A 56,793-nucleotide genomic window follows, 5' to 3' on the forward strand; every position below is an offset into this window, starting at 1 on the left:
CTGAATGACGCCCATTTAAGGCGCCTTTTCTATACGACGCGACTCATCGACCACCGGTCCCTTCCGATCGGGCGCTAACGCATGCGCCGCGGGCGCGCCGACCGTCCAGTCGTGCAGCACGGTGTACGCGACCGCCAGCAAAGTCGGTCCGATGAAAACACCGAGGAAACCGAAAGCCAATGCCCCGCCCAGAATCCCCAGCATCACGAGGATCAGCGGCATGTCGCTATTCTTGCCTATCAAGATCGGCTTGATGACATTGTCAGACATGCCGACAGCCAGCACGCCCCACACGACCAGAAAGATTGCCCACCCGGTCTCACCGCCGTGATACAGCCAGATTGCTGCGGGCAACCACACGATCACCGGACCGCCGGGCACCACCGACAGAAAGAACGTCGCCAGCCCAAGCAGTGCCGGCGCTGGCACCCCCGCAATCCAGCAGCCGAAGCCAGCCAGAACCCCCTGCACGAGCGCCGTGCCGAGAATCCCATAGACCACGCCCTTCACTGTGCTGCCCGCAAGCGCCAGCAGATAATCGGCACGTTCGCCGGCGATGCGTCGCATGCCCGCATTCAGCCAGGCAGCCGCACCTTCCCCGCCGGTATAAAAGAAGAACGCGAGCACGATACTCAACGCCAACAGCCCCAGACCGTGCGTGACAGCAAGCGCCGCCGCCAGAATCCACTTCCCAGCCGGCGCCGCAAGCGTGCGCAACTGCGCGATCAATTCCGAATCGCTGCTAGTCAAATGCGCCCAAAAGGCAAGAATGTTCGAACCCACCAGCGGAATCCGGCCAACCCACGCGGGCAAATCAGGCAGGCCGTCCTCGAAGAGCCTTTGCACCAGCGCAACGATCTCGTGAACGTGCGCACCGAACGCAAAACCCGCGTAAACGAACGGCCCGAGCACGACAATCAGAATGATCACCACGATCATGGTGGCGGCCGATTTGCGCCGCCCGCCGAGCGCCGCGGCCAGCCTCCGGTAAAGCCCCCACGAACTGTAACTGAGGATAGCCCCCCACAATAGGGCGGTCGTAAAAGGCGCCAGCACCAGCAGGGACCCGCCCACCAGGACAAGCAGCGCGAATACAGCGGCGAGACGTTCGATCAGCTGGTCCGATTTCACGATGAATCTCCTATTGAGCCAGACCTCGGCGACAGATTGCCATACGCTTGTCAGGCGCCCACTGAACGCCGTCAGTATAGAAGCGAGTTGCGCCTCCGGGGGCGTCTTATACCATCCGGCCAGGTGGATATAGGCAGCCCCAGCCAGACTGATTTTTCGTGTGGAAACGTCCCAATCCATCCAGCATTGCCGGCCAAATAATGTGGCGGCATAGAAAAGACTAGAATATAAGGTTCCGTGCCCCCCAATTTCCGGATTTATGCGCTCGCGAATCGCCAAACGTCTCCCCCCCGATGCCGACAAACTTGTCGGTCTCTCGCTCGCGCTTTTTGCGTCGGGCAGCCGCACCGAAGACCGCTTCTGGGAAGCGAAGCTCGATGCGCTGCTGGCCAAGATCGTCCGCAACGCCAACCAGACTACGTTGGACGCCGCGCTGGATCATTTGCAGCAAAACCATCCCGATGCTTACGGCGCGCTCGCCGACATGGCGGAAACGCACAGCGAGTCGTTCGTCATCGACCACGATGGCGTGCCGTACGAAGCGCTGCTGATTGCCGCGCCCGTGCTCGCGTGGACCCGCTACGTGATTCCTTCCGGCCCGCTCAAAGCCGACGCGGCCGACGCGTTACGCGCGCACCTGCAAGCGCATGTGCTGGCGGCCAACACACGCGTCGCGATGGCGCCGTTCCTGTACAGCATCGACCAGTTGCCGCGCCATCACGTCGAAACGTGGCGTATCGCTCAACAACTCGCTCAGGCGGCGATGGCCGGCGGCAATGCGAAGCTCAATTTCGGCGAATTGCCGGAAACCTCGCCGATTCTGGCCGACCCGCGCTTCCTGCTGGCCGTGGTCGCGGGGCCGGTCGGCGAACCGGTATTCCGCTGGCAGGAAGAGGAACACGGCAGCCGCATCGAACGAGGCCAATGTCTTGAACAATGGGCCACGCAAGGAGGCGCGAATCTTTCGCTGGCGCTGCCGGGCTGCGAATTCGAGTGCCTGTTGCCGGACGCGTACTACTCGGCCTGCCGGGACGCCGACGAAAGCGTGCGCCCTCATACAGTCCGTACCGCCGTGCGTTATCTGTTCGACACAATTGGCGCAGCGCCGCAGGAGTTGCGCGCGGTGGTCGCCGGCTTCGGCGAACGCCGCATCGACGAGTATCGTGTGGGCTTCACGCGCCGCGGTAGCAACGACGTGATTTACGGCGTCGTCTGGCCTCTGTACGGCCGCGAGAACGGCGAACCGGGCATTGACGAAGAACCGCAGGAGAGCGCTGCGTCGGACGATCCGCTGGAAGAAATCGTCGCGCTGCTCAAGGAGACCGGCGTGACCGACGTGCGCCGCCACGCGGGCCGCTTCGAGCCGGAATATTGCGATGATTGCGGCGTGCCGCTCTATGCCGATCCGCTCGGCGAGATTGTCCACGCGGAAATGCCGGAGGACGCGGAGCCCGCGCAACCGCATTTCCATTGAGCATAAACACGCGCGTCATCACGCGCTGTCGCCCAAACAAAAAGCCCCGCTGAGCGGGGCTTTTGCTTGTTGGCTCATCCTTCCTATGCCTTTTGGACAGGCCGTCAAATCGAGGGGAATTTGTCATCATAGGACAGCGACGAATCGCAAGGCATCCTGCTCATATGCCGAATAGATGCGTCGCGCCACTTCGCCCGAATCATCTGGAGACATGCATGCGATTCTCGATACTCAACTCAAACGCGGAACGACGTGACGGACTCAAGGCACTGCTGAGACAAATCGACCGGCTGGCGCGCTTCACCGAAGCACAGGATTGGCGACAAATCGAACGCACGTTCAAGCGTCACCGGCCCGACCTGCTTGCTGTCGACTGGCAGGACTGGATGACTGTCGCGGATGCGCGCGAACTACTTAGCTACTACCCCGATCTGCGTGTCGCGATACTGACCGACAACATGTCGCCGGCCACCATGCGAGCGCTGATGGACGAAGGTGTGCTCGGCGTCATACCGCGCGAAACCGATCCGAGCCTGATCATACGTGCGTTGGAAATGGTACTGCTGGGTGGTCACTATGTGCCGCCCGGGGCACTGGCGCTCGATCCCCCGCTGCCGCCGGATACCGCCATCCGCTTATTCGACGCGAAGAGCCCACCGCCCCGCCGCACCAGGCTTTCCAGCGGATTGTCGCCCCGTCAGGAGCAGATCATGCGCTGCGTTCACATGGGCAGCACCAACAAGATGATCGCGCGCACGCTCGGCATTAGCGAGGGCACGGTCAAGATCCACCTGACGAGCATATTTCAGCAGCTAGGCGCGCCCAATCGCGCCGCCGCGGTCGCGCTCTACAACGGCTGGCTGACCAATCATTTGCAGGTGCTGCGCAACAACGGCGAGAGCTCAACGCGTCCCGTGATGGGGCAAGCCGGTGTCGTGCCGCTGCGACGCCACAAGCTGCGGCACTTCCAGTATCCGTTGCCCGCCGACGACACGAGCGCCCCGATGCCGATGGCAGCCGAGCCCAGCACGCCCTATGGCGACGTGCCGCCCGCCACGCCGACGAAGCCGGGTACACAGAGCTAAACCAATGCCCATCGCCGCGCGAGCGAACGCCTCAACACGCACTCTCAGGCGGCGTTTGCGTCGGCTGGCATGGAATCCGCTCACACCTTTTCTCGTCCAACGAGTAATATGAGACACATGGGTTTCCTCTACACACCGCTTCCGTTCTGGATCGCTGTCGGTGGCTGGATCGTCACCGCGATAGTGGTCGCGCTCGCGCTGTGGAAAAACCCTTTCAAACGACTTCAGGATGGCACCCTGCAGCATGTCTGGCTTGCCATCATCGTCGCGGTGTCGGTGCTGTGGGCGAGCAACGCGTGGCTTGACGACGGCACCGTGATGCATCTGCTCGGCGCCACGCTCATCGTTACGCTATTCGACTGGGCGCTGGCACTGGTCGCAATGGCCGTGGTCACAGGACTTGCCGCGGTCGTCTTCGACGCCCCGTGGCAGGGCATCGCGCTGACTTTTCTCGTGTACGGCGCGTTGCCTGTCGGCATCTCGACGCTGCTTCAGCGCATCAGCATCGCGTGGCTGCCGCGCAACCTTTTCATGTTTATCTTTGGCCAGGGTTTTGTCTCGCCCGCCATCGCGGTGTCGCTCACCGCCGCCGCAGCGCTCGGCATCCATGTCGCGCTTGCCGATGGCTCAATGACCGTGGTGCCCGTCGGCTACGCATTCAGCGTGCTTCTCCTCGCCACCGGCGAAGCCTGGTTCACAGGCATGTCGACGGCCTTGATCGCGGTCTACCGTCCGGCATGGGTCACCACGTATGATGTGCGCAGATATCGTCTGGGTGGCCCCCGCATCTGACACCTGCGGACTTCCAACGCATCTGCTCAGCGGCGAGCCGCATACTCCTGCAAGGCCTTTCACGCCCGCGCCCCAGGACAGGAAAAATATTTATGCCAGGATTGAACTCCCCCCTCTCGCCGGGCATCTTACTTGCCTCATGTCTTATCAGCGTCTAAAGAACTAGATGGATCGCACCAACGTACCGCGCCGATTGCTGCGGTTAGTCGGCCGGTTGGCAACAGTTGCAGCGGGACTCTCGCTCATCTGCGCTGCTCCCGCATTCGCCGATCAACTTGAACAGCACAACGATCTCGTCAACAAATTCGTCAATGACCTGCATGCAGATCCGCTAGTCGCGGACTGCGCGGCTCATGGCGACTTTGTCGCAAGCACTTCGACCGCCTTCGATCACGTCGAATTTCCACCCAGCTCTTTCGATAGCACGCACGCGTCGGTCACGCCCTGGAACGATTCGTTCGACGAGGGCAAACAGCGCGTCAAGGTCGATAACATCGTCACGGTCGAAGGGCTTGGCATCCGTCAGAGCGGCGAAGGCGATCCTGCTGCGCTGAAATTCCGCTGCGGCTATGTGGGCGCTCAGATGCTGGCGTTCAGTTGGAACGATCCCGTGCCCCCGGCCCGCGCGCGTAGTGGTGGATCCGCGGGATCGGGAGCCGCGTCGGGAAAGCACAAGAGCACGAAAGGCAAGCATTCCACGAGCGACAAAAACACAAAGAAAGCGATCTCGAAACCGTCCAAGTCGAGCTCGGGTAAATCGTCGAAGACGACATCGACCAAAACGGCCACGAAGAAAACTTCGGCGAAGAAGAAAACTTCGGCGAAGAAGAAAACTTCGGCGAAGAAGAAAACGCATTGACGGGCGGAGCCCAGGCGGCATCGCTGCCATAGAGGCCAGCGATGCCGCCGCCACAATGAAAACGAGGCGCACACGTCACCGTGTGCGCCTCGTTTTTTGTCCCACGTCCGCGGCCCGCTTCAGGCAAAGGTCTCCACGTGGTGCAAGATCGCCTGCAGCATCGCGGCGCCGAGCGACGCGCTGCGCTCGCCGTTCCAGCCCACCCGCTCATCGGGCAGATTGGCGTTGTCCTTGAACGGCATCTCCAGCGTCAGCGACAGGCATCCGAATTCGTTGCCGATATACTTCGACGCGAGCTTCAACGCATCTTCGCGATACTTGCTTGCGGCATAGCCGTACTTGTCCTGGAAATCAGGACTCGCGTGTTTGAATGCGTCGATGAAGGCCTTCTGCTCCTGCGCCTGCCGCTCGGTGAAACCCGGCAGCATTTCCGAGCCGGCCACGAACACATAGGGCAGCGCCTCGTCGCCGTGGATATCGAAGAACAGGTCGCAACCCATCGCGTGAATCGCATCGCGCACCACCAGCACTTCCGGACTGCGCGCGGCGTCCGGCTCCATCCATTCACGATTCAGGTTCGCGCCGGCCGCATTGGTCCGGAGATTGCCGTGCACGCTGCCGTCCGGATTCATGTTCGGCACGATGTAAAACACCGCATGATCGTAGAGCTTGCGCGCGACTGGGTCGCCCGCCCAATCGCCCCAACCCGCGAGGCGCTTCACCAGCCCCTCGATAAACCATTCGGCCATCGTCTCGCCCGGATGCTGGCGCGCGATCAGCCAGATCTTCTTTTTGGGCGTGTCTCCGGTTTGCGGCGTGCCAAGCGTGAGCAGCGACATGGGCCGGCCTTCGACGCTCGTGCCCAGTTCGGTGAGCGTGGCCTGCGGCATCTGCTGCACGGCGCCGAGAAACTCCGAATGACGTTCCTCGCTATACGGCTCGAAATACGCGTAGTAAATGCGGTCGAAATCCGGCGTGTGATCGATGGTCAGCACGCGGCCATCATACGAAGTCGGCACGCGAAACCAGTTCACCCGGTCATAGCTCGCCGCCGCCTGATAGTCGCGCCAGCCTTCGGCGAACGCGCACGCGGCGGCATTTTCGAAAGTCATCACACAGCGCGTGCCCGCCGCGCCCGACACGCGGAAATAAAACCACTGCGCGAACTCGGCGTGGCTGTCCGGCCGCACGCGCAGACGGATATTGCCGGCGTCCTCGCAGGACAGCACTTCAATCGCACCCGCGTCGAAATTGCTCGTAATCGATAACGTCATGATGTCCTTCCCTGCCTCGGTGCGCGGCGAAACGCTTATTCAGCGACTCGGCGGCGGAATACGTAATTGGAATCGTTCGACGCCTCGGCGACGAACGCATAGCCTTCGGCGTCGAAGTCCTTCAACTGCTCGGGGCGCTCGGTGCGGTTTTCCACTGCGTAGCGCGCCATCAGACCGCGCGCGCGCTTTGCATGAAAGCTGATGATTTTGTAGCGGCCGCCCTTCCAGTCCTCGAACACGGGTGTCACGACGGGCGCGTCGAGCAGCTTCGGCTTGACCGACTTGAAGTACTCCCCCGACGCGCAATTCACCAGCACGCGCGATGCCGCGGCGTTCTTCTTCAGCTGCGCGTTCAGCGCCTGCGTGATGCGCTCGCCCCAGAACGCGTACAGATCCTTGCCACGCGGATTGGCGAAACGCGTGCCCATTTCGAGGCGGTACGGTTGCAGCAGATCGAGCGGGCGCAGCAGGCCGTACAGGCCGGACAGCACGCGCACGTGATTCTGCGCATAGTCGAGATCGGCCGGCGACAAGGTCTTCGCGTTGAGGCCCTCATACACGTCGCCATTGAATGCGAGCACCGCCTGCTTGGCGTTGTGCGTGCCGAATTGCGGCGACCATTCGGCGTAACGCTGAAAATTGAGGTGCGCGAGCTGATCGGAAATGTCCATCAGCGAGGCAATCTGCTGCGGCGACAAACGGCGCAATCCGCCGATCAGTTCGGCAGCGTCGTCGACGAAATCGGGGATTGTGTGCTTTTCGACGTGCGGCGGGGTTTCGTAGTCGAGCGATTTCGCCGGCGACAGAACGATTATCATAGAGGCTTGCAGGCACGCCGTGCCTGGCGGTCAAAGACGAAAGCCAGATTGTAACGAATGCCCGGTTCCCATGCCTCACACGGCGCTTTGCGCGTCGTCCTCGATTCCAATGTCTGGATCGATATTCTCGTGTTCGACGATCCGCACACGCGACCAATCGCAGCCGCGCTCGAAAGCGGCGCACTGGCCGCGCTGATCGACGCGCGCTGCCTCGCCGAACTCGCCTATGTGCTCGACTATCCGCAATTCGTGCATCGAAATGTGGACAAGGCCGCCGCGCTCGCGGTCGTCGCGCGGCTCGCGCAAGTGGTCGACCCTGCCGCCCCCGCGGAAGACGCGCCGCCGTTGCCCAAATGCAAAGACCGTGACGACCAGAAGTTTCTCGAACTCGCCCATGCCGCGCAGGCCGACTGGCTGGTTTCGAAAGATCGCGCGGTGTTGAAGCTCGCCAAGCGTATTGCGCGCGACTTCGGCTTCCAGATCGCCCAGCCGGCGCCGTTCGTCGCCGCCATCAGCGCTTCGTTGAGCGCCGTTGGCGAAGCCGCGCCAGCGTGAGCGCGGCGGCATGAACCCTGGCCGAACGGCCAACGCGGGCCTCGCGACGCGCACGCAGCGCCGCGATTCCCTACAATCAGGCTTCGTCCCTGGCTCACGACGCCATTCGCCTATTTCGCCAACTCACTCGCCCACGCTCCGGAAAGCGCCATGAATGCACCGCACGACACGCCCACGAGTCCCTCGTTTCCGTCTCGCCTGCCGAATGTCGGCACGACGATTTTCACCGTGATGAGCGCACTTGCCGCCGAAAAAGGCGCGGTGAATCTGGGTCAGGGCTTTCCCGACTTCGGCTGTGATCCGCGCATTGTCGACGCGGTCGCGAACGCGATGCGCGACGGCCACAACCAGTACCCGCCGATGGCCGGCGTCGCGCCGCTGCGCGAGGCGATCTCGGAGAAGATCGCGAACCTGTACGGCCGCCGCTACGACGCGACCACCGAGATCACCGTGACGGCGGGCGCCACGCAGGCCTTACTGACCGCGATTCTCTGCACCGTTCATCCGGGTGATGAAGTAGTCGTGGTCGAACCGACCTACGACAGCTATCTGCCGTCGATCGAACTGGCCGGCGGCAAGCCGGTCTTCGTCACGCTCGACGCGCCCGACTACGCGATCCCGTTCGACAAACTTGCCGCCGCGATCACATCGAAAACGCGGCTTCTGCTGATCAACACGCCGCACAATCCGACCGGCACGGTCTGGCGCGCCGAGGACATGCGCAAGCTCGAAGAGATCGTGCGCGGCACCAACGTGCTGATCCTCTCCGACGAGGTGTACGAACACATGGTCTACGACGGCGCGCCGCACGAGAGCGTCGCCCGTTACCCGGAACTGGCGCAACGCAGCTTCGTGGTGTCGAGCTTCGGCAAGACCTATCACGTGACCGGGTGGAAGGTCGGCTATGTGGCGGCCCCCGCCGCGCTCACGGCCGAGTTCCGCAAGGTGCACCAGTTCAACGTGTTCACGGTCAATACGCCGATGCAGATCGGTCTCGCCGAATACATGAAGGATCCGGCGCCGTATCTCGACCTGTCGGCGTTCTATCAGAAGAAACGTGACTTCTTCCGCGCGGGCCTCGCGAAGTCGCGCTTCAAATTGCTGCCGTGCACGGGCACGTATTTTCAGTGCGTCGACTATTCGGCGATCAGCAATTTGCCCGAAGCCGAGTTTGCCCAATGGCTAACCGGCGAAATCGGCGTCGCGGCCATTCCGGTCTCCGCGTTCTATCGCGAGGCGCATGAATCGGGCGTGGTGCGCTTCTGCTTTGCCAAGCAGGAGAACACCCTCGCCACCGCGCTCGAACGGCTGGCACGACTCTAGGATGCCCTGCGCGATGCTGCGAACGAACCCATGTTCCTCGCTAGCGTGCGCAGCGGCCAATGTGCGCGTGGCACACATTGGCCTGTCTCAGCGGCGGCGCCCGCCATCAGGCCGGGCGCGTCGCCGCGATGTACGCCTTGCGGTCCTCGGTCACACGCTGCGCGGCCGGTCGTGCGTTGATCGCCTTGACGTAGCTCTTCCAGTCGAGGCCCGCGTCGAGCAGAAAATCGCGGCCGTAGATGGTCTGCGTCGCCATGCCCACCAGCGGCAGGCTCACATACCCAGCGGTATCCGCCACGCTGAAACGCTCGCCGCGCAGATACGGCCCGAACTTCGCGATCCGCCTGAAGCCGGCAATGTGATGCGCGAGCAGTTTCTCGATACGCCCCTTGGTCGCATCGCTCACCGTCCCGCCGAAAAACGCTTCCTTGTAGAGATTGCGCGCGGTCAGTTCGAGATGCACGTCGACGAACATGATCAACTCGCGCTCTTTGGCCGCCTCCCATGGGTCAGCGGAGAAAATCTGCTTGTCGGGAAAGCGCGCGGCAAGATACTCGACAATGCATTGCGATTCGCACAGATCGCCCTCCTCGGTCTGCAGGTAAGGCACCTTGCCGAGCGGCGAGTGCTCGAGCATGGCCTCGTCCTGGCTGGGCAGCACGGACACCTCTTCGAACGGAATGCCGTGTTCGAGAAGCACGAACTTCACTTTGTTGTAGTAGTTAGAGAGCGCGAAACCGCACAGCTTGATCATCCGGTGTCTCCTTCCTTCGAGTGGTATGAGACCGCGCAACACAGTCACAACAGCGGCCTTCGAACAATCATCCAGTAAATTGCACGATCGTGCTATTCTAAAATAACCATGGAGTCGAGCACCACAATGAACTCTCGCAATTTCAATATCGAGACTATCGGCATTGTCGGAACCGGCGCAATGGGTCGCGGCATTGCGCAGATCGCCTCGCTGGCGGGCCTGAAGGTGCGTCTGTACGACGCCAACCCCGCCGCCGCCGGCGCCGCGCGCGACTACCTCGCCGAGACTTTCGCCAAACTGACATCCAAAGGCAAGCTCGACGAGGCCCGCTCGCTTGCGGCGCTCGCCAACGTCAGCGGCGCGCAAGCGCTCGGCGAGCTGGCCGGCTGCGACCTGGTCGTCGAGGCGATCGTCGAAAAGCTCGACGTGAAGCAGGCGCTCTTTCGCGAACTCGAGACCGTCGTGAGTGGCCGTTGCGTGCTGGCGTCCAACACGTCGTCATTGTCGATCACCGCGATCGCCGCCGGCTGCACCGATCCGTCACGCGTGGTCGGCTATCACTTTTTCAATCCCGTACCGTTGATGAAAGTCGTCGAGGTGATCGACGGACTGCGCAGCGACCCGGCCGCGGGCGACGCGCTGATGGACCTCGCGCGCCGCATGGGCCATACGCCAGTACGCGCGAAGGATATGCCCGGCTTCATCGTGAATCACGCGGGGCGCGGCATGAACACCGAGGGCCTGCGCGTGGCGGGCGAAGGCGTGGCGAGCTTCGCGGACATCGATCGCATCATGCGCGAGCAGGCGGGCTTTCGCCTCGGGCCGTTCGAACTGTTGGATCTGACGGCGCTGGACGTCTCGCATCCGGTGATGGAGTCGATCTACCACCAGTTTTACGAAGAGCCGCGCTTCACGCCGTCGCCGATCACCGGCACGCGGCTCGCGGGCGGACTGATCGGCCGCAAAACGGGAGAAGGCTTTTACCGCTACGTCGACGGCAAGCAGCAAGTGACGGCCGAAGCGCCCGCGCCCAGCGAACTGCCGAAAAGCGTCTGGATCAGCGCGCGTTATCCGCAAGCCCGCGAAGCCGTCGTGCAACTGGTCGGCAAGGCCGGCGTAAAGCTCGACGACGGCGCCGCGCCCGCAGCGGACTCCCTGATCGTCGTGACGCCGTTCGGCCATGACGCGACCACGGCGGCGGTCGACGAAGCGCTCGACGCGAGCCGCGTCGTCGCCATCGACGCGCTCTTCCCGCTCGTCGGCGCGCAACGCCGCACGTTGATGACCACGCCGGCCACCACGCGCGCCGCACGTGACGCCGCGCATGCGCTGTTCGCCGCCGACGGCGTGCCCGTCGCCGTGATCCGCGACTCGACCGGCTTCGTCGCGCAACGCGTGGTGGCGACGATCGTCAACATCGGCTGCGACATCGCGCAAAAGCAGATCGCCACGCCGGACGACATCGATCTTGCCGTGACGCTCGGCCTCGGCTACCCACGCGGCCCGCTCGCCCTCGGCGACGCGCTCGGCGCGCGAACCATCCTGACGATTCTGCGCAACATGTTCAGCGTGCTCGGCGATCCGCGCTACCGTCCGTCGCCCTGGCTCGCGCGGCGCGCGCAACTCGGCCTGTCGCTGACCCAGGGCGACAACGCGGACCTTCAATCAGATACACACACGGAGAACCACGCATGAGCGCCGAACTGCTGACCTCGCGCCCGACCGAAAGCGAATCGACACTGGTCCTCACGCTGTCGAACCCCGGCGCCCGCAACGCGCTGCATCCGGACATGTACGCGGCCGGCATCGAAGCGCTCGACTCGGTGGAGCGCGATCCGTCGATCCGCGCCGTCGTGATCACCGGCGCCGACAACTTCTTTTGCGCGGGCGGCAATCTGAACCGCCTGCTCGAAAACCGCGCGAAAGATCCGTCCGTGCAGGCGGAGAGCATCGATATGCTCGGCCAATGGATTTCGGCGCTGCGCCTGTCGTCGAAGCCGGTGATCGCCGCGGTCGATGGCGCCGCCGCCGGCGCGGGATTCTCGCTCGCGCTTGCGTGCGATCTGATCGTCGCCGCCGACGACGCCAAATTCGTGATGTCGTATGCACGCGTGGGCCTGACGCCCGACGGCGGCGGCTCGTGGTTCCTCGCCCAGGCGCTGCCGCGCCAGCTAGCCACCGAAGTGCTGATCGAAGGCAAGCCGATCGGCGCCGCGCGTCTGCACGAACTCGGCGTCGTCAACAAGCTGACCAAGGCCGGCACCGCACGCGACACCGCCGTTGCCTGGGCCGACGAACTCGGCAAGATCTCGCCCAATTCGGTCACGCGCATCAAAGGACTGATCGGCGCTGCCGGCACGCAACCTCTGGCCGACCATCTGGTCGCCGAGCGTGACAGCTTCGTCGCGTCGCTGCATCACCGCGAAGGTCTCGAAGGGATTTCCGCGTTCCTAGAGAAACGCGCTCCGGTCTACAAATAAGCCGCGAGTCAACCAGCAGTGAGCGAGGAGTGAACCCACCCACCATGCCCGACTACCAACTGCCCAAACGCCGCCGCATTTTCCTGATGCGTCACGGCGACGTCACCTACTTCGACGACTCCCGCCGAGCGATCGACCCCGAGACCGTGCCCCTGAACGCGAACGGCCGCGAACAGGCGAGCGCGGCGGGCCACGTGTTCGCCGAACAGCAAGTGCGGTTCGATCGCGTGATCGTCAGCGGTTTGCCGCGCACGGTTGAAACCGCGCAGCGCGTGCTGGCCGAGACGGGCCAGCACATCGAACTCGAGATCGAGCCCGCGTGGCAGGAGATTCGCGGCGGCAAGCTCGGCAGCATTCCGCAGCAGGATATCGAGGCGGCTTTTCTCGGCGTGTTCGACGGCATCGTGCCGGAAAGCACACGCTTTCTCGATGGCGAAACCATCGGCGCGTTGTTCGATCGCGTGCTGCCGGCAGTCACGGCGCTGCGCGAGGACAGCTCGTGGGACACCGTGCTGCTGGTCCTGCATGGCGGCGTGAACCGCGCAATCCTGTCGCATGCGATCACCGCGGGCGGGCGCACGTTCTTCGGCCATCTGTCGCAGGCCACCGGCTGCATCAACGCGCTCGACGTCGGCGCCGCGCCGCACGACTGGGTGCTGCGCACGCTCAATTATTCACCACCGTCGCCGCTGCATCGCGACGTACGCAACACCACGATGGAAATGCTCTACGCACAATTCATTCAATACAAGCGTAGCTGAACCCGAACTGGAGGAGACACATGGTACAAGCCACACAGACCGGCGAACCCGAACACAAGCCGGATTATTCGTCCTTCGAGGGCACACGTCCGGTCAACGAGCGGCAGCGCTTCGACAGTGACGCGCTCGCCGCGTGGCTGACCCGGCATGTGGACGGATTTTCCGGACCGCTTACGCTGGAGCAGTTCGCCGGCGGCCAGTCCAATCCCACGTTCAAACTGGTCACGCCGTCGCGCTCGTATGTGATGCGCGCAAAGCCCGGTCCCGCCGCGAAACTGCTGCCGTCCGCGCACGCCGTCGAACGTGAATACCGGGTGATGCGCGCGCTGGCCGACACCGAGGTGCCGGTCGCGCAAATGCTCGCGCTGTGCGAGGACGAAAGCGTGATCGGCCGCGCGTTCTACGTGATGGAGTTCGTCGAAGGCCGCGTGTTGTGGGACCAGTCGCTGCCCGGCATGACGCCCGCCGAACGCGCGGCGATCTACGACGAAATGAACCGGGTCATCGCGGCGTTGCACAGCGTCGACGCAGAAGCCGCGGGGCTCGCCGACTACGGCAAGCCTGGCAATTACTTCGCACGGCAGATCGGCCGCTGGAGCAAGCAGTACCTTGCGTCCGAGACCGAACCGATCGACGCGATGCAGCGCCTGATCGAATGGCTGCCGCAGCATATGCCGGCTGAAACGGGCGGCCGCGCATCGGTCGTGCATGGCGACTACCGGCTCGACAATCTGATCTTTCATCCGCACGAACCTCGCGTGCTCGCGGTGCTCGACTGGGAGTTGTCGACACTCGGCGATCCGCTCGCCGACTTCGCCTATCACTGCATGGCGTGGCATGTCGATCCGGCGAAATTCCGCGGCATCGCGGGTCTGGATTGGGCCGCGCTCGGCATTCCCGATGAAGCCCAATACGTCGAACGTTATTGCAAGCGGACCGGCTTCGAGATTCACGGCGACTGGAATTTTTATCTGGCGTACAACATGTTCCGCATCTCCGCGATCCTGCAAGGGATCATGAAGCGCGTCGTCGACGGCACCGCGGCCAGCGCGCAGGCCCTCGATGCCGGGCGCCGCGCGAAGCCGATGGCCGAGCTCGCATGGCACTACGCGCAGAAAGTGCGTTAGCCGAGTTCGCGCGCCGGCTACGCGCCCCGATCCAATATCATCCGCTGTCCGTTATCCGCGAGGTCTCAGATGAATTTCGATTACACCCCGAAGGTTCAGGCATTGCGCGAAAAGCTGCTCGCTTTCTTCGACGAGCACATTTATCCGAACGAGCAGGCGTTCTACGCGGAGATTGCGCGCAATCGCCAGAACGGCAATGCATGGCTGCCGACCGAACTGATCGAGCAACTCAAACACAAGGCGCGCGACGCCGGCTTGTGGAACCTGTTCCTGCCCGAATCGACGCGCGGCGCCGGGCTGACGAATCTCGAATACGCGCCGCTGTGCGAGATCATGGGCCGCGTGCCCTGGGCGCCGGAAGTGTTCAACTGCAACGCGCCCGATACCGGCAACATGGAGACGATCGAACGCTACGGCAGCGAAGACAACAAACGCGAGTGGCTCGAACCGCTGCTGCAAGGCCACATCCGTTCGGCGTTTCTGATGACCGAGCCGGAAGTGGCGTCGTCCGATGCGACCAATATCCAGACCAGCATCGTGCGCGATGGCGACTCCTACGTGATCAACGGCCACAAGTGGTGGTCGTCCGGCGCGGGCGATCCGCGCTGCAAGGTCTACATCGTGATGGGCAAGACCGATCCCGACGCGCCGCGCCACCAGCAGCAGTCGATGATCCTCGTTCCCGCCGACGCCACCGGCATCACCGTGCACCGCCCGCTCACCGTGTTCGGCTACGACGACGCGCCGCACGGCCACATGGAAATCACGCTCGACAACGTGCGTGTGCCCGCCACCAACATGCTGCTCGGCGAAGGCCGCGGCTTCGAAATCGCGCAAGGCCGGCTCGGGCCGGGACGCATCCATCACTGCATGCGTTTGATCGGCCTCGCCGAGCGCGCGCTCGAACTGATGGCGAAACGCTCGCTGCAACGCGTCGCATTCGGCAAGCCGGTCGCGGCGCAAGGCGTCACGCAGGAGCGCCTCGCCGAGGCACGCTGCATGATCGAACAGGCGCGCCTTCTGACGCTGAAAACCGCGTACATGATGGACACCGTCGGCAACAAGGGCGCGCGCGGCGAGATCGCGATGATCAAGGTTGTCGCGCCGAACATGGCGTGCCAGGTAATCGACTGGGCGATCCAGGCGCATGGTGGCGGCGGCGTCAGCGACGACTTCCCGCTCGCGTATGCGTACGCATCGGCAAGAACGCTGCGCTTCGCCGATGGCCCCGATGAAGTGCACCGCAACGCCATCGCCAAGCTCGAACTCGCGCGTCATATGGATGCGGGCGCGGCCGCTCGCGTGGAGATGCCGGTCACGCGGGTTTAAGCCTATTTGCGGGCGCGGGACGGTCGCAGGCGGCGAGCGCCGCCTGCCGGCGCCGCAAGCAGCATCGTGCGATCTATGCTCTAATTTTCGTCAATGTCGGCGCCCCATTTCGCGGCGCTGCTTTCACGAACAAGGAGCCAGGATGATCGATGTCTATAGCTGGGCGACCCCGAACGGCCACAAGGTTCACATCATGCTCGAAGAGACGGGCCTACCGTACAACGTGCACGCAGTGAACATCGGCACGGGAGACCAATTCACGCCGGAATTTCTCGCGATCAGTCCGAACAACAAGATCCCGGCAATCGTCGATTCCGAGGGTCCGAAAGGCGCCGACGGCAAACCGTTCGCGCTGTTCGAGTCGGGCGCGATCCTGATCTATCTCGCCGAGAAGACCGGCAAGTTTCTGCCGGCCGATCCGGCCGCGCGCTATGCCGTACTGCAATGGCTGATGTTTCAGATGGGCGGCCTGGGTCCGATGCTTGGGCAAACCCACCACTTCCGTATCTATGCGCCCGAGAAGCTCGACTATGCGATCAATCGCTACACGAACGAAACGCGGCGCCTGTATGGCGTGATGGACACGCAGCTCGGCAAGACGCAATACCTCGCGGGCAACGACTATACGATCGCGGACATCGCCGCGTTTCCGTGGACACGCTCATGGCAAAACCAGGGCGTCGAACTCGATGCGTTGCCGAACGTGAAACGCTGGCACGAAGAGATTGCCGCGCGGCCGGCGGTGGTGCGCGCCGTCGAAGTGCTGGCGTCCGCCCGCGCACCGCTGATGGACGACAAGGCGAAAGAAGTGCTGTTCGGCGCGACGCAATACGCGAAACACTAGTTTTTGCGGCGACGCATTGGCGTTGGCAGTTGCCTCCGATGGCCGCCTACGCCACGGTAGCGATAAAAAAGCGCGAACCGGCAGGAATGCCGTTCGCGCTTTTTTCGCCACATGTACGCGCCGCAGCGTTAAAAGTAATGCCGTGTGATGAACTCCGCGACACACACCGGACGGTCGCTGCCCTGCTTCTCCAACGTCACGGTCCACTCCACCTGCACGCCCGCGTTGTCGATGTCGACGACGGATTCCACCACGAATTTCCCGCGCAACTGCGAACCGACCGGCACCGGGGACGTGAACCGCACGCGGTTCAGTCCATAATTGACGCCCATGCGTTGTTCGAGCGCTAGCGTCTTGCCCAGCAAAGCGGGGATCAACGCCAGCGTCAGAAAACCGTGCGCAACCGGACCGCCGAATGGCGACTCGCGCCTCGCCCGCTCCGGGTCGACATGAATCCATTGGTGATCGCCCGTGGCCTCGGCGAAACGATCGACCCTGGCCTGATCGACCGTCAACCACTCGCTGAACAATGGCTCGGCGCCCACCAGCGCACGCAAGGCCGCCGCATTGCGGAAACCAGCGACGGGCGCCGCGCTGGCCGTCATGACGCGGCTCCCGGATTGCGCAGTCCGAACATGCCCTTCGAGCGCACCGTGATTACTGTTTCGCCGTGTTGATTGATTCCCTCCCAACACGTCGACACGATGCCGCGATCCGGTTTGCTCTCCGACACGCGCTTGTCGACCACGACGTTCATCATCGTAATCGTGTCGCCGACGCGCACCGGTTTCAGCCAGCGGATCTCGTCGATGCCGGGCGAACCCATCGACGTGGAGTCCGAGAGTACGTTGCGCACCAGCATGCCCATCATCACCGAACACGTATGCCAGCCGCTTGCCACCAGGCCGCGAAATGGCGACTCGGCTGCCGCCGCTTCGTCCAGATGAAACGGCTGCGGGTCGAACTTTTGCGCGAATTCGACGATCTCCTCACGCGTGAACGTGTGCTTGCCGACTTCGATGGTCGTACCGACCACCATGTCCTCGAAACTGACTCTCATGGTCGCACCTCCTTTTTATGCGGTTGGGCGGCTCGATCAGGCTTCGGCGGTAGCGAAGCTGGGGAGCGCGGCGAACCGCGCGAGATGGTGATCGACATCGCCGAGCGTGGTTTCGATAATGGCGAGGCGCTTGAACAGATGCGCCGCGGCCACTTCGTTCGTGACGCCCATGCCGCCATGCAATTGAACCGCCTGCTGACCGACGAAGCGCGCGGCCTGACCGACCCGGACCTTTGCTGCGGAGACCACGCGGCGACGCTCGTCGGCGTCTTCGCTGCTGTAGCGCATGGCGGCCAGATAGGTGATCGAACGCGCTTGCTCCGCGTGAATCAGCATTTCGACCATTCGATGCTGCAACGCCTGGAAGCGTGCGATCGGCTGGCCGAACTGCTGCCGCGTCTTCGTGTGGTCGACCGTGGCGAGGTTCAGCGCGTCGAGCGCGCCGATCGCTTCCGCGCACAGCAGCAAGGTGCCGTAGTCCGCGATATGTTCGAGTGCCGCCGCGCCCGCATGTTCGCCGGCAAGACGGCGCGCGGGGGTGCTGTTGAACTCGAGCGTGGCGGCGCGTTGACCGTCGATCGTGCGGTAGTCCGTGACCTTTACGCCGGCCGCGTCGCGCGCGACGACAAAGAGCGCGATCTCGCCGTTCAGGCGGGCCGGCACGATCCACGCATGCGCTTGCGCGCCGTGCAGCACGACCGACTTCGTGCCGCTCAAGGTCTGCTGCTCGCCCTCTGCGCTCGCGGTCGTGTCGATTTCGAACAGGTCGTAGCGCGCGTGCGGTTCGTGAAATGCGACGGCCAGCTTGATCTCGCCCTGCGCCGCGCGTTCGAGCAACGATGCGTCTTCGCCCCGGGCCGTGCCAGCGAGGCGCAGCGCCTCGATGCCGACCGCGGTCGCCCAATAGGGCTCGACGACTAGCGCACGGCCCAGCTCCTGCATGACCACCAGCATGTCGATCGGACCGCCGTTGAAACCCCCTTGCGCTTCCGGCACCGGCAATGCGGTCAGGCCCAGTTCGGTGAAGGCGGCCCAATGCGTGTCCGACAACCCGGACTCCGAGCGCACGATCGCCTGGCGCGCTTCGAACCCGTAGTTTTTGTCCAGATAGCGGCGCAGCGCGTCGGCGAATTGCTGCTGTTCGTCGTTGAAAGTGAAGTCCATGCGCCGCTCCTCAAAGTCCGAGAATCATCTGAGCGATGATGTTCTTTTGAATTTCGTTCGAGCCGCCGTAAATCGACGTCTTGCGGTAGTTGAAGTAGTACGCGGCCAGCGGCGCGGCATCGTCGTCGCCGGCCACGCTATGCTCGCGTTCGCCTTCGAGGAACTGCGGGTCGAACGGCGCGGCGAGCGGCCCGATCGCTTCGACCATCAGCTCAGTCAGCGCCTGCTGCACTTCCGTGCCTTTGATTTTCAGCATCGACGCTTCCGGTCCCGGTCCACGCCCGCCTGCCTCATTGGCGACCACGCGTTGCACGGTGACTTCAAGCGCCATCAACTCGATCTCGAGGCTTGCGACTTTCGCGGCGAAAACCGGATCTTGCAGCAGCGGTTTGCCATTCTTCTTTTGATCCAGCGCGACGCGCTTCAAAAATACGAGTTCGCGCTTCGACGCGCCGACGCGCGCAATGCCCGTGCGCTCATGGCCGAGCAGATACTTTGCGTAAGTCCAGCCGCGATTCTCTTCACCGACCAGGTTTTCGACCGGTACCTTCACGTCTTCGAAGAACACCTCGTTGACTTCGTGCTCTTCGTCGAGCGTGATGATGGGGCGCACGGTGATGCCCGGCGTTTTCATGTCGATCAGCAGGAAAGAGATGCCCTCCTGCTTCTTGGCGCCACTGTCGGTGCGCACGAGGCAGAACATCATGTCTGCGTATTGGCCCAGCGTGGTCCAGGTTTTCTGACCGTTGACCACGTAATGGTCGCCGACGCGCTCGGCGCGCGTGCGCAGCGACGCCAGATCGGAACCGGAGCCCGGCTCGGAGTAGCCTTGGCACCACCAGTCCGTGCCGTCGAGAATACGCGGCAAATAATGGCGCTTCTGTGCCTCATTGCCGTATTTCATCAGTACCGGCGCCACCATCGAAACGCCGAAAGGCAGCACGGACGGCGCGCCGATACGCGCGCACTCCTCCTCCCAGATGTGCCGTTGGGTCGCGTCCCAGCCCGGACCGCCGTATTCCCGCGGCCACGCGATCACCGACCAGCCGCGCGTGCCGAGCAGCTTATGCCAGCTTGCGAAGTCTTCACGGGAAAGACGCTTGTGATTGAGTACCTTGTCGCTCAGCTCGCGAGGCAGATTCGCTTCGAGCCAGGCGCGGATGTCGGCGCGGAACGCGTCGTCAGCGGGCGAATAGTCCAGATTCATGCGTAGTGTCTCCTGGCCGCGACCTCCCGCCGCCAGAAAGCCACTGCGCTATTGCAGCGGTTCCTTCAGAGCAGCCGGGACCGGTAGCGGCATCACTTCGATGCCTTCTTCGACCAAGGCGCGCGCGTCTTCAGGTGTCGTGACACCGCGAATATTGCGTGCGGGCGCTTCGTTGTAGTGAATGCGCCGCGCTTCCTCGGCGAAGCGGTCGCCCACGTTCTCGGTCTTCTCCAGTACCTCGCGCAAGGCACGCATGACACGCGCCTGCATTTCACCTGCATCCGCCAACTGTTTTGTCTCGGTCGCACCCGATAGATTCAGGCGCGGTGCCGACGGCAAACGGCTCACTTCATTCGCACCGCAGATCGGACATTCGACGAGCTTGCGGGACTGCTGCGATTCGAAGTCATCAGCCGAAGCGAACCAGCCTTCGAACCGATGGCCATGCGGACACTGTAAATCGAGGACCTTCATGTGGAATCAGGGCTTGCGTGCCAGTTTAGCGCAAAATCGAATTTTGTGAACGGTCGTTCGTAAAATTTCACGGACGCCGCGCCGACGCCGGGACATTGTTGTCAAATCGAACGTGGTGGGCGATTTTAACGCTTTGCGCCGAGAGCTGCCGATGCATCGAGCGCGCGGCCTCTGCGCACTGGCGGCCGTGGGGTTGCTATGCGACCAGACTTTCGAGTTGGCGGTTAAACCGCGGCTCGAGTTCGCGTACTTCCTTCGCAAGATTGATCTGCTTCGCCGATTTCGCGACATCCGCCACGTCTGCCTTGATGTCATACCCGCCGCGCTCGGTCAGCCAGTCGAGAATGTCCGACAGATGCCAAACCGATGCACTGCCCTCGTGGACCGGCGCAGGGAAGTCGATCGCGTGGCTCAGCATCAGCTTGCGCATGTTCTGCCGCGACACGCCGGCGACCTCGGCAACGTCGGTGAGACCGACGAAATCCGGCCCCGCCTCGACAAGCCGCGCGGAGGGCACCGCTCGTTTGATGTCTTTGAGTGCGCTGACCAGCGCCTCGAACGCCGACGCAGCTTCGCGAGAAAAGAGCAGCGCGATGCGGCCCGGCTGCCCCACGCCCACGGTTGCGTCGTCGCAGCCTGCTTCGCCCAGACGTTCGACGATCTCGTCGACATCGCAATCTTGCGCAGCGAGCCGGTACTTCAAGGTGAACACATATTCCATACGTTACTCCTGCCTTGATTCAACCTTACCTTTCGGCATTAAACCTATCTGCTACCGGCCCGCCGTGCAGTTGTCGACGACGCGCCGCAAGTGCCTTGCGTGATTGCCCGGATTTTTCGGCGTACTCTAGACGCTCGATATGCAGAACTCCCCGCAACGACATTCCGCGTCTTTGTAAGGACAGTAAATCTTGCCCCAGGCGTGGCCTTTCCCGCCGCTCTGAACGCGCCAGCCGTTTTTCTCGGCATAGGCCAACGCGGCCTCGATCTCCTTTTTAGAGTGGCTTCCTCTGACCATCGGCACCCTCCCAATTTAGCGGGTGGAGTCACGGTTGTCAAGTGACAACCGTGACTCCACCCGAAATCAACTCCATCTCATATCGTTCGTTATCCAAAACAAAGGAAGTGGCAAACGCCGCAATCGGAGATTCATACTAGCGTTACGACGGCCCCGCGGCGAGACTGCCGGATGGCATAGGAAAAAGACACAGTTTTTCAGACGCTACGCCGGGCACTCGCTCGAAATCGCGTCCCACAATGACAAAGCCCCTGCCGGTCATAGACCGACAGGGGCTTCCGTTTCCGCAGATTCAAAGCGGCTGCGCGCCGCAGCGCGTTATTCCGGCGCGGCCATCGGCCATGCGCCCGACAACACCTTCTCCAGCCAGAACGTGCCGATGATCGTCTTCACATCGGTGATCTTGCCGGTGCGCACCCACTCGGACACCTCCGCCACAGTCGCGGTGAACAGTTCGAGAAACTCGCCGTCGTCGAGCTTGCGCTCGCCCGCGGTCAAACCGCGCGCGATGTAGATATCGATGAATTCGGTCGAGTAGGAAATGATCGGGTGAACGCGCGTCACATACACGTATTCACGCGCCGTATAGCCAGTTTCCTCGCGCAGCTCGCGGATTGCGCAGGACAGTGCGCTCTCGTTCGGGTCGAGCTTGCCGGCCGGATATTCGACCATGACCTTGCCCATCGGATAGCGGTACTGACTTTCCAGCAGCACGCGGCCGTCGTCGAACAGCGGAATCACCATCACGGCGCCCGGATGCTGCACGTATTCGCGAGTCGCCTGCTTGCCGTCCGGCAAGCGCACGGTATCGCACTTGAGCGTCAGAAACGGGCCTTGATGAACCGTCTTGCTTTCGACACAGGTCTCGGTAAGCGCAGCGTCGTGATCGGGAAGATCGGGAAGTTCAGCCATATGCGGACCTCAGGACAGCTTGGTGCGCGACGGCGAGACGCCGTCAGCGGCGTTTGACGAGATATTGGAAGGTAAAGCCGGGAAATGCGAACACAACGAACAGTGCGAACGTGATCGCGTAGAACTGCCAGCCCTGTTCGAAGCGGTTCCCCGCTCGCGCTTCGAGCAGAAAACCGAGCGCGCCGACCACGAAGTACAGCACGATCAATTCGGCGATCCGGATCCACGCACTCTTCTTCGCCACTTTCAACGGCACAGCGGCGAAGAGGCGCTGATTCAGGAAAGGAAGGTTGGCGCCGACCAGCGCCAACAACACGATAAACCAGCCTGCAGCCGACATCAGAGCAGCAGCGTGTGCTGGATAGCCTGCAGGCAAGCCTTCAACAGCGGATCCGGCACGATGCCCAGCACCAGCACGGCAACACCGTTGAGCGCGAGCAATGCGCGCGTGCTGGTATCGGCCATGATAGGCGACTTGTCTTGCGGCTCGTCGAAATACATCAGCTTGACGATACGCAGGTAGTAGAACGCGCCGAACAGCGACGTGATCACGGCCAGCACCGTGAGCCAGGTCAGACCGGCATTCATGGTCGCCTGCAGCACTGCGAGCTTCGCGTAGAAGCCGACCGCGGGCGGAATGCCGGCGAGCGAGAACATCATGATCATCATCACGAACGCGAACACCGGGCTGCGTTGATTCAGGCCCTTGAAGTCTTCGAGCGTGTCTGCTTCGAAATCGCGACGCGCCAGCAGCATGATGACGCCGAAGGTGCCGAGCGTCGTAATCAGATAGACGATGCTGTAGAACATCGCCGAACCGTACGCGCTGGCGGCGCCCACGGTCTTCTGGTCGACCACACCGGCCAGCAGGCCGAGCAGCACGAAGCCCATGTTCGAGATCGCCGAATACGCGAGCATGCGCTTGACGTTACGCTGCACGATACCGGTGATGTTCCCGACGATCAGCGACAGCGCCGCCAGAATCACCAGCATTTGCTGCCATTCGACCGCGAGCGGCAGCAGACCCATCACGAGGAAGCGCAGACCCCACGCGAATGCCGCGACCTTCGGGCCGCCGCCGACGATCAGCGTCATCGCCGTCGGCGCACCCTGATACACGTCGGGCACCCACATGTGGAACGGCACCGCGCCCATCTTGAACGCCACGCCCGCCACGATGAAGATCACACCGAACAGCAGCACGCTCGGATCGTAGTGGCTCGTGCCGATTGCCTTGAACACTTCGTTCAGGTCGAGCGAGCCGGTCGCGCCGTACAGCATCGAGATACCGTACAGCAGGAACCCGGAAGCCAGCGCGCCGAGCACGTAGTACTTCATCGCGGCTTCGTTCGACTGCGGCACTTCGCGACGCAGCGCGATCACGGCGTACAGCGACAACGACATCAGTTCGAGACCGAGATATAGCGTCAGGAAGTTGTTCCCCGAGATCATCACGAGCTGGCCGAGCAGCGAGAACATGCCCAACAGGAAGAAATCACCGCGGAACAAACCGCGATCTTCGAGGTAGCGGCGCGAATAAACGATCGACACGGCGTAGCCGAGCGACACCACCGCCTTCATCACGTTGGCGAACGGGTCCACCACGTACATGTGGCCGAAGAAGTAGCGCACTTGCGGGTCGAACGCGTTCATCGCAAACCAGATCCCGGCGACCAGCGTCGAGAAGAATGCGATGAAATACGTGGTACGGCGACCGTCCTGGCCGACGAACGTGTCGTTGAGCCACGCGACGACAACGGCGAACATCACCAGTGCGTCGGGCAACAGAGCAGTCATAGGGGCGTTTTGCATGGTCTTTAAATTCCTCCGCTCGGCGTTACTGAGGCAACGGCAGCTTCGACTGCGCAACGTGGGAGAGGAGGTTTTCCACGGATACGTGCATCACATCGGTAAAGGGCTTCGGATACAGGCCCATGAACAGCGTCAGTGCGGCGAGCACTGCCAGCATGAAAAACTCGCGACGGCCGATGTCCAGCAGGCTCTTAACGTGATCGTTGGCGATCGCGCCGAAGTACACGCGCTTGTACATCCACAGCGTGTAGGCCGCGCCGAGAATCAGCGTGACCGCCGCACCGCCCGCGATCCAGAAGTTGTACTGGACGGCAGCCAGAATCACCATGAACTCGCCGACGAAACCGGAGGTGCCCGGCAAGCCGCAATTGGCCATCGCGAACAGCATCACGAATGCCGCGAATTTCGGCATCACGTTGACGACGCCGCCGTAATCGGCGATCTGACGCGAGTGCATGCGGTCGTACAGCACGCCGATGCTCAGGAACATCGCGCCCGACACGAAACCGTGCGAGATCATCTGCACGATCGCGCCTTCCGCACCGAGCTGGTTGAAGATGAAGAAGCCGAGCGTGACGAAGCCCATGTGCGCGATCGACGAGTACGCGACCAGCTTCTTCATGTCGGCCTGCACCATCGCGACCAGACCGATGTAGATCACCGCGATCAGCGACAGCGTGATAACGACGGGCGCGAGGAAATGGCTTGCGTCCGGCGTGATCGGCAGCGAGAAGCGCAGGAAACCGTATGCGCCCAGCTTCAGCATGATCGCCGCCAGCACGACCGAGCCGCCGGTCGGCGCTTCCACGTGGGCATCAGGCAACCACGTGTGCACCGGCCACATCGGCACCTTCACCGCGAAGGCCAGGAAGAACGCTATGAAGATCAGCACCTGTGGCGTCATCGCGATCTGCGCGTGTTGCCACGTGGCGAGGTCGAACGTGCCGGTTTCGATGTACAGGTACAGCAACGCGACCAGCATCAGCAGCGAGCCCATCAACGTGTACAGGAAGAACTTGAACGCCGCGTACACGCGATTCGCCCCGCCCCACACACCGATGATGATGTACATCGGGATCAGCGTCGCTTCGAAGAACACGTAGAACAGCATGCCGTCGGCCGCGCTGAACACGCCGACCATGATGCCCGACAGGATCAGGAACGCGGCGAGGTACTGCGCGACGTTCTTCGTGATCACTTCCCACGCGGAGATCACCACGATCACCGTGATCAATGCGGTCAGCACGACGAACCACATCGAGATGCCGTCGACACCCAGGTGGTATGTGATGTGGAAGCGCTCGATCCAGCTCGCCTGTTCGACGAACTGCAGATCGGCGGTGCTCGAATCGAAACCGGTGATCAGCGGGATCGTCACGAGGAAGCTGACGACCGAGCCGATCAGCGCAATCCAGCGCGCGGGAGCCGGGTTCCGGTCGGAACCGATAGCCAGGACCAGGAGACCGACGAGGATCGGTAACCAGATCGCGATGCTGAGAATCGGATAAGCGTGCATTAGTGTCCCTCGCCTTATTTGCCGCCGAGCGTTACAAACAGGGTCAGGAGCCCCAACATGCCGATAATCATGGCGAACGCGTAGTGGTAGATGTAGCCGGACTGGAGGAACCGGATCACGCCGGCGAACCAGCCGATAAAGCGTGCGCTGCCGTTGACGATGCCGTCGATCACGACGACGTCGCCTTCCTTCCAGAGCCCACGGCCAATTGCCACGGCGCCCCGCGCAAACACGACTTCGTTGATCTTGTCCATGTAGTACTTGTTATCGAGCAACGTGTAGATCGGGCCGAATGCGCGTTTGATCACAGCCGGCAGGTCCGGACGAACCAGGTACAGGAACCACGCGACCACCACGCCCGCGAGCGCCAGCCAGACCGGCAGACCCGCAACCGAGTGCAGACCCATCGACGCCCAGCCCTGGAATTCATCGGCCATCTCGTGCAGCGCCGGATGGTTTTCGCCGATGTAGATCACCTTGTCGAACGCCACGCCATGCTGGAAGAAGTCGCCGAACAGCATCGGACCGACGCCGATCGCGCCGATCACCACCGACGGGATCGCCAGCAGCACCAGCGGCAGCCACACCACCCACGGCGTTTCATGCGGCTCGTGTGCGTGGTCGTCGTGGCCGTGGCCATGGGCGTCGTGGCCGTGCGCGCCATGTGCATGCGCTGCGGCTTCCGCGCCCATCGGCGATTCCGGATGCTTCGGATCGCGGAAACGCTCCTTGCCGTGGAACACCATGAAGTACATACGGAACGAATACAGCGCTGTGACGAACACGCTCGCCACCACCGCGAAGTATGCGAAACCCGAACCCGGAAGATGCGACAGCTTCACTGCGTCGATGATCGAGTCTTTCGAGTAGAAGCCCGAGAAGAACGGCGTGCCGATCAGCGCCAGCGAACCGATCAGCGACGTGATCCACGTGATCGGCATGTACTTGCGCAGGCCGCCCATGTTGCGCATGTCCTGGTCGTGGTGCATGCCGATGATCACCGAACCCGCGCCGAGGAACAGCAGCGCCTTGAAGAACGCGTGCGTCATCAGGTGGAACACGGCGACGGAATAAGCCGACGCGCCGAGCGCGACCGTCATGTACCCGAGCTGCGACAGTGTGGAATAAGCCACTACGCGCTTGATGTCGTTCTGGACGATCCCGAGGAAGCCCATAAACAGCGCGGTAATCGCGCCGATGACCATGACGAACGACAGCGCCGTATCCGACAGTTCGAACAGCGGCGACATGCGCGTAACCATGAAGATACCCGCCGTCACCATGGTTGCTGCGTGAATCAGCGCCGAAATCGGCGTCGGGCCTTCCATCGAGTCCGGCAGCCAGACGTGCAGCGGGAACTGCGCCGACTTACCCATCGCGCCGATGAACAGGCAAATGCAGGCCACCGTCAGCAGACCCCAGTCCGTGCCCGGGAACGTCAACGCGGCGAGTTCGGTGCGCTTCGCGAAGACGTCGCCGTAGTTCATCGAACCGGCGAACGCGAACAGCAGGCCGATACCGAGCAGGAAGCCGAAATCGCCGATACGGTTCACGATGAACGCCTTCATGTTCGCGTAGATCGCGGTCGGACGCGTGAAGTAGAAACCGATCAGCAGGTACGACACCAGGCCCACCGCTTCCCAGCCGAAGAACAGCTGCAGGAAGTTGTTGCTCATCACGAGCATCAACATCGAGAACGTGAACAGCGAGATGTACGAGAAGAAGCGCTGGTAGCCGTCGTCGTCGGCCATGTAGCCGATCGTGTAGACGTGCACCATCAGCGACACGAAGGTCACCACGCACATCATCATCGCCGTCAGCGAGTCGACCAGGAAGCCAATTTCGAATTGTGTCTTGCCGATCGCCATCCATTGATAGACGGTCGCGTTGAAGCTTGCGCCATCCATGACCTGGAAGAACACGATGGCCGAGAGAATGAACGAGATCGCGACGCCGAGGATCGTGACCGAATGCGCACCGGCTCGCCCTACCGCTTTCCCGAACAGCCCTGCAACCAGGCAACCGGCGAGCGGTGCCAGCGGGATCGCCAACAACAGGTTTTCATTGAGTATCGTGGACATAACCGCTTTTCCTGAAATTAACCTTTGAGCTGATCGAGATCCTCGACATTGATCGTGTCGAGACTACGGAACAGGGTCACCAGAATCGCCAGGCCGATCGCCGCTTCCGCCGCTGCAACCGTCAGCACGAAGAAAACGAAGATCTGGCCATGCACGTCGCCGAGATAATGCGAGAACGCGACGAAATTGGTGTTCACCGCGAGCAGCATCAGTTCGATCGCCATCAGGATGATGATGACGTTTCGGCGGTTCAGGAAAATGCCGACGACGCTGATCGCAAACATGATCGCGCCGAGGACAAGGTAATGGGCAAGGGTCAGCATGATTTCTATCTCCTGTCCGCTCAGCTGTTTTTAGCAGGGGCCGATTCGGCCGCTGCCGCCGCTGCGGCGGCTTCTTCTGCCGCGACGGTTGCCGCGGTTTTCTCCGACGCCATCTTCACGATGCGTACCCGGTCCTGCGCACGTACCTTGACCTGCGCGCTGACGTTCTGACGCTTGCTGTCCTTCTTGTGGCTCGTGGTCAGCGCGACTGCCGCGATGATCGCCACCAGCAGCACGAGGCCGGCGATTTCGAACGCGAAGATGTAGTCGGTGTAGATGACCTTGCCGATCAGACGCGTGTTCGACCAGTCGCCCATACCGTTCGCGGCCGCGGTGGTATCGCGCAGCGCCGTACCCGTCGCGCCGTAGCCGTGCCACAGGATCAGCGCGGTTTCGATCACGATGATCGCACCCACCAGCGTGGCCATCGGCACGAAGCGTTTGAAGTCCTTGCGCAGCACGTCGAGATTGATGTCCAGCATCATCACGACGAACAGGAACAGCACCATCACCGCGCCGACGTAGACCAGCACCAGCAGGATCGCCAGGAACTCGGCCTCCAGCAGCATCCAGATCGCGGCTGCGTTGAAGAACGCCAGCACCAGAAACAGTGCGGACGCCACCGGGTTGCGCGAGGTGATCACCTTCAGCCCCGAGACAACCAGGAGCAGCGCGAAGATGTAGAACAGTACGGTCGTGAATTCCATGATTACCGGTTCATCGTTAGGCCATCGTCAGGCATTGTTCTTTGGCACGCGTACTTGGCAAAGCGGGCGAAACAGCCCGAACTGCCGCACAGGTGCGCCGTGCCGCGGCGTTCAGACCGCGGCGCTCGGCCCGACAACAGGCCGTGTTACTGCGTTTACTGCTGCTTTTACTGCTGCTTTTACTGCACTAACAGAGAAGCGCTTCAACGATACGGTGCGTCGGCTGCCTTGTTCGCAGCGATCTCCGCTTCGTAGCGATCGCCGACGGCCAGCAGCATGTCTTTCGTGAAGTACAGGTCGCCGCGTTTCTCGCCGTGATACTCGAGAATGTGCGTCTCGACGATCGAATCGACCGGGCAGCTTTCTTCGCAGAAACCGCAGAAGATGCACTTGGTCAGGTCGATGTCGTAGCGCGTCGTGCGGCGCGTGTTGTCCGCGCGCGTTTCCGACTCGATCGTGATGGCGAGCGCCGGGCACACCGCTTCGCACAGCTTGCAGGCGATGCAGCGCTCTTCGCCGTTTTCATAGCGGCGCAGCGCGTGCAGACCGCGAAAACGCGGCGAGATCGGGGTCTTCTCTTCCGGGAACTGCACCGTCACCTTGCGCTGGAACGCATAGCGTCCGGTCAACGCGAGGCCCTTGAGCAGTTCCGTCAGGAAGAAGGTCTTGAAAAAGTTTTGGATTGCGGTCATGGGTTCATCCGCCTTTTAATTCCAGATGTTCAACGGCGACATGATCCAGAAGCCGACTACCACCAGCCACACCACGCAGACCGGAATGAAAATCTTCCAGCCCAGACGCATGATCTGGTCATAGCGGTAGCGCGGGAACGTGGCGCGCGCCCAGATGAACACCGACAACAGCAAGAAAACCTTGGCGACGAGCCATACGATGCCCGGGATAAACGACAGGAAGCCGAACGGTGCGCTCCAGCCGCCGAGGAACAGGGTTGCAGCCAAGGCCGAGATCACGATCATGTTGATGTACTCGGCGAGGAAAAACAGCGCGAACGCCATCCCCGAGTAGTCGATCATGTGGCCTGCGACGATTTCCGACTCGCCTTCCACCACGTCGAACGGGTGACGGTTCGTTTCGGCGATGCCCGAGATGAAATACACGACGAACATCGGCAACAGCGGCAGCCAGTTCCACGACAGGAAGTTCAGGCCGTGCGACGCGAAGAAGCCGTGCTCCTGCGAATTGACGATGCCCGACAGGTTCAGCGTGCCCGCCGTCATCAACACGACGACGAGCGCAAAGCCCATCGAGATTTCATACGAGACCATCTGCGCCGCAGCGCGCATCGCGCCGAGGAACGCGTACTTCGAGTTCGACGCCCAACCGGCCAGAATCACGCCGTACACACCGATCGACGAGATCGCCATCGCGTACAACAGACCCGCGTTGATGTCGCCGAGCACCGCGCCGGCCTGGAACGGAATCACCGCCCACACCGCGAAGGCCGGCACCACCACCATGATCGGCGCGATCAGGTAAATCCAGCGGCTCGCCTGGGCCGGCTGAATCACTTCCTTCAGCAAGAGCTTCAGCACGTCGGCGATCGGCTGCAAGAGACCTGCGGGGCCGACGCGGTTCGGGCCGAGACGCACGTGCATCCAGCCGATCAGCTTACGCTCCCACAGAATCAGGTAAGCCACGCACAGCAGGATCACGACGGCCACCACCAGGATGCGCACCAGTGCCCACACCGTGGGCCATGCCACACCGAGAAGCTGGGTGCCGCCCGAGTTGATCGTATCGAACAAGCTCATTTACGCCTTCTCCACCAGCAGTTCACCGAACAGGCTGCCCAGCGCCGCACCGGCAGGCGTAGCCGCCGATACGCGGACGACCGTCTCCGCAAGATTTGCGTCGCGCACGGCCGGCAACTGCACCGATTGCTCGCCCTGGCGCACGCGCACGGCGTCGCCTTCTTTCAAACCCAGTTTGTCGAACAGCGCGGCCGGCAATCCGACCGAATTCGCCGCGCGTGCCGCCGCGGTGAGATGCAGCGATTGCGCGCGGCGCACCAGCGCGTCGGCGTGATAGATCGGCACGTTGGCGATCCGCTCGAACCTGCCTTCCGCCGCCTTCACCGACTTGCCGCGTGCAACCGCGACGCCGGTCTTGTTGGACAGGCGCGAGCTCAGGTCGCCGTCGCCCAGCACGGCGTTGCGCACTTCTTCCGCCGTGTCGAACTCGAAACCCGGCGCGCCGAGCAGGCTGCCCAGCACGCGCAATACCTTCCATGCCGGACGCGCGTCGCCCAGCGGACGCACCACGCCGTTGAACGTCTGCACCGTGCCTTCGGCGTTGACGAACGTACCAGCCGTTTCCGTGAACGGCGCGATCGGCAGCAGCACATCGGCGTATTCGGCGCCGATCTGGAACGGCGACATCACCACGACCATTTCAGCCTGTTTCAGCGCGGCCAATGCCTGCGCCGGATTGGCCGTGTCGAATTCCGGCTCGACGTTCAGCAAAACATAACCCTTGCGCGGCTGCTCGAACGCTTCGCGAGCATTCAGACCGCCCTCGCCCGGCAGCGCGTTCACGAGATGCGCGCCGACCGTGTTGGCCGCTTCGGTGAGGAAGCCCAGCGTCGCGCCGGTCGCGTCGGCAATCCACTGCGCGGCCGCATGAATGACTGCGAAGTCCGGGTGACGGACCGCGCTGTTGCCGAGCAGCACGAGACGGCGTTCGCCCGTGGCTAGCGACTTCGCGACCTGCTTGTGAGCGTCGGTCGGCTGCGTGCCGCCGAATGCTTCCGGCAACGCCACACTGTTGGCTTCCGACACTGCGCCCGCAATGCCCGCCAGCGCGTCGAGCCATGCCGACGGTGCCGCGACCACGCGTTGCGCCTGCGGAATCAGTGCGTCATCGCTGGTGGACTGCAGGAGCGTGAGCTTCGCGCCGCTCTTCGCCGCCTGACGCAGGCGCGCTGCGAACAGCGGATGATCGCGGCGCAGATCCGAACCGATCACCAACGCGGCGTCGACGTTCGACAGATCGGCGATGGACGTGCCGAGCCACGGCGCACCGTTGACGGGCGCGGAGAAGTCCGACTGGCGCAGACGGAAGTCGACGTTCGGCGTACCGACCGCCTGCGCGAGCTCCTTGAGCAGGAACAGTTCTTCGACCGTGCTGTGGGCGCTGCCGAGCGCGGCCAGGGCGTTCGCGCCATGGTCGCCCTTGATGCCCTTCAGGCCCTTGACCACGTACTCGAGCGCGGTCTGCCAGTCGGTTTCGACCCACTGACCGCCTTGCTTGAGCATCGGATGCGTCAGACGCTCGGGGCTGTTCAGGCTTTCATACGAGAAGCGGTCCTTGTCCGAGATCCAGCATTCGTTGATGGATTCGTTTTCGAACGGCAGAACACGCATCACGCGGTTGTTCTTGACTTGCACCACGAGGTTCGCGCCGACGGAATCGTGCGGGCTCACCGACTTGCGGCGCGAGAGCTCCCATGTGCGGGCGCTGTAACGGAACGGCTTGCTGGTCAGCGCGCCGACCGGGCACAGGTCGATCATGTTGCCCGACAGTTCGGAGTCGACCGTCTTGCCGACGAACGACGTGATTTCCGAATGCTCGCCACGACCCAGCATGCCGAGTTCCATTACGCCGGCGATTTCCTGACCGAAGCGCACGCAACGCGTGCAGTGGATGCAGCGCGACATCTCTTCCATCGAGATCAGCGGGCCGACGTTCTTGTGGAACACCACGCGCTTTTCTTCGCTGTAGCGCGATGCCGACTTGCCGTAACCCACGGCCAGATCCTGCAGCTGGCATTCGCCACCCTGGTCGCAGATCGGGCAATCCAGCGGGTGGTTGATCAGCAGGAATTCCATCACGGCTTGCTGGCCCTTCACGGCCTTGTCCGACTTGGTGCGCACGATCATGCCCGCCGACACCGGCGTCGCGCATGCAGGCACGGCCTTCGGCATCTTCTCGACATCGACGAGACACATCCGGCAGTTGGCCGCAATCGACAGCTTCTTGTGATAGCAGAAGTGAGGAATGTACGTGTCGACCTTATGCGCAGCCTGGATCACCATGCTGCCTTCAGGCACCTCTACTTTCTTGCCGTCTATTTCAAGTTCAACCATGATGGTCAATCTTCCTTAACCTGTTACCGCTCAATCGTTCCTGTTCATCGCCCGCTTTCAGGCGATGAATCCCGCGGTTGACGTGTTCGTCTGGTGGGTAGCTAGTCAGCCATTCAGCTGGTCAACTCACGCAGCTACTGTTTCCGACGCCGCCGCCGCGCCGGCATGACCGCCGACGAGGCAATGCTTGTGGGCGACGTGATATTCGAATTCGTCCCAGTAGTGCTTGAGCATGCCGCGAACCGGCATGGCCGCTGCATCGCCGAGCGCGCAAATGGTGCGACCCATGATGTTTTCCGCGACCGAGTTCAGCAGATCCAGATCTTCCGGACGGCCGAGCCCATGCTCGATACGATGTACGACGCGGTACAGCCAGCCCGTGCCTTCGCGGCAAGGCGTGCATTGACCACACGATTCTTCGTAATAGAAATACGACAGCCGCAACAGCGAGCGCACCATGCAACGCGTCTCGTCCATCACGATGACCGCGCCAGACCCGAGCATCGAACCAGCCTTGGCGATCGAGTCATAGTCCATGTCGGTGTGCATCATCATCTCGCCCGGCACCACGGGCGCCGACGAGCCACCGGGAATCACGGCCTTGATCTTCTTGCCGCCGCGGATGCCACCGGCGAGTTCCATCAGCGTCGCGAACGGAGTGCCGAGCGGAATTTCATAATTGCCCGGACGCTCGACGTCGCCAGCGACCGAGAAAATCTTCGTGCCGCCGTTGTTCGGCTTGCCAATTTCGAGGTAATTCTGCGGACCGATCGCGAGCAGGAACGGCACTGCCGCGAACGTCTCGGTGTTGTTGATCGTGGTGGGCTTGCCATACACGCCGAAGCTCGCCGGGAACGGCGGCTTGAAGCGCGGCTGGCCTTTCTTGCCTTCCAGCGATTCGAGCAACGCGGTTTCTTCGCCGCAGATGTAGGCACCGTAACCGTGGTGCGCATGCAGTTCGAACGAGAAGCCCGAACCCATGATGTTCTCACCGAGGAACCCGGCGCGGCGCGCTTCGTCCAGCGCCTGTTCAAAGCGTTTATAGACTTCGAAGATTTCGCCGTGGATATAGTTGTAGCCGACCGTAATGCCCATAGCGTACGCGCCGATCGCCATACCTTCGATCAGCGAGTGCGGATTGAAGCGCAGGATATCGCGGTCCTTGAACGTGCCCGGTTCGCCTTCGTCCGAATTGCAGACGAGGTACTTCTGGCCCGGGAACTGACGCGGCATGAAGCTCCACTTCAAACCGGTCGGAAAGCCGGCGCCGCCACGGCCGCGCAGACCCGACGCCTTGACGTCCGCGATCACCTGCTCGGGCGGAATCTTTTCTTCCAGAATGCGGCGCAGCTGGGCGTAACCGCCGCGCGCCACGTAGTCTTCGAGATGCCAGTTGTCGCCGTTCAGGCCGGCGAGAATCAGCGGTTTGATGTGACGATCGTGTAAAGACGTCATTTCGAAAGTTCCTCGAGCAGCTGGTCGATCTTCTCGCGGCTCATGAAGCTGCACATGCGATGGTTGTTCACCAGCATCACCGGCGCGTCGCCGCACGAACCCATGCACTCACCTTCTTTCAGGGTGAACTTGCCGTCGGGCGTGGTCTCGCCGAAGTCGATGCCGAGCTTCTGCCTCAGGTATTCGGCGGCGCTGTCGGAACCGCCGTCCGGGCCGAGCTGGCAAGGCAGGTTCGTGCAGAGCGTGATCTTGTATTTGCCGACCGGCGAGGTCTCGTACATCGTGTAGAAAGTAGCCACTTCCTGCACGGCGACTGCCGGCATGCCGAGATAGTCCGCGACGAACTGCATGAGTTCAGGCGACAGCCAGCCATGCTCTTCCTGAGCAGTGGCCAGCGCCGACATCACGGCGGACTGTTTCTGATCGGCGGGATACTTCGCGATCGCACGATCGATTTCTTTCAGGCCTTCAGCTGAGATCATTTTCAGACACGACTCTTTCAATTCCTACCGAACGAAAACCCGTCGCTCACATCATGCTGCGACAGACCCGGCGTTCCTTTGCTTGACGCGCGCTTCGGTGCAACCTGAAGCAGCGCGCCGATGAATATGTCCTAGCGATCCACTTCGCCGAACACGATGTCCTGCGTGCCGATGATCGTCACGGCGTCGGCGATCATGTGACCGCGCGCCATTTCGTCCAGCGCGGACAGATGCGCATAGCCCGGTGCGCGGATCTTCAGACGATACGGCTTGTTCGCGCCGTCCGAGATCAGGTAGATGCCGAACTCGCCCTTCGGATGTTCGACAGCGGCGTACGCCTCGCCTTCGGGAACGTGGAAGCCTTCCGTGAACAGCTTGAAGTGGTGAATCAGCTCTTCCATGTTCGATTTCATGCCGACGCGCGACGGCGGCGCAATCTTGTGATTATCGATCATCACCGGGCCCGGATTCTTACGCAGCCATTCAATGCACTGTTTCACAATGCGCGTGGATTGGCGCATTTCTTCGACGCGCACCAGATACCGGTCATAACAGTCGCCATTCACGCCGACCGGAATGTCGAAGTCGAGCTTGTCATAGACTTCGTACGGTTGCTTCTTGCGCAGATCCCACTCGATACCCGAGCCGCGCAACATCGCACCGGTCATGCCGAGTTGCAACGCGCGTTCCGGGCTGACCACGCCGATGCCGACCAGGCGCTGCTTCCAGATGCGGTTGTCGGTAAGCAGCGTTTCGTACTCGTCGACGCATTTCGGGAAACGCGTGAAGAAGTCGTCGATGAAGTCCAGCAGCGAACCCTGACGGTTCTCGTTCATCTTCGACAATGCCTTCGCATTGCGGATCTTCGAAGCCTTGTACTGCGGCATTGCATCCGGCAGATCGCGATAGACGCCGCCCGGACGATAGTAGGCCGCGTGCATCCGCGCGCCGGACACCGCTTCGTACACGTCCATCAGATCTTCGCGTTCGCGGAACGCATACAGGAACACCGCCATTGCGCCGACGTCGAGCGCGTGCGCTCCGATCCACATCAGGTGGTTCAGCACGCGCGTGACTTCGTCGAACATCACACGGATGTATTGCGCGCGCACCGGCACGTCGATGCCGAGCAGCTTTTCGATCGCCATCACGTAGCCGTGCTCGTTGACCATCATCGACACGTAGTCGAGACGGTCCATGTACGGCACGGACTGGATGAACGTCTTGGTTTCGGCGAGCTTTTCAGTCGCTCGATGCAGCAGACCGATGTGCGGATCGGCGCGCTGGATGACTTCGCCGTCGAGTTCGAGCACGAGGCGCAGCACACCGTGCGCCGCCGGATGCTGAGGACCGAAGTTGAGCGTGTAGTTCTTGATCTCTGCCATGGCGTTCTCTTAGTGTTTCAGACCGCCATAGCGATCCTCGCGGATCACGCGCGGCGTGATTTCCCGCGGCTCGATCGTCACAGGCTGATAGACGACGCGCTTCTCTTCCGGGTCGTAACGCATTTCGACGTAACCGGAGACAGGGAAATCTTTACGGAACGGATGACCGATAAAACCGTAGTCGGTCAGGATGCGGCGCAGGTCCGGGTGGCCTTCGAAGACGATGCCGTACAGGTCGAATGCTTCGCGCTCGTACCAGTTGACCGAATTCCAGATTTCGACGACGGAAGGCAGGATCGGCACTTCGTCGTCCGGTGCGAACACGCGCAGACGCAAACGCCAGTTGTTCTGCACCGACAACAAATGCAGAACGGCCGCGAAACGCGGACCGTCATAAGCGCCGTCGGCATACGTCTGATAGTCGACACCGCACAGGTCCACGCACTGCTCGAAACCGAGCGAGCGGTCGTCACGCAGACGCGTTGCCACGTTGAGGTAGTCGCTTGCCTTCACGACGATAGTCAACTCACCGATTGCCTCGGTAGTGCTCAACAGGAGGCCGCCAAAGGCCGCCTCGAGGTTCGCTTTCAAGGTCTCGAGTTTGCTTGCCATATTGTGGGGAGAAGGCGTTGGCCTTATTGACGGGCGATGGTGTTGGTGCGGCGAATCTTGGCCTGCAACTGGATCACGCCGTACACCAGCGCTTCTGCAGTTGGCGGGCAACCCGGCACATAGACGTCGACCGGCACGATCCGGTCACAGCCGCGCACTACCGAATAGGAGTAGTGGTAATAGCCGCCGCCGTTCGCGCATGAACCCATCGAGATCACCCAGCGCGGCTCGGCCATCTGGTCGTAGACCTTGCGCAGAGCGGGCGCCATCTTGTTGCACAGCGTGCCGGCGACGATCATCACGTCCGACTGACGCGGACTCGGACGAAACACCACGCCGAAGCGGTCGAGGTCATAACGGGCAGCACCCGCATGCATCATCTCGACCGCGCAGCACGCAAGACCGAACGTCATCGGCCACAACGAGCCGGTGCGCGTCCAGTTGATCAGTTTGTCTGCCGTAGTGGTGACAAACCCTTCCTTCAAGACCCCTTCGATACTCATTTGCTTTCCACTCCAGACAGGGCGGCAAGCCTTGGCCACCCACGCAAACCGGCGATAAATCCATCATTCCCAGTCGAGGCCGCCTTTCTTCCAGATATAGGCAAAGCCCAGCAGGAATTCGAGCAGGAAAATCATCATTGCCATGAAGCCGGGCCAGCCGATATCGCGCAAGGCCACGCCCCACGGGAACAGGAACGCGGTTTCAAGGTCGAAAATGATGAAGAGAATGGCGACGAGGTAATAGCGCACGTCGAACTTCATGCGCGCGTCTTCGAACGCTTCGAAGCCGCACTCGTACGGTGCGTTTTTCTCGGTATCGGGCCTGTTGGGACCAAGAATCTTGCCGATACTGACCAGCGCTACGCCTAAACCGGTGCCTACAATGAGGAACAACAAGACGGGGAAATAGGCTGCGAGGTTCAAGACTATCCTCAATCGGTTGGTTCTGAGTGCCGTCAGGAGCATAGCACTCCTGACGCGAAATCACTTCCGAAACGCACATGCCGCAAACCCAACACAAGCCGTGCCCTGAAAGTGAAAATGCCAGCCGAAGCGAAGCAAGCGGCTGGCATTTAGATAACATTTTGGTGCCGACGGCGAGACTCGAACTCGCACAGCTTTCGCCACTACCCCCTCAAGATAGCGTGTCTACCAATTTCACCACGTCGGCACTGCATGCAATCCGGGAAAACAACTTGTAAAACCCGCGAATCGCTTCAAGACTTGAATTGTAACTTGTCTAAACAGTTTGTTCAACGCACAAAAGGCACTTTGAACGAAAATTTATTTCGGCACGTCAGTCGAGGGGACCGACGCAGCCGATGCCGGCGACGCAGCCAGCGGCGCCGATCCAGCGACCGGCGCGGAAGCTGCGGATGCGGCAGCCGGGGCGGTCACCGCCGTGCCCAGCACGCCTGCGGAAGGCTTCGAGCGATACGCGCCGAGATAAGTGAGCGCCAGCGTCGTGACAAAAAACACCGCCGCGAGCACCGCCGTGGTACGCGACAAAAAGTTGGCCGAGCCGGTTGCGCCGAACAGACTGCCCGATGCGCCGCTGCCGAAAGCAGCGCCCATATCGGCGCCTTTGCCGTGCTGCAGCAAGACAAGGCCAATGACCCCGAGTGCCGACAACAGCTGAACGACGATAATCAATGTTTTCAAATACAGCATCACACTCACCTGAGTCTTTATTTAACCGCGCCACACACAACGTGTTTCGCGGGATGGGGTCATCCTCGCCGAGGCGTCCTGCTTAACCGGCGACGCTGGTTGCGGCCGCCGCCTTGCAGATCGCCAGGAAATCCTGGTCCTTCAACGACGCGCCGCCGATCAGACCGCCGTCGATATCCGATTGACGGAACAATTCTTCCGCATTTTCCGGCTTCACGCTGCCGCCGTACAACAGCAGCACATCCGCCACCGCTTTGCCCTTTGCCGCCAGACGCGAACGCAGAAACGCATGAACTGCCTGCGCTTGGTCCGCGCTTGCGCTCTTACCGGTGCCGATCGCCCAGACCGGCTCGTAGGCGATGACCAGACGGGCCGCCTCCTGCACCGAGAGTTTCGCCAGCACTTCGTCCAGTTGCGCGCCGACCACCTGCTCGGTCGAACCGGCTTCGCGCTCTTCGAGCGTTTCACCCACACAGACGATCGGCATCAAACCCGCTTCCAGCGCGCGCTGCGTTTTGACCGCAACCAGTTCGGCGCTTTCGCGATGATAGGCTCGGCGCTCCGAGTGTCCGACGATCGCCAACGTGGCGCCGAAATCCGTCACCATCGGCGCAGCCACTTCGCCGGTATAGGCGCCGTGCGTGAACGCGGATACGTCCTGCACGCCCCACGCGACCGGACTGCCTTCCAGCAACGACTGAGTCTGCGCGAGATAGAGGCTCGGCACGCAGACGCCGACACGCACGTCGGCCGGCAGCTCGCCCGCGCCTCGTGCCACGGCCTGCAACAGCGTGACATTCGCGGCGAGACGCCCATGCATCTTCCAGTTACCGACTACCAGTTTGCCTCGTTGTTGTTTCGACATCGTCTCGTCTTGTTCCGTCTTGCCTGGCGGCGGACTTCGTTTGCGCTTACAGTCCGCCTTTCGGATTCATTCGGCGTGCGCAAAACGCGCAATTTTACTGCGTGGGGTGGATCGGGTCAAACTGACCGTGCCAACCCGGCCGCGTCAAGCGTCCTGACCCCAAGCCAGCACGATCTTGCCGACGTGCGTGCTGCTTTCCATCAACGCATGCGCGTCGGCGGCCTGCGCGGCCGGGAACACGCGGTGCACCACCGGCTTGATGCGGCCCGCTTCGAGATGCGGCCACACACGCTCTTTCAGCTGGGCGGCGATCTTCGCCTTGAATTCGATCGGCCGCGGACGCAGCGTCGAGCCGGTCACGGTCAAACGGCGGCGCAACACTTCGTTCAGGTTCAGTTCCGCTTTCGCGCCGCCCAGCAGGGCGATCAGCACGATGCGCCCACCCTCGGCCAAGGCCGTGAGTTCGCGCGGCACGTAGCTGCCCGCCACCATATCGAGGACCACATCGACGCCACGGTCGTTGGTCAGCGACTTGATCACTTCGACGAAATCTTCCGTTTTGTAGTTGATCGCCCGCTCGGCGCCCAACGCCTCGCACGCGCGGCACTTTTCATCCGAGCCGGCGGTAGCGAACACGCGAAAGCCGAGTGCGTGCGCAATCTGGATCGCCGTGACGCCGATGCCGCTCGAGCCGCCCTGCACCAACAGCGTTTCGTTCGGCGCGCCTTCGCCCTTGCCGAGCTGCGCACGGTCGAACACGTTGCTCCATACCGTGAAAAACGTCTCGGGCAACGAAGCCGCTTCGACATCCGACAAGCCCGTCGGCACCGGCAGACATTGCAGCAGCGGCGCGGCTGCGTATTCCGCGTAGCCGCCGCCGGCCAGCAACGCGCACACGCGATCGCCGACTTTCAGACCGAACGGGTTGTTCTTCTCGTCGATCGTGCCGCCGACGATCTCGCCCGCCACTTCCAGCCCCGGCAGATCCGACGCGCCCGGCGGCGGCGCGTAGCCACCCTTGCGCTGGAACACGTCCGGACGATTGATGCCGGACGCCGCCACCTTGATCAGCACCTCGCCCGCTTTTGGCTGCGGCGTGGGCCGCTCCGCCAGCTTGAGGACGTCCGGCGCACCGAATTCGGTGATTTCGATCGCTTTCATCTGCGTCAACTCCAAGATTGGATTGCGTTGCCTACCCTTGCGTACCCTTTTGCCCGTCGCGACAGACACGAATCGTCTGACCTGCGGCACAGCGCCCGATGCAAATAGAGTACCCGCTTGTCGGCGTTTGCATATGTGCGCAATGCAATCCACCCTGCACCCTGCATGAAAAACGGCCGGCGCGCATTCGCGCTGCCGGCCGTTGCCCCGCTACCGCATTACTGCGGCGACGGTTCGCCTTGCGGCGCGCCGTTCGCGGCGTCGTTCAGCAACGCCTTGGCCGACAAACGCACGCGGCCCTTCTCGTCCGTCTGGATGACCTTGACCTTCACTTGCTGGCCGTCCTTCAGGTAGTCGTTGATGTCCTTGATACGTTCGTTGGCGATCTCGGAGATATGCAGCAGACCGTCCTTGCCCGGCAGGATGTTCACGATCGCGCCAAAATCGAGCAGCTTGAGCACCGTGCCTTCGTACACCTGGCCCACTTCGACTTCCAGCGTGATGTTCTCGATACGCTTCTTCGCTTCGGCCATCCCTTCACTGCTCGTGCTCGCGATGGTGACGACGCCGTCGTCCGAAATATCGATCGTCGTGCCGGTTTCTTCAGTCAGCGCGCGGATCACCGAGCCACCCTTGCCGATCACGTCGCGGATCTTTTCCGGGTTGATCTTGATGGTGATCATGCGCGGTGCGAACTCCGACAATTGCGTGTTCGCGCCCGACACCGCCGAGGTCATCTTGCCGAGGATGTGCATACGGCCTTCCTTCGCTTGCGCGAGGGCGACCTGCATGATTTCCTTGGTAATGCCCTGGATCTTGATGTCCATCTGCAGCGCGGTCACGCCTTGCTCGGTGCCGGCCACCTTGAAGTCCATGTCGCCGAGGTGGTCTTCGTCGCCGAGGATGTCGGTCAGCACGGCGAAACGATTGCCTTCGAGGATCAGGCCCATCGCGATGCCCGCGACGTGCGCCTTCATCGGCACGCCGGCGTCCATCAGCGCGAGGCAGCCGCCGCACACCGAAGCCATCGACGACGAACCGTTCGATTCCGTGATTTCCGACACGACGCGGATCGAGTAGCCGAATTCGTCGGCGCTCGGCAGGCACGCAGCCAGCGCGCGCTTGGCCAGACGGCCGTGACCGATTTCACGGCGCTTCGGCGAACCGACGCGGCCCGTTTCGCCGGTTGCGAACGGAGGCATGTTGTAGTGGAGCATGAAGCGTTCGCGGTACTCGCCTTCGAGCGCATCGATGTTCTGCTCGTCGCCCTTCGTGCCCAGCGTGGCGACCACCAGCGCTTGCGTTTCGCCGCGCGTGAACAGCGCCGAACCGTGCGTACGCGGCAGCACGCCGGTACGGATTTCGATCGGGCGCACGGTGCGCGTGTCGCGGCCGTCGATACGCGGCTCGCCGTTCAGGATCTGCGTACGGACGATTTTCGCTTCGATGTCGAACAGCACGTTACCGACGGTGGCCTTGTCGGCCGCCACGGTGCCCGCTGCCGCCGCGTCTTCCTCGAGCTTGGCAGAGGTGGCTGCGTAGACTTCCTTCAGCTTGGTCGAGCGCGCCTGCTTGTCGCGAATCTGGTACACGGCGAGCAGATCGGCTTGCGCCAGTTCCGTCACGCGCGCGATCAGCGGCTCGTTCTTCGCTGCCGGTTGCCAATCCCACTCCGGCTTGCCGCCTTCGCGGACCAGCTCGTGGATCGCGTCGATCGCGATCTGCATCTGCTCATGACCGAACACCACGGCGCCGAGCATCAATTCTTCGCTCAGTTGCTGCGCTTCCGATTCCACCATCAGAACCGCACGTTCCGTACCGGCGACGACGAGGTCGAGTGCCGATTCCTTCATTTGCGGACGCGTCGGGTTCAACACGTATTCGTTGTTGATGTAGGCCACGCGCGCTGCGCCGACCGGGCCGTTGAACGGCAGACCGGAGACCGCCAGCGCCGCCGACGCGCCGATCAGCGCGGGAATGTCAGCGGGGACTTCCGGGTTCAGCGACAGCACGTGGATCACGACCTGAACTTCGTTGTAGAAGCCTTCCGGGAACAGCGGACGCAGCGGACGGTCGATCAGGCGCGAGATCAGCGTTTCGCCTTCCGACGGACGGCCTTCACGACGGAAGAAGCCACCCGGGATCTTGCCGGCGGCATAGGTCTTTTCGAGGTAGTCGACGGTCAGCGGGAAGAAGTCCTGACCCGGCTTGGCCGTCTTGGCGCCGACCACCGTCGCCAGCACGACGGTGTCTTCGACGTCGACGATCACCGCGCCGCTTGCTTGACGAGCGATTTCGCCGGTTTCGAGGCGAACGTTATGTTGTCCCCACTTGAACTCTTTGACGATCTTATTGAACATAGTCATTGCTTTTCCTCATCGTAATGCCGCGCGGACCAGAAGCGGCGCGGCAACGCCAGACCGGCGCCGCATGGGAAGAGTAGTGTTATGCCATTCCAGAGAATCACGCCCTACATCGGGTACGCGCGCGAACCGCTGGAATGACACAAAGCTCCGCCCTGAGGCCCGGCCGTGTTTCTGTTGTGCTGCCTGCTCTACTGCTTTGTTACTGCCTGGGTTACTGCAAGTACTGCTCTTTCCTGCACCCGCCGCATGAACTGGCACGCCACTGCGGAGCACAGGCGATGCGCGTCACATGAAGCGCACCGTGCAAAAACAAAATGCCTGTATCAGTGGAACTGACACAGGCATCTTGCTGAACGACTGGCCGATTACTTACGCAGACCCAGCTTCTCGATCAGGCTGCGGTAACGATCCGCGTCCTTGCCCTTCAGGTAGTCGAGCAGCTTGCGACGACGGCTCACCATGCGCAGCAGACCGCGGCGGCTGTGGTGATCTTTCGCGTGTGCCTTGAAGTGAACGGTCAGTTCGTTGATGCGGGTCGTGAGCAGCGCGACCTGAACTTCGGGGGATCCGGTGTCGTTAGCTGCGCGTGCGAATTGCGCAACGACTTCAGACTTCTTGCTTGTTTCAACTGCGGACATGTCGATTTCCTTAAGAACTAGACAGGCGGTCACGGAAGAAAGGCCGTGCCGTGGAATACCCCGTGTGACATACAAGCAGCCAGACAAATATGACAACCTGCTTCACAACGGGACGCGTATTGTAGCACAGCCCAATCCGGCGGCGAACCCCGCTGTGCCGGGCTGGATGCTGCGTGGCGCGTAACGCACGGCGCACCGCACGCCATCTCGTACGATCACGCACCGCGCGCAAGCGCGTCAGGGCCGCTGCATCTTGCAGACGGTGGGCAAGACGGTGCGCTCGGGCGGCAGCGCCAGCACCGTGCGAAAGCCGTAGCCGGAGCCTTCGTTGTCGAAACGCACGCCTGGCTTGCCGGCTTTGTCCATTTCCATCACGTACAGCGGCTGGATCAGCTGATGGTCGTCGGCGCGCATCCACGATGCGTGGAAGCCGTTGTCGAACCGGATGCCTTCCAGCGCGCGAGCGACCGCCGTCGGGTCCGCACTGCCGGCGCGGTTCATCGCCGCGGCCAAGGTTTCGATCATCAACGTCATGCGCAGCACCGGGTAATCGTCCTGCGCGGAGGGGAAACGGGTCCGGAACGCGGCGTACCACGCGTCGGAAGCGGCGCCGCCCGCGTTCGGATGCCAGTCGGCGACCGCGATCACGTGACCGACGCCGGCGTCGCCCAGCGCGGCCGGCGCACCGAGGCTGTTGCCGTAGAACGTGTAGAACTTGGTGTCGAGCCCCTGCTCGCGCGCTGCCTTGACGAGCAGCGTCAGGTCGTTGCCCCAGTTGCCCGTGATCACCGCGTCCGCGCCGCTCGCGCGGATCTTCGCGATATAGGGCGCGAAGTCTTTCACGCGGCCGATCGGATGAAACTCGTCGCCGACCACCGCGATATCCGGGCGTTTCGCCGCCAGCGCCGAACGCGCGAGGCTGCTGACATCATGGCCGAAGCTGTAATCCTGATTCAGCAGATATACCTTCTTCACCGCGCGGTCGCGCTGAATCACGTCGGCCAGCGCATCCATGCGCATGCCCGCGTGAGCGTCGAAGCGGAAGTGCCAGAAGCTGCAGTCGGCGTTGGTCAGCGCGGGGTCGTCGGCGGAATAGTTGAGCAACAGCGCGCGGTTGTCCGGCTCGCGGCGGTTCTGTTTGTCGATCGCGCCAATCAGCGCGGCTGCGACCGCCGAGCTGTTGCCCTGCATGATGTAGCCGATGTGGCGGTCGGCGGCCGCGCGCAGTTGCGTGAGCGCCTCTTCGGTGCTGCCCTTGCTATCCAGCACGACCAGTTCCAACGGATGCGCGCCGTCGGCGAGCTTCACGCCGCCGTGCGCGTTCACCTGCTCGACGCCGAAGCGCAGATTGCGCTCGACCGCCGCGCCCGCGTTCGCGAACGGGCCGGACATGCCTTCGATCAGCGCAAGCTGGATCGGCGCGGCGCCGGGTTTGCCAATCGGCCCGCTGGACGGGTTCGCCGCCGGGTTTGACGCCGGATTCATTGCAGCCCCGCCCGCCGCATAAGTCACCGCGGCCATCGAAATCGTTGCCAGTGCCGCTGCCGCCGCCCGTTGCCACATCGCCATCGTGATTGCCCCGCCTGAATCGTCGAAGCGCGGATCATAGGACGTACCGGACGGAATAAGCAAGCCAGCGTGGCCGTTACCCTACCAGGCGCGAAGGCCTGCACGAAGCGCGGATCTTTTACCGCAGCGCATGTCAAAATGCTGCGTCTCGATGATAAAAAACGCTACTCACACGCCATCGGAGGAATACATGTCGACCCCTCATCACTCCACGGCGGCCTCTATCCGAACGCCAGCCGCCGCACGTTTGCGCCGCGCGGCGCTCGCCTGTCTGAGCGCGCTGGCGCTGGCCGGCTGCGTGCAGCCCTGGCAGCAATACAGCCAGGGCGCGGACGAATCGACCATCATCGCGCGCCTCGGGCCGCCGCGCGAAAGCTACGATCTGCCTAACGGCGGCAAGCGGCTGATGTGGCCGACCCAGCCGATGGGCGAAACCACCACCGCCGCCGACATCGACGCAGCCGGCAAAATCGTCAACGTGCGCCAGGTGCTGCAGCCCAACGAGTTCTATCGAGCCGAAATCGGCAAATGGACCAAGAGCGACGTGCTGGTGAATTTCGGCCGGCCGGTCGAAACCGCGTACTTCCCGCTGATGAAGCGCGAGGTCTGGACCTATCGCTACCTGGAAGACAACGTCTGGTACATGATGTACAGCTTCTACTTCGACGAACAGGGCATCGTGCGGCTCACGCAAAAAACACCTGACCCGTTGCACGATCCGGATCGCCGCTCGTTGTTCTGAGCACCCGCCCGAACGCGATGCGCGACACGCGAGGCCGATGAGTTCATCGCGTGCGCGCGAAGCACGGCGCAGCAAAACAAAAGCCCCGCGCCTGCAACGGCACGGGGCTTTTTCAATTCCGATTCCGACAAACGCTCACGCAGTCGCGCCAGCGCAGCGCTCGCCTCACTCTTCACTCCGAGCGCTGCGGATTCAGCTTGTCCGCGTTCGAATACAGCTTGTTGAGCGCCGAGATATACGCCTTCGCGGAAGCCGCGACGATATCCGGATCGGTGCCCACGCCATTGACGATGCGTCCGCTTTTCGACAGCCGCACGGTCACTTCACCTTGAGCCTGCGTGCCGGTGGTGATCGCGTTGACCGAGTACAGCAGCAGTTCGGAACCGCTGCCCACTTCGGTTTCGATCGCATTGAGCGTCGCGTCGACCGGGCCGTTGCCGCGCGCTTCGCCGGTGATCTCCTTGCCATCCACCGAGAACACGACCTTCGCATGCGGCTGCTCGCCGGTCTCCGAATGCTGCGACAGCGCCACGAACTTGTAGTGCTCGCGCTCCTGCGCTTCAGCCGATTCCTCAGTGACGATCGCGATGATGTCCTCGTCGAAGATTTCGGACTTGCGGTCGGCGAGTTCCTTGAAACGCGCGAACGCGGTGTTCAGTTCCGCTTCGCTGTCGAGCGCGATGGCGAGTTCCTGCAAGCGCTGCTTGAACGCATTGCGGCCCGACAACTTGCCGAGCACGATCTTGTTCGCGCTCCAGCCCACATCTTCCGCGCGCATGATCTCGTAGGTGTCGCGCGCCTTCAGCACGCCGTCCTGGTGGATGCCGGACGCGTGCGCGAACGCGTTCGCGCCGACCACCGCCTTGTTCGGCTGCACGACGAAACCGGTGATCTGCGACACCAGCTTCGACGCCGGCACGATCTGTGTCGTATCGAGACCCAGCTCAAGGCCGAAGTAATCCTTGCGGGTCTTCACCGCCATCACGATTTCTTCGAGCGACGTGTTGCCCGCGCGCTCGCCGAGGCCGTTGATCGTGCACTCGACCTGGCGCGCGCCGCCGATCTGCACGCCGGCCAGCGAGTTCGCCACCGCCATGCCGAGGTCGTTATGACAATGCACCGAGAACACCGCCTTATGCGAGTTCGGAATGCGTTCGCGCAGCGACTTCACGAGCTGGCCGTACAGTTCCGGCACGCCGTAGCCGACCGTGTCCGCGATGTTGATGGTGGTCGCGCCCTCGGCGATCACCGCTTCCAGCACCCGGCACAAGAAGTCCATATCCGAACGGCTGCCGTCTTCCGGCGAGAACTCGACGTCGTCCGTGAACTTGCGTGCGAAACGCACCGCCAGCTTCGCCTGCTCGAACACCTGATCCGGCGTCATGCGCAGCTTCTTTTCCATATGCAGCGGCGACGTCGCGATGAACGTGTGGATGCGGAAATGATCGGCCGGCTTGAGCGCGTCGGCCGCGCGCTGGATATCCTTGTCGTTCGCGCGGGCGAGCGAGCAGATCGTGCTGTCCTTGATCAGGCCCGCGATCGTGTGAATCGAATCGAAGTCGCCGTTCGAGCTCGCCGCGAAGCCGGCCTCGATCACGTCCACTTTCATCCGTTCGAGCTGCTTCGCGATACGGATTTTTTCCTCTTTCGTCATCGACGCGCCGGGCGATTGCTCGCCGTCACGCAACGTGGTGTCGAATATGATCAGTTTGTCGGACATGTCGGGTCTCCTGGGGAGTCGTTCGGATGTGGGGATTGGATGTTGGAGTTCGGTGTTTGCGCCACCGCTGGCGACGCTCAACCGCAGACGAGGTAGGCCCAGGGCAAAACGACTAGCGGCGATCAGCGCGGCAGCCGCGCCAGTGTCAGCACCAGCACGCCAGCCGGTGCGCCGGCTTGTTGAGGCTCGCATGGCGGCTCAAAAGCGCACGTGAACACAGTCATCCGACGACTATAGCGGCATTCCCGCCGCCACGCAATTAGCGCCGGACCTGCCTCCGAGGCACCGTCCAGCGGGCTCGTCAAAAGAAAAAACGGCAGCCCGAAGGATGCCGTTTTTTCATGTCATTACAACGGTAGCCGACGCAGTCTGCTACCTGTCGTGCGCCACCGAACGGGCCGGATTCGCCCTGCCCCGCAACGCCTGATAGCCCCAGAACACGTAGCCGGACAGACCGTACAGCACGAACAGGCCGAACAGCATCAGCGGCGGATCGGACGACACCAGCACGAACGCGACCACCACCAGCAGGATCACGCCGAACGGCACGCGATGCCGCACGTCGAGTGCCTTGCCGCTATAGAACGGCGCATTCGACACCATCGTCACGCCGGCGTAGATGGTCAGCACGAACGCAACCCACGGCAGCCAGACCAGTTTTAGCGGCACGCGGTTGTCGGTGGCGAGCCACACGAATCCGGCGATCAGCGCCGCCGCGGCCGGGCTCGGCATGCCCTGGAAGAAGCGCTTGTCGACCACACCGATGTTCGTATTGAAGCGCGCGAGCCGCAACGCCGCGCCCGAGCAGTAGACGAAGGCCGCGAGCCAGCCCCAGCGGCCGAGGTCCTTCAGAATCCACTCGTACATCACGAGCGCGGGCGCCACACCGAACGACACCATGTCCGACAGGCTGTCGAACTGTTCGCCGAACGCGCTTTGCGTATGCGTCATACGCGCGACGCGGCCGTCCATGCCGTCGAGCACCATCGCCACGAAGATCGCGATGGCCGCGATCTCGAAGCGCACGTTCATCGCCTGCACGACGGCGAAGAAGCCGCAGAACAGCGCCGCCGTGGTGAAGGCGTTCGGCAGGAGATAAATGCCGCGCTTTCTCAGGAACTGCTGACGCTGTGCGCGCCGGCTCTCGACGACCGGCGACTCCGCCACGATCGGCTTGTTGCGGCGGAACGGACGTGGCAGCGGTCCGCTGTTACGGGGTCGACGCGGTTTGAATGCGGCCATTCGGAAACCTCCTGTGTGCCGCTTTTTAGAGTTCAGCGAGGATCGTGGACGACGCGGACACCTTTTCGCCGATCGACACACGCGGACGGCTGCCCACCGGCAGATACACGTCGACACGCGAGCCGAACCGGATGAATCCATAACGCTGACCACGGGTCAGCGGCTCACCCGCGCGCACGTAGCAAAGAATACGCCGCGCGATCAGGCCGGCGATCTGCACCGAGGTCACCGTCTGCCCGCCGGCCATTTCGATCACCACCGCATTGCGCTCATTTTCGAGCGATGCCTTGTCCACCGCGGCATTCAGATACGCGCCCGGGAAGTATTCGACCTTCGAGATCGCGCCATCCACCGGCGAACGCTGCGAGTGGACGTTGAAGACGTTCATGAACACGCTGATCTTCAGCGCTTCACGGTTCGCGTACGGATCATGCGCGGTTTCGACCGCGACGATGCGCCCGTCGGCCGGACACAGCACGGCGTTGGCCTGGGTGGGGATCGGGCGGGCCGGATCGCGGAAAAACTGCACGATGAAGATGAGGATCAGCCAGAACAGCCATGCAATGCCGAACCCCGCGAAGGCGTGAACCAGTAATGCAACGACGGCCGCGATGGCGATGAACGGCCAGCCTTCTCGCGCGATGATCGGATGAGGGTAATTCATGGATGGCTTCTGTTTTTTGTAAAACCGTAGGATAGCAAAAGCCGCCCAGGGTTCAGCACCCTTGGACGGCTTTTTGATTTGTCCGGCCGGTGCGCGAACGCGCCGAACCGGACTTCAGCGATGAAATCGCCAGGTAATCGCTTAGTTCTTCGACTGGTCGACCAGCTTGTTCTTCGCGATCCACGGCATCATCGCGCGCAGCTTCGAACCGACCTGTTCGATCTGGTGCTCGGCCGTCAGACGGCGGCGCGATTGCAGCGTCGGTGCGCCGGCCTTGTTTTCGATGATGAAGCTCTTTGCGTACTCGCCCGTCTGGATGTCGGTCAGCACGGCTTTCATCGCCTTCTTCGTTTCAGCCGTCACGATACGCGGACCCGTCACGTATTCGCCGTATTCAGCGTTATTCGAGATCGAGTAGTTCATGTTCGCGATGCCGCCTTCGTAGATCAGGTCGACGATCAGCTTCAGTTCGTGCAGGCATTCGAAGTACGCCATTTCCGGCGCGTAACCCGCTTCCACCAGCGTTTCGAAGCCGGCCTTGATCAGGTCGACCGTACCGCCGCACAGCACGGCTTGTTCGCCGAACAGGTCGGTTTCGGTTTCTTCGCGGAAGTTGGTTTCGATGATGCCGGCACGGCCGCCGCCGTTCGCCGCAGCGTACGACAGGGCGATGTCACGTGCTGCGCCCGACTTGTCTTGCGCAACTGCGATCAGGTGCGGCACGCCGCCACCCTGAGAGTAGGTGCCGCGAACCGTGTGGCCCGGTGCCTTCGGCGCGATCATGATCACGTCGAGGTCGGCACGCGGAATCACCTGACCGTAGTGAACGTTGAAGCCGTGCGCGAACGCCAGCGCTGCGCCTTGCTTGATGTTCGCGTGCACTTCTTTGGCGTACACGTCGGCGATCTGTTCGTCCGGCAGCAGCATCATGACGACGTCCGCGCCCTTGACGGCTTCCGCCACTTCCTTGACTTGCAGGCCGGCGTTCTCAGCCTTGCTCCACGATGCGCCGCCCTTGCGCAGACCGACCGTGATCTTCACGCCGCTTTCGCTCAGGTTCAGCGCGTGCGCATGGCCTTGCGAGCCATAGCCGATGATGGTGACCTGCTTGCCCTTGATGAGGGAGAGATCGGCGTCCTTGTCGTAGAAAACTTTCATGTCGGTTCCTTGGCTAGATTCGATGAATCAGTGAAATTCAAATACTGCGAATAGTGTGTTGCTGGCCGGGCTCGTCAGTCATTCATCAGGCGCGCCCGGCCGTTCGATCGAGACGTTTAATTGCGGCTGAAGCGCCGCGCGTCAAACCTTCAGAATGCGCTCGCCGCGACCGATGCCCGAGCTCCCCGTGCGGACCGTTTCGAGGATTGCCGTGGAGTCGAGCCCTTCGATGAAGGCGTCGAGCTTGTCGGCCGCCCCCGTCAGTTCGATCGTGTAGGTCTTTTCGGTGACGTCGATGATGCGGCCGCGGAAAATATCCGACATCCGCTTCATCTCCTCACGTTCCTTGCCGACCGCCCTCACCTTGATCAACATCAGCTCGCGCTCGATGTGGGCGCCCTCGGTAAGGTCGACCACTTTCACCACCTCGATCAGGCGGTTCAGATGCTTCGTGATCTGTTCGATCACGTCGTCCGAGCCAATGGAGACGATGGTCATGCGCGACAGCGAACGGTCTTCGGTCGGAGCCACCGTCAAGGTTTCAATGTTGTAGCCGCGTGCCGAGAAGAGACCGACCACGCGTGATAACGCGCCCGGTTCGTTTTCCAGCAGGACGGAAATGATGTGTCTCATGATTCGCTTCTTCCAGATGTTTGTCGATGTCTGCGAGCGGTGCGGCGCCGCTTCGTCCGCTTTCGCCCTTTATGGAGGCGCGCATGACGAAGCCAACGCTAGCAATACCGTCGTTATAGATCTTCCGAACCCATGAGCATCTCGGTGATGCCCTTGCCGGCCTGAACCATCGGCCAGACGTTTTCGGTCGGATCGGTCTGGAAATCGAGAAACACCGTGCGATCTTTCAGGCGCAGCGCTTCCTTCAACGCCGGCTCGACATCGGCCGTGCGTTCGATACGCATGCCGACGTGACCATACGCTTCAGCGAGCTTCACGAAGTCCGGCAGCGCGTCCATGTACGAATGCGAGTACCGCTTGCTGTATTCGATCTGCTGCCACTGTCGCACCATGCCCAGATAGCGGTTGTTCAGCGAAATGATCTTCACCGGCGTGTCGTATTGCTTACAGGTCGACAGCTCCTGGATGCACATCTGGATCGAGCCTTCGCCCGTGATGCAGAGCACGTCGTCGTCAGGGTGCGCCATCTTCACGCCCATCGCCGCCGGCAGGCCGAAGCCCATCGTGCCGAGACCGCCGGAGTTGATCCAGCGGCGCGGCTTGTTGAAGCGATAGAACTGCGCCGCCCACATCTGGTGCTGGCCGACGTCGGAACACACGAAGGCATTGCCGTCGGTCAGTTCCCACGCCTTTTCCACCACGTACTGCGGCTTGATGATGTCGCTCTTGCGGTCGAACTTCAGGCAGTCTTTCGCGCGCCAGGCTTCGATGTCCTTCCACCAGTCGGCGAGCGCCGCGGCGTCCGGGCCATGCTCGGCCGTCTGCAACTGCTCGATCAGTTCTTTCAGCACTTCCTTCACGTCGCCGACGATCGGAATGTCGACCTTGACGCGCTTGGAAATGGAAGAAGGATCGATGTCGATATGGATGATCTTGCGCGGACGCGACGCGAAGTGCGCCGGGTCGCCGATCACGCGGTCGTCGAAGCGCGCGCCGATCGCGATCAGCACGTCGCAGTGCTGCATCGCCATGTTGGCTTCGTACGTGCCGTGCATGCCGAGCATGCCGAGGAATTTTTTGTCGCTCGCGCGGTAGCCGCCCAGACCCATCAACGTGTTGGTGACCGGATAGCCGAGCAGGTCGGCGAACTGGTTCAGCTCACGCGACGCATCCGCGAGAATGATGCCGCCGCCGGTGTAGATGTACGGACGCCTGGCCGACAGCAACAGCGAGACCGCCTTGCGGATCTGGCCGGAGTGGCCCTTCGTGACCGGGTTGTACGAGCGCAGCGAGACGCTTTTGATCGGCTCGTACTGGCAAGGCGCTTTCGACACGTCTTTCGGAATGTCGATCAGCACCGGGCCGGGACGACCGGTACGGGCAATGTAGAAAGCTTTCTTGACGGTGGCGGCGAGATCGCGCACGTCCTTCACGAGGAAGTTGTGCTTCACGCAGGGACGCGTGATGCCGACCGTATCGCACTCCTGGAACGCATCCTGGCCGATCGCGGCAGTCGGCACCTGGCCGCTGATCACCACCATCGGGATCGAATCCATGTACGCGGTGGCGATGCCGGTCACCGCATTGGTGACGCCGGGGCCGGAGGTCACGAGGCATACACCGACCTTGCCGGTGGAACGCGCATACGCGTCGGCGGCGTGGACCGCGGCCTGCTCGTGGCGCACGAGGACGTGCTGGAATTTGTCCTGCTTGTACAGCTCGTCGTAAATGTAGAGTACCGAGCCGCCGGGATAGCCCCAGATGAACTCGACGTCTTCGTCGGCCAGTGCCTTCATGAGCACGGTAGCGCCGATAGAGTCGGCTTCCTGATGGGGGGTCGTATCCGACGTGGAGAATTCCGCGCTGGGCATATTCATTTATTCACCTTTCGAATTTTCGGCAAAAAATTGATCGGGTGCTCTCTGCCGGGCTTATGGCTCGGGTTCAAGCGGCGCGTCCAGTTGACAGGTGAGCTTCTTGGGCCACACCTCAATTGAGACAAGTCACTTATGTTGCGAACCAGCGAAGATATCTGCTGCCGCGCAAGTGGTCAAGCAAATATTGCCTTGGCGCCCTGCCCCCATCCAGATATTGACCACAATCGTGCCGAATCCTGTTATGTGGATGCAAGGTAGACCACGTTTCACCCCAGATCGCGCAAAAGTTTGTTAGCATCCGCGAGCTTTACGACATTTTTCGACCGATTACGCGCACGCTCGCTGCGCCGACCCCCAAACGGATGGCATCAGACAAGGAACTCGCCGATTTTCTGGCGGGCGTCGAAAGGCGCGCATTCAAGCAGACGGTCTACGCCGTGCGGGACGACGACGCCTCGCTCGACATCGTGCAGGACGCGATGATCAAGCTCGCCGAAAAATACGGCGACCGTCCGGCGGCCGAATTGCCGTTGCTGTTTCAGCGTATTCTGCAGAATGCGATGCACGACTATTTCCGTCGTGCCAAAGTACGCAATACGTGGGTTAGTCTGTTTTCGTCGCTGGGCAATGCCGACGACGACGAATTCGATCCACTGGAAACATTCGAGGCCCAGCAAGGCTCGGTCGGCGCCGAGAGCAACGAGCAGAAACTCGAGCGCGAACAGGTCTTGCAGTCGATCGACGACGAGATCCAAAAATTACCGGCACGTCAACGGGAGGCGTTTCTCATGCGTTATTGGGAAGATATGGATGTCGCCGAGACTGCCGCCGCGATGGGCTGCTCCGAAGGCAGTGTGAAAACGCACTGCTCGCGAGCCACGCACACGCTGGCGCAAGCGCTCAAGGCCAAAGGAATCACGCTATGAGCTCCCTCGAAACTAAAGAACTCGAGTTCGCGCGCCAGGTGCGCCGCGCTCTCGACGAAAACGCCGCCAGCATTCCGCCCGCCACCGTCGATCGACTCGCCGCGGCGCGCCGTGCCGCGCTCGCCCGCAAGAAGCCCGAAACCGTCAGGGCCCCGGTGTTCGCGCCCGTTTTCGCCGGCATGCCGGCCGGTCTGCCGCAAGCCGAAATCCCGCAACGCCGCCGTTCGCCGCTGCGCCGCTTCGCGCTCGCGTGGCCGCTGGCCGCGCTCGTCGTGAGCCTCATCGGCATTGCGTACTGGGAGGACCAGCAGCGCACCGCCGAACTCGCCGATATCGATGCCGCCATGCTTAGCGACGACCTGCCGCTCAATGCCTATCTCGACCACGGTTTCAACGCGTACCTTTCACGCGCCCACTGAGCGGGAGATTTTTCGGGTGAGTTACAAGCGCGGCCTGGCCGTTGTTTTCGGATGCGCGATCGCGGCCCTGGTGTCGTTTGCGGCAACATATCCGCGCTTTCACCCGAGCGCGTCGCCGATCGGCGCGCCCGCGCCCGGCGGCAACGCGACCGCGAAAGCGCCCGCCCCGACGCTCGCAGTCGAATTGCCCGGCCTGCCCGGCAGCAACAGCCCGATGGCATGGTCGCGTCTGAGCGCAGCCGAGCATGTCGCGCTCGCGCCGTTCGAAGCCCAGTGGGATTCGTTCAGCGACGAACGCAAGCGCAAGTGGATCAAGATCGCCTCGCGCTACCCCAAAATGTCGCCGGACGCACAAAAGCGCCTGCATGAGCGCATGAGCGAATGGGCTCGCATGACGCCCGATCAGCGGCGCGTCGCCCGCGAAAACTACCAGGTGTCGAAGGAATTGCCGCGCGAGGCCCGCCAGAACGCGTGGAAGGCCTATCAGCAGCTGTCCGAAGAACAAAAGGAGCGGCTTGCCGCCAGCGAGCGCAAGCGGCGGCCGAGCGTCGTCAGCGCGCCGCCTCTCGCGCACAAGGAAATCAAGGGAATCGACCGCCTCGTCAATGCGCGCGAGCACGGCGCAAGCGAGGTGGCGGCCGCGAGCGCCGCGGCGGCGGCGTTGCCGAGTCCGGCGGCCACGCCGGCGATTCCGGCCGCGGGCAGTTTCGTGCCCGCCACGCCGGTGCCGGTGTCGCCGGCCGAAGCGCCGTCGATCTTCAACGGCTCCTGACCGGCGTCCCACCGTGTCCCGGCCGCTCGCCACCTCGACCCTGCCCGCCGGCCTGCCCGGCACCGCCCCCACCGTTCGCCGGCGCCTCGCGGCGCTGCTGTATGAAGCGCTGATCCTGTTCGGCGTGGTGTTCGTCGCCGGCTATCTGTTCAGCACGCTGACGCAGCAACGCAACGGGCTGACTCATCACAACCTGCTCGCGGCATGGATCGGCCTCGTGGTCGGCCTGTACTTCGTGTGGTTCTGGACCCACGGCGGCCAGACCCTGCCGATGAAAACCTGGCGCCTGCGAGTCGTCGTCGCCGACGGTTCGCCGCTCTCCGCCGGCCGGGCGATCGCCCGTTACGCGCTCGCGTGGCTGTGGTTCCTGCCGCCGCTCGCGCTGCATCCGCTGCTCGGACTGCGCTTGCCGCAGACGCTGGTGATCGCCGGCATCTGGTTCGTGTTGTGGACCGCGACCGGCCTCTTTGGCGCGCAGCGTCGATTTCTGCACGACCGGCTTGCGGGCACGCGCGTGATCGCAGTGGCACGCTGAGCGCCCGCGCCGGGCGGGCACGCCTGGCATGCCTGCCACCATCCGTTAGCCGCCCGCATCATCCCAGCCGCCGCGCGACTCGCTTCAAGCGCGCCCCGGCGCAACATCACTAGCGTCCCCGCAGCCGCCCGTAGTAATAAGAACTTCTCATGACTGTCATGGCACCGTCACGCGCGCGCGGCCCAATACGGGCACCGCAACTCGACGCGTGAGCCATGGACCACAATACGTCCGCGACTTCCCTGTTCCGCCAGACCGGCCCGAGCGTCGACCCCGTCGCGTTCCGCCCGGACCCGAGCTCGGCTCACCACGGCCTGCCGCTGCCCGTGACGCCGCCACGCGACGACCATGCCGCCCATCCCGAAGACGAGCACGCCGACCCGCACCGCTATCGCACCATCTGGCTGTCCGACATCCATCTCGGCTCGAGCGGCTGCCAGGCGCCCTATCTGCTGGACTTCCTGCGCCACAACGAGTCGGAGTACCTGTACCTCGTCGGCGACATCATCGACGGCTGGCAGTTGAAGAAAGGCTGGTACTGGCCGCAAGCGCACAACGACGTCGTGCAGAAAGTGCTGCGCAAGGCGCGCAAAGGCACCCAGGTGATCTACGTACCCGGCAATCATGACGAAGCCGCGCGCCAGTTCTGCGACCTCGCGTTCGGCGACATCCACGTGCGCGGCGAAGCGTTTCACACCACGCTCGCCGGCAAGCGTCTGTGGATCGTGCACGGCGATCTGTTCGACGGCGTGATCCAGCACGCCAAGTGGCTCGCCTATCTCGGCGACACGCTCTACACGATGATCCTGGTCCTGAACCGCTGGTTCAACCGCATCCGCAGCAAGCTCGGCTTTCCGTACTGGTCGCTGTCGCAGTACCTGAAGCACCAGGTGAAGAACGCGGTGAACTTCAT

At 62.4% G+C, this 56,793-nt stretch carries 56 protein-coding genes, 1 tRNA gene and 1 pseudogene (1 of these 58 only partly in view); 18 read left to right on the forward strand and 40 right to left on the reverse strand.

Going from position 1 to position 56,793, the window contains the following annotated elements; all coding sequences use genetic code 11:
- Positions 1–15 precede the first annotated feature (15 nt).
- On the reverse strand, positions 16–1,131 hold the full coding sequence (locus P0D89_RS22055) for an AI-2E family transporter (RefSeq protein WP_408359695.1): 1,116 nt from the start codon (positions 1,129–1,131) through the stop codon (positions 16–18).
- 259 nt (positions 1,132–1,390) lie between these two features.
- Between P0D89_RS22055 and P0D89_RS22060 the strand changes: the two genes are divergently transcribed.
- From P0D89_RS22060 to P0D89_RS22075, 4 genes are all read left to right on the forward strand, one after another.
- The gene (locus P0D89_RS22060; protein WP_408359685.1) at positions 1,391–2,605 is read left to right on the forward strand and encodes a DUF2863 family protein; all 1,215 of its coding nucleotides are present in this window, start codon (positions 1,391–1,393) and stop codon (positions 2,603–2,605) included.
- A 215-nt stretch (positions 2,606–2,820) separates the two neighbouring features.
- Complete coding sequence (locus tag P0D89_RS22065) at positions 2,821–3,690, forward strand: response regulator transcription factor (RefSeq protein WP_408359683.1); 870 nt, start codon at positions 2,821–2,823, stop codon at positions 3,688–3,690.
- A 117-nt stretch (positions 3,691–3,807) separates the two neighbouring features.
- A complete protein-coding gene (locus tag P0D89_RS22070) occupies positions 3,808–4,482 on the forward strand; it encodes an energy-coupling factor ABC transporter permease (RefSeq protein ID WP_408359681.1) in 675 nt (224 codons plus the stop codon).
- Positions 4,483–4,648: 166 nt separating this feature from the next.
- The gene (locus P0D89_RS22075) at positions 4,649–5,341 is read left to right on the forward strand and encodes a BspC domain-containing protein (RefSeq protein ID WP_408377204.1); all 693 of its coding nucleotides are present in this window, start codon (positions 4,649–4,651) and stop codon (positions 5,339–5,341) included.
- A gap of 119 nt (positions 5,342–5,460) precedes the next feature.
- On the opposite strand, the gene P0D89_RS22080 is transcribed toward P0D89_RS22075, so the two are convergent.
- On the reverse strand, positions 5,461–6,615 hold the full coding sequence (locus tag P0D89_RS22080; RefSeq protein ID WP_408359676.1) for a M14 family metallopeptidase: 1,155 nt from the start codon (positions 6,613–6,615) through the stop codon (positions 5,461–5,463).
- A gap of 35 nt (positions 6,616–6,650) precedes the next feature.
- Entirely contained in the window at positions 6,651–7,433 is a 783-nt protein-coding gene (gene yaaA / locus P0D89_RS22085; RefSeq protein ID WP_408359674.1) for a peroxide stress protein YaaA, read from the reverse strand.
- A 57-nt stretch (positions 7,434–7,490) separates the two neighbouring features.
- Here yaaA and P0D89_RS22090 point away from each other — a divergent pair, with 57 nt between their 5' ends.
- Both P0D89_RS22090 and P0D89_RS22095 read left to right on the forward strand, forming a co-directional pair.
- Positions 7,491–7,988 (forward strand): putative toxin-antitoxin system toxin component, PIN family, encoded by a 498-nt coding sequence (locus P0D89_RS22090; protein ID WP_408359672.1) that lies wholly within the window; start codon positions 7,491–7,493, stop codon positions 7,986–7,988.
- A 150-nt stretch (positions 7,989–8,138) separates the two neighbouring features.
- Positions 8,139–9,311 carry a pyridoxal phosphate-dependent aminotransferase gene (locus P0D89_RS22095; RefSeq protein WP_408359670.1) on the forward strand — a complete coding sequence of 391 codons (1,173 nt, stop codon included), beginning with the start codon at positions 8,139–8,141 and terminating at the stop codon, positions 9,309–9,311.
- Positions 9,312–9,417: 106 nt separating this feature from the next.
- Here the strand turns inward: P0D89_RS22095 and P0D89_RS22100 are convergent, their stop codons facing one another.
- Positions 9,418–10,065, reverse strand: coding sequence for a glutathione S-transferase family protein (locus tag P0D89_RS22100; protein WP_408359668.1), 648 nt, complete (start codon positions 10,063–10,065; stop codon positions 9,418–9,420).
- Positions 10,066–10,191: 126 nt separating this feature from the next.
- Between P0D89_RS22100 and P0D89_RS22105 the strand changes: the two genes are divergently transcribed.
- From P0D89_RS22105 to P0D89_RS22130, 6 genes are all read left to right on the forward strand, one after another.
- Positions 10,192–11,760, forward strand: coding sequence for a 3-hydroxyacyl-CoA dehydrogenase (locus tag P0D89_RS22105; RefSeq protein ID WP_408359666.1), 1,569 nt, complete (start codon positions 10,192–10,194; stop codon positions 11,758–11,760).
- The gene (locus tag P0D89_RS22110; RefSeq protein WP_408359664.1) at positions 11,757–12,545 is read left to right on the forward strand and encodes an oxepin-CoA hydrolase, alternative type; all 789 of its coding nucleotides are present in this window, start codon (positions 11,757–11,759) and stop codon (positions 12,543–12,545) included. The genes P0D89_RS22105 and P0D89_RS22110 overlap by 4 nt, the downstream gene beginning before the upstream one ends.
- A gap of 44 nt (positions 12,546–12,589) precedes the next feature.
- On the forward strand, positions 12,590–13,306 hold the full coding sequence (locus P0D89_RS22115; protein WP_408359662.1) for a histidine phosphatase family protein: 717 nt from the start codon (positions 12,590–12,592) through the stop codon (positions 13,304–13,306).
- Between the two features lie 20 nt (positions 13,307–13,326).
- Positions 13,327–14,433, forward strand: a complete 1,107-nt coding sequence (locus tag P0D89_RS22120) for a phosphotransferase (RefSeq protein WP_408359660.1) — start codon at positions 13,327–13,329, stop codon at positions 14,431–14,433.
- Between the two features lie 69 nt (positions 14,434–14,502).
- A complete protein-coding gene (locus tag P0D89_RS22125) occupies positions 14,503–15,762 on the forward strand; it encodes an acyl-CoA dehydrogenase family protein (protein ID WP_408359658.1) in 1,260 nt (419 codons plus the stop codon).
- Positions 15,763–15,904: 142 nt separating this feature from the next.
- On the forward strand, positions 15,905–16,606 hold the full coding sequence (locus P0D89_RS22130; protein ID WP_408359656.1) for a glutathione binding-like protein: 702 nt from the start codon (positions 15,905–15,907) through the stop codon (positions 16,604–16,606).
- 128 nt (positions 16,607–16,734) lie between these two features.
- On the opposite strand, the gene P0D89_RS22135 is transcribed toward P0D89_RS22130, so the two are convergent.
- The 30 genes and pseudogenes from P0D89_RS22135 to P0D89_RS22280 form a co-directional block, all read right to left on the reverse strand.
- The gene (locus P0D89_RS22135) at positions 16,735–17,211 is read right to left on the reverse strand and encodes a MaoC family dehydratase (RefSeq protein WP_408359654.1); all 477 of its coding nucleotides are present in this window, start codon (positions 17,209–17,211) and stop codon (positions 16,735–16,737) included.
- Positions 17,208–17,666, reverse strand: a complete 459-nt coding sequence (locus P0D89_RS22140; RefSeq protein ID WP_408359652.1) for a MaoC family dehydratase — start codon at positions 17,664–17,666, stop codon at positions 17,208–17,210. Before P0D89_RS22140 ends, P0D89_RS22135 begins: the two co-directional genes overlap by 4 nt.
- A gap of 36 nt (positions 17,667–17,702) precedes the next feature.
- Positions 17,703–18,830, reverse strand: a complete 1,128-nt coding sequence (locus P0D89_RS22145; RefSeq protein ID WP_408377205.1) for an acyl-CoA dehydrogenase family protein — start codon at positions 18,828–18,830, stop codon at positions 17,703–17,705.
- A gap of 10 nt (positions 18,831–18,840) precedes the next feature.
- On the reverse strand, positions 18,841–20,037 hold the full coding sequence (locus P0D89_RS22150; RefSeq protein ID WP_408359648.1) for an acyl-CoA dehydrogenase family protein: 1,197 nt from the start codon (positions 20,035–20,037) through the stop codon (positions 18,841–18,843).
- A 48-nt stretch (positions 20,038–20,085) separates the two neighbouring features.
- On the reverse strand, positions 20,086–20,511 hold the full coding sequence (locus P0D89_RS22155; RefSeq protein ID WP_408359646.1) for a DUF1178 family protein: 426 nt from the start codon (positions 20,509–20,511) through the stop codon (positions 20,086–20,088).
- Between the two features lie 196 nt (positions 20,512–20,707).
- On the reverse strand, positions 20,708–21,232 hold the full coding sequence (locus P0D89_RS22160; RefSeq protein WP_408359644.1) for a helix-turn-helix transcriptional regulator: 525 nt from the start codon (positions 21,230–21,232) through the stop codon (positions 20,708–20,710).
- A 51-nt stretch (positions 21,233–21,283) separates the two neighbouring features.
- Positions 21,284–21,529: pseudogene (locus P0D89_RS22165) on the reverse strand (hypothetical protein).
- Positions 21,530–21,847: 318 nt separating this feature from the next.
- Complete coding sequence (locus tag P0D89_RS22170; RefSeq protein ID WP_408359642.1) at positions 21,848–22,441, reverse strand: NUDIX domain-containing protein; 594 nt, start codon at positions 22,439–22,441, stop codon at positions 21,848–21,850.
- Between the two features lie 43 nt (positions 22,442–22,484).
- Positions 22,485–22,781 (reverse strand): DUF2818 family protein, encoded by a 297-nt coding sequence (locus tag P0D89_RS22175; RefSeq protein WP_408359640.1) that lies wholly within the window; start codon positions 22,779–22,781, stop codon positions 22,485–22,487.
- Positions 22,781–24,253, reverse strand: a complete 1,473-nt coding sequence (gene nuoN, locus P0D89_RS22180; protein ID WP_408359638.1) for an NADH-quinone oxidoreductase subunit NuoN — start codon at positions 24,251–24,253, stop codon at positions 22,781–22,783. Before nuoN ends, P0D89_RS22175 begins: the two co-directional genes overlap by 1 nt.
- 25 nt (positions 24,254–24,278) lie before the next feature.
- Positions 24,279–25,769, reverse strand: coding sequence for an NADH-quinone oxidoreductase subunit M (locus P0D89_RS22185; RefSeq protein WP_408359636.1), 1,491 nt, complete (start codon positions 25,767–25,769; stop codon positions 24,279–24,281).
- 14 nt (positions 25,770–25,783) lie between these two features.
- Complete coding sequence (gene nuoL / locus P0D89_RS22190; protein WP_408359634.1) at positions 25,784–27,850, reverse strand: NADH-quinone oxidoreductase subunit L; 2,067 nt, start codon at positions 27,848–27,850, stop codon at positions 25,784–25,786.
- A 17-nt stretch (positions 27,851–27,867) separates the two neighbouring features.
- Positions 27,868–28,173 carry an NADH-quinone oxidoreductase subunit NuoK gene (gene nuoK, locus P0D89_RS22195; protein ID WP_149673722.1) on the reverse strand — a complete coding sequence of 102 codons (306 nt, stop codon included), beginning with the start codon at positions 28,171–28,173 and terminating at the stop codon, positions 27,868–27,870.
- A gap of 20 nt (positions 28,174–28,193) precedes the next feature.
- Positions 28,194–28,880 (reverse strand): NADH-quinone oxidoreductase subunit J, encoded by a 687-nt coding sequence (locus tag P0D89_RS22200; RefSeq protein ID WP_408237737.1) that lies wholly within the window; start codon positions 28,878–28,880, stop codon positions 28,194–28,196.
- Positions 28,881–29,083: 203 nt separating this feature from the next.
- Positions 29,084–29,572: an NADH-quinone oxidoreductase subunit NuoI gene (gene nuoI / locus P0D89_RS22205; protein WP_175150600.1), complete on the reverse strand. Its 489-nt coding sequence runs from the start codon at positions 29,570–29,572 to the stop codon at positions 29,084–29,086.
- A 15-nt stretch (positions 29,573–29,587) separates the two neighbouring features.
- Positions 29,588–30,652 carry an NADH-quinone oxidoreductase subunit NuoH gene (nuoH, locus tag P0D89_RS22210; RefSeq protein ID WP_408359632.1) on the reverse strand — a complete coding sequence of 355 codons (1,065 nt, stop codon included), beginning with the start codon at positions 30,650–30,652 and terminating at the stop codon, positions 29,588–29,590.
- Positions 30,653–32,986 carry an NADH-quinone oxidoreductase subunit NuoG gene (gene nuoG / locus P0D89_RS22215; RefSeq protein ID WP_408359630.1) on the reverse strand — a complete coding sequence of 778 codons (2,334 nt, stop codon included), beginning with the start codon at positions 32,984–32,986 and terminating at the stop codon, positions 30,653–30,655.
- Between the two features lie 126 nt (positions 32,987–33,112).
- The gene (gene nuoF, locus P0D89_RS22220) at positions 33,113–34,441 is read right to left on the reverse strand and encodes an NADH-quinone oxidoreductase subunit NuoF (RefSeq protein WP_408359627.1); all 1,329 of its coding nucleotides are present in this window, start codon (positions 34,439–34,441) and stop codon (positions 33,113–33,115) included.
- A complete protein-coding gene (gene nuoE, locus P0D89_RS22225; RefSeq protein WP_408359625.1) occupies positions 34,438–34,923 on the reverse strand; it encodes an NADH-quinone oxidoreductase subunit NuoE in 486 nt (161 codons plus the stop codon). Before nuoE ends, nuoF begins: the two co-directional genes overlap by 4 nt.
- 131 nt (positions 34,924–35,054) lie before the next feature.
- Positions 35,055–36,308, reverse strand: coding sequence for an NADH-quinone oxidoreductase subunit D (locus P0D89_RS22230; RefSeq protein ID WP_408359623.1), 1,254 nt, complete (start codon positions 36,306–36,308; stop codon positions 35,055–35,057).
- Between the two features lie 9 nt (positions 36,309–36,317).
- Entirely contained in the window at positions 36,318–36,920 is a 603-nt protein-coding gene (locus P0D89_RS22235; RefSeq protein ID WP_175161669.1) for an NADH-quinone oxidoreductase subunit C, read from the reverse strand.
- A gap of 23 nt (positions 36,921–36,943) precedes the next feature.
- Complete coding sequence (locus tag P0D89_RS22240; RefSeq protein ID WP_006052903.1) at positions 36,944–37,423, reverse strand: NuoB/complex I 20 kDa subunit family protein; 480 nt, start codon at positions 37,421–37,423, stop codon at positions 36,944–36,946.
- A 63-nt stretch (positions 37,424–37,486) separates the two neighbouring features.
- Positions 37,487–37,846: an NADH-quinone oxidoreductase subunit A gene (locus P0D89_RS22245; RefSeq protein ID WP_090531360.1), complete on the reverse strand. Its 360-nt coding sequence runs from the start codon at positions 37,844–37,846 to the stop codon at positions 37,487–37,489.
- 162 nt (positions 37,847–38,008) lie between these two features.
- A tRNA-Leu gene (locus tag P0D89_RS22250) sits at positions 38,009–38,093 on the reverse strand.
- 113 nt (positions 38,094–38,206) lie between these two features.
- Positions 38,207–38,593: a preprotein translocase subunit SecG gene (gene secG, locus P0D89_RS22255; RefSeq protein WP_408359620.1), complete on the reverse strand. Its 387-nt coding sequence runs from the start codon at positions 38,591–38,593 to the stop codon at positions 38,207–38,209.
- 82 nt (positions 38,594–38,675) lie between these two features.
- On the reverse strand, positions 38,676–39,458 hold the full coding sequence (gene tpiA, locus P0D89_RS22260) for a triose-phosphate isomerase (RefSeq protein ID WP_408359618.1): 783 nt from the start codon (positions 39,456–39,458) through the stop codon (positions 38,676–38,678).
- Positions 39,459–39,602: 144 nt separating this feature from the next.
- On the reverse strand, positions 39,603–40,619 hold the full coding sequence (locus P0D89_RS22265; protein ID WP_408359616.1) for an NAD(P)H-quinone oxidoreductase: 1,017 nt from the start codon (positions 40,617–40,619) through the stop codon (positions 39,603–39,605).
- Between the two features lie 218 nt (positions 40,620–40,837).
- Positions 40,838–42,985, reverse strand: a complete 2,148-nt coding sequence (gene pnp, locus P0D89_RS22270) for a polyribonucleotide nucleotidyltransferase (RefSeq protein ID WP_408359614.1) — start codon at positions 42,983–42,985, stop codon at positions 40,838–40,840.
- A gap of 365 nt (positions 42,986–43,350) precedes the next feature.
- Positions 43,351–43,623 (reverse strand): 30S ribosomal protein S15, encoded by a 273-nt coding sequence (gene rpsO / locus P0D89_RS22275; RefSeq protein ID WP_149673734.1) that lies wholly within the window; start codon positions 43,621–43,623, stop codon positions 43,351–43,353.
- Positions 43,624–43,860: 237 nt separating this feature from the next.
- Positions 43,861–45,144, reverse strand: a complete 1,284-nt coding sequence (locus P0D89_RS22280; protein WP_408359693.1) for a branched-chain amino acid ABC transporter substrate-binding protein — start codon at positions 45,142–45,144, stop codon at positions 43,861–43,863.
- Between the two features lie 238 nt (positions 45,145–45,382).
- Here P0D89_RS22280 and P0D89_RS22285 point away from each other — a divergent pair, with 238 nt between their 5' ends.
- Complete coding sequence (locus tag P0D89_RS22285) at positions 45,383–45,934, forward strand: hypothetical protein (RefSeq protein ID WP_408359612.1); 552 nt, start codon at positions 45,383–45,385, stop codon at positions 45,932–45,934.
- A 172-nt stretch (positions 45,935–46,106) separates the two neighbouring features.
- Here P0D89_RS22285 and P0D89_RS22290 read toward each other — a convergent pair whose 3' ends face one another.
- The 6 genes from P0D89_RS22290 to P0D89_RS22315 form a co-directional block, all read right to left on the reverse strand.
- The gene (locus tag P0D89_RS22290; protein ID WP_408359610.1) at positions 46,107–47,654 is read right to left on the reverse strand and encodes a 2-isopropylmalate synthase; all 1,548 of its coding nucleotides are present in this window, start codon (positions 47,652–47,654) and stop codon (positions 46,107–46,109) included.
- 372 nt (positions 47,655–48,026) lie between these two features.
- Positions 48,027–48,896: a CDP-diacylglycerol--serine O-phosphatidyltransferase gene (gene pssA / locus P0D89_RS22295; RefSeq protein ID WP_408359608.1), complete on the reverse strand. Its 870-nt coding sequence runs from the start codon at positions 48,894–48,896 to the stop codon at positions 48,027–48,029.
- A 25-nt stretch (positions 48,897–48,921) separates the two neighbouring features.
- Positions 48,922–49,560: a phosphatidylserine decarboxylase gene (locus P0D89_RS22300; RefSeq protein WP_175150583.1), complete on the reverse strand. Its 639-nt coding sequence runs from the start codon at positions 49,558–49,560 to the stop codon at positions 48,922–48,924.
- Positions 49,561–49,701: 141 nt separating this feature from the next.
- Positions 49,702–50,718, reverse strand: coding sequence for a ketol-acid reductoisomerase (gene ilvC, locus P0D89_RS22305; protein ID WP_149673740.1), 1,017 nt, complete (start codon positions 50,716–50,718; stop codon positions 49,702–49,704).
- 141 nt (positions 50,719–50,859) lie between these two features.
- Complete coding sequence (ilvN, locus tag P0D89_RS22310; RefSeq protein ID WP_042327505.1) at positions 50,860–51,351, reverse strand: acetolactate synthase small subunit; 492 nt, start codon at positions 51,349–51,351, stop codon at positions 50,860–50,862.
- A 113-nt stretch (positions 51,352–51,464) separates the two neighbouring features.
- Complete coding sequence (locus tag P0D89_RS22315; RefSeq protein ID WP_408359605.1) at positions 51,465–53,228, reverse strand: acetolactate synthase 3 catalytic subunit; 1,764 nt, start codon at positions 53,226–53,228, stop codon at positions 51,465–51,467.
- A 362-nt stretch (positions 53,229–53,590) separates the two neighbouring features.
- Here P0D89_RS22315 and P0D89_RS22320 point away from each other — a divergent pair, with 362 nt between their 5' ends.
- The 5 genes from P0D89_RS22320 to P0D89_RS22340 all read left to right on the forward strand — a co-directional run.
- Complete coding sequence (locus P0D89_RS22320; protein ID WP_408359603.1) at positions 53,591–54,154, forward strand: RNA polymerase sigma factor; 564 nt, start codon at positions 53,591–53,593, stop codon at positions 54,152–54,154.
- Complete coding sequence (locus P0D89_RS22325) at positions 54,151–54,573, forward strand: DUF3619 family protein (protein WP_408359601.1); 423 nt, start codon at positions 54,151–54,153, stop codon at positions 54,571–54,573. Before P0D89_RS22320 ends, P0D89_RS22325 begins: the two co-directional genes overlap by 4 nt.
- A 16-nt stretch (positions 54,574–54,589) precedes the next feature.
- The gene (locus P0D89_RS22330) at positions 54,590–55,345 is read left to right on the forward strand and encodes a DUF3106 domain-containing protein (RefSeq protein WP_408359599.1); all 756 of its coding nucleotides are present in this window, start codon (positions 54,590–54,592) and stop codon (positions 55,343–55,345) included.
- A gap of 13 nt (positions 55,346–55,358) precedes the next feature.
- A complete protein-coding gene (locus P0D89_RS22335) occupies positions 55,359–55,880 on the forward strand; it encodes an RDD family protein (RefSeq protein ID WP_408359597.1) in 522 nt (173 codons plus the stop codon).
- Positions 55,881–56,095: 215 nt separating this feature from the next.
- A protein-coding gene (locus P0D89_RS22340; protein ID WP_408359595.1) for a UDP-2,3-diacylglucosamine diphosphatase crosses the window boundary here: on the forward strand, positions 56,096–56,793 show its 5' portion. 244 nt of this gene lie beyond the right edge of the window; only the first 698 of its 942 coding nucleotides appear in the window; it begins with the start codon at positions 56,096–56,098; its stop codon lies off the right edge, out of view.

Source organism: Paraburkholderia sp. RL18-085-BIA-A (genome assembly GCF_046027075.1).
Classification (GTDB): Bacteria; Pseudomonadota; Gammaproteobacteria; order Burkholderiales; family Burkholderiaceae; genus Paraburkholderia.

Coding starts and splice junctions, on each gene's coding strand:
- P0D89_RS22125 (WP_408359658.1), top strand. CDS start 14,503: ATGAATTTCGATTACACCCCGAAGGTTCAGGCATTGCGCGAAAAGCTG.
- P0D89_RS22130 (WP_408359656.1), top strand. CDS start 15,905: ATGATCGATGTCTATAGCTGGGCGACCCCGAACGGCCACAAGGTTCAC.
- P0D89_RS22140 (WP_408359652.1), bottom strand. CDS start 17,666: ATGAGAGTCAGTTTCGAGGACATGGTGGTCGGTACGACCATCGAAGTC.
- secG (WP_408359620.1), bottom strand. CDS start 38,593: ATGCTGTATTTGAAAACATTGATTATCGTCGTTCAGCTGTTGTCGGCA.
- nuoG (WP_408359630.1), bottom strand. CDS start 32,986: ATGGTTGAACTTGAAATAGACGGCAAGAAAGTAGAGGTGCCTGAAGGC.
- P0D89_RS22285 (WP_408359612.1), top strand. CDS start 45,383: ATGTCGACCCCTCATCACTCCACGGCGGCCTCTATCCGAACGCCAGCC.
- P0D89_RS22095 (WP_408359670.1), top strand. CDS start 8,139: ATGAATGCACCGCACGACACGCCCACGAGTCCCTCGTTTCCGTCTCGC.
- P0D89_RS22145 (WP_408377205.1), bottom strand. CDS start 18,830: ATGGACTTCACTTTCAACGACGAACAGCAGCAATTCGCCGACGCGCTG.
- P0D89_RS22075 (WP_408377204.1), top strand. CDS start 4,649: ATGGATCGCACCAACGTACCGCGCCGATTGCTGCGGTTAGTCGGCCGG.
- P0D89_RS22070 (WP_408359681.1), top strand. CDS start 3,808: ATGGGTTTCCTCTACACACCGCTTCCGTTCTGGATCGCTGTCGGTGGC.
- P0D89_RS22200 (WP_408237737.1), bottom strand. CDS start 28,880: ATGGAATTCACGACCGTACTGTTCTACATCTTCGCGCTGCTCCTGGTT.
- P0D89_RS22155 (WP_408359646.1), bottom strand. CDS start 20,511: ATGAAGGTCCTCGATTTACAGTGTCCGCATGGCCATCGGTTCGAAGGC.
- nuoE (WP_408359625.1), bottom strand. CDS start 34,923: ATGATCTCAGCTGAAGGCCTGAAAGAAATCGATCGTGCGATCGCGAAG.
- P0D89_RS22120 (WP_408359660.1), top strand. CDS start 13,327: ATGGTACAAGCCACACAGACCGGCGAACCCGAACACAAGCCGGATTAT.
- nuoK (WP_149673722.1), bottom strand. CDS start 28,173: ATGCTGACCCTTGCCCATTACCTTGTCCTCGGCGCGATCATGTTTGCG.
- ilvC (WP_149673740.1), bottom strand. CDS start 50,718: ATGAAAGTTTTCTACGACAAGGACGCCGATCTCTCCCTCATCAAGGGC.
- P0D89_RS22230 (WP_408359623.1), bottom strand. CDS start 36,308: ATGGCAGAGATCAAGAACTACACGCTCAACTTCGGTCCTCAGCATCCG.
- P0D89_RS22265 (WP_408359616.1), bottom strand. CDS start 40,619: ATGAAAGCGATCGAAATCACCGAATTCGGTGCGCCGGACGTCCTCAAG.
- P0D89_RS22170 (WP_408359642.1), bottom strand. CDS start 22,441: ATGGCTGAACTTCCCGATCTTCCCGATCACGACGCTGCGCTTACCGAG.
- P0D89_RS22280 (WP_408359693.1), bottom strand. CDS start 45,144: ATGGCCGCGGTGACTTATGCGGCGGGCGGGGCTGCAATGAATCCGGCG.
- P0D89_RS22300 (WP_175150583.1), bottom strand. CDS start 49,560: ATGAATTACCCTCATCCGATCATCGCGCGAGAAGGCTGGCCGTTCATC.
- P0D89_RS22235 (WP_175161669.1), bottom strand. CDS start 36,920: ATGGCAAGCAAACTCGAGACCTTGAAAGCGAACCTCGAGGCGGCCTTT.
- P0D89_RS22065 (WP_408359683.1), top strand. CDS start 2,821: ATGCGATTCTCGATACTCAACTCAAACGCGGAACGACGTGACGGACTC.
- P0D89_RS22100 (WP_408359668.1), bottom strand. CDS start 10,065: ATGATCAAGCTGTGCGGTTTCGCGCTCTCTAACTACTACAACAAAGTG.
- P0D89_RS22315 (WP_408359605.1), bottom strand. CDS start 53,228: ATGAATATGCCCAGCGCGGAATTCTCCACGTCGGATACGACCCCCCAT.
- pnp (WP_408359614.1), bottom strand. CDS start 42,985: ATGACTATGTTCAATAAGATCGTCAAAGAGTTCAAGTGGGGACAACAT.
- P0D89_RS22175 (WP_408359640.1), bottom strand. CDS start 22,781: ATGTCGGCTGCAGGCTGGTTTATCGTGTTGTTGGCGCTGGTCGGCGCC.
- P0D89_RS22160 (WP_408359644.1), bottom strand. CDS start 21,232: ATGGAATATGTGTTCACCTTGAAGTACCGGCTCGCTGCGCAAGATTGC.
- P0D89_RS22090 (WP_408359672.1), top strand. CDS start 7,491: ATGCCCGGTTCCCATGCCTCACACGGCGCTTTGCGCGTCGTCCTCGAT.
- P0D89_RS22135 (WP_408359654.1), bottom strand. CDS start 17,211: ATGACGGCCAGCGCGGCGCCCGTCGCTGGTTTCCGCAATGCGGCGGCC.
- yaaA (WP_408359674.1), bottom strand. CDS start 7,433: ATGATAATCGTTCTGTCGCCGGCGAAATCGCTCGACTACGAAACCCCG.
- tpiA (WP_408359618.1), bottom strand. CDS start 39,458: ATGTCGAAACAACAACGAGGCAAACTGGTAGTCGGTAACTGGAAGATG.
- P0D89_RS22240 (WP_006052903.1), bottom strand. CDS start 37,423: ATGAGTATCGAAGGGGTCTTGAAGGAAGGGTTTGTCACCACTACGGCA.
- P0D89_RS22150 (WP_408359648.1), bottom strand. CDS start 20,037: ATGAATCTGGACTATTCGCCCGCTGACGACGCGTTCCGCGCCGACATC.
- ilvN (WP_042327505.1), bottom strand. CDS start 51,351: ATGAGACACATCATTTCCGTCCTGCTGGAAAACGAACCGGGCGCGTTA.
- nuoI (WP_175150600.1), bottom strand. CDS start 29,572: ATGACCGCAATCCAAAACTTTTTCAAGACCTTCTTCCTGACGGAACTG.
- P0D89_RS22080 (WP_408359676.1), bottom strand. CDS start 6,615: ATGACGTTATCGATTACGAGCAATTTCGACGCGGGTGCGATTGAAGTG.
- P0D89_RS22060 (WP_408359685.1), top strand. CDS start 1,391: ATGCGCTCGCGAATCGCCAAACGTCTCCCCCCCGATGCCGACAAACTT.
- P0D89_RS22320 (WP_408359603.1), top strand. CDS start 53,591: ATGGCATCAGACAAGGAACTCGCCGATTTTCTGGCGGGCGTCGAAAGG.
- rpsO (WP_149673734.1), bottom strand. CDS start 43,623: ATGTCCGCAGTTGAAACAAGCAAGAAGTCTGAAGTCGTTGCGCAATTC.
- P0D89_RS22185 (WP_408359636.1), bottom strand. CDS start 25,769: ATGCACGCTTATCCGATTCTCAGCATCGCGATCTGGTTACCGATCCTC.
- P0D89_RS22110 (WP_408359664.1), top strand. CDS start 11,757: ATGAGCGCCGAACTGCTGACCTCGCGCCCGACCGAAAGCGAATCGACA.
- nuoL (WP_408359634.1), bottom strand. CDS start 27,850: ATGTCCACGATACTCAATGAAAACCTGTTGTTGGCGATCCCGCTGGCA.
- pssA (WP_408359608.1), bottom strand. CDS start 48,896: ATGGCCGCATTCAAACCGCGTCGACCCCGTAACAGCGGACCGCTGCCA.
- P0D89_RS22105 (WP_408359666.1), top strand. CDS start 10,192: ATGAACTCTCGCAATTTCAATATCGAGACTATCGGCATTGTCGGAACC.
- P0D89_RS22290 (WP_408359610.1), bottom strand. CDS start 47,654: ATGTCCGACAAACTGATCATATTCGACACCACGTTGCGTGACGGCGAG.
- nuoN (WP_408359638.1), bottom strand. CDS start 24,253: ATGCAAAACGCCCCTATGACTGCTCTGTTGCCCGACGCACTGGTGATG.
- P0D89_RS22115 (WP_408359662.1), top strand. CDS start 12,590: ATGCCCGACTACCAACTGCCCAAACGCCGCCGCATTTTCCTGATGCGT.
- P0D89_RS22325 (WP_408359601.1), top strand. CDS start 54,151: ATGAGCTCCCTCGAAACTAAAGAACTCGAGTTCGCGCGCCAGGTGCGC.
- nuoF (WP_408359627.1), bottom strand. CDS start 34,441: ATGACGTCTTTACACGATCGTCACATCAAACCGCTGATTCTCGCCGGC.
- nuoH (WP_408359632.1), bottom strand. CDS start 30,652: ATGAGCTTGTTCGATACGATCAACTCGGGCGGCACCCAGCTTCTCGGT.